Origin of the sequence: Halococcus sp. PRR34 (genome assembly GCF_028617175.1) — an archaeon.
Taxonomy (GTDB): Archaea; Halobacteriota; Halobacteria; order Halobacteriales; family Halococcaceae; genus Halococcus; species Halococcus salifodinae.
This window is the reverse complement of record NZ_JAQJDA010000001.1, coordinates 167,466-225,136: the sequence shown is the minus strand read 5'-3', so window position 1 is coordinate 225,136 and position 57,671 is coordinate 167,466. Positions and strand designations below refer to the sequence as shown.

Sequence of the window (57,671 nt, the reverse complement as noted above, 5' to 3'; positions counted from 1 at the left end):
CGTTCGCTCGATCGTCGCCAGCGTCGTCGAGGCATCGAGACTGGCGTGACATCGAGGCGTTGTATGGCGGTTTTGGGATCGCCGAAGGGACGATCGTCGTCGTTCATTGCATAAAAAGGTTGGACGTGCTTCACACGAACGTTGAAAAGGCACTCCGGAGAACGATGTCACATGGCATCCTCTGACGAAACTGACGAGTTCCCGACGGATTACGAGATCGCCCAGGGCGTCGACACCGACCCGATCACCGAGATCGTCGAACCGCTCGGGCTCGCGGCCGACGATCTCGACCTCTACGGCGACGACATCGCGAAGCTCACCTTCGACGCGATCGAGCGGGTGAGAGAGTCCGATCGCGACGACGGTGAGATGATCCTCGTGACGGGGATGACGCCCACCCCGATGGGCGAGGGCAAGACCGTGACGACGGTCGGACTGAGCCAGGCGTTCAACCACATCGGCGAGGACGCCCTCGCAGCCATCCGCGAGCCCTCACTCGGGCCGGTTTTCGGGGTGAAAGGCGGCGCGGCCGGCGGCGGCTATTCTCAAGTACTGCCGATGGAGGACATCAACCTCCACTTCACTGGTGATCTCCACGCGCTCACATCGGCGCACAACCTCATCTCGACGATGCTCGACAACCACATCAAGCAGGGCAACGAGCGCGATATCGCGGTCAACTGGGTCGAGTGGCCCCGTGCGATCGACATGAACGACCGCGTGCTCCGCGAGACCGTGATCGGGCTCGGCGGCGACGTCACCGGCGTCCCCCGCGAGGACGGGTTCATCCTGACGGCGGCCTCCGAACTGATGGCCGTGCTCTGTCTCGCCGACGACCTCGAAGATCTCAAAGAGCGCGTCGCACGCATCGTCGTCGCCTACGACGAGGACGGCGATCCCGTGACCGCCGACGACATCGAGGCGACGGGCGCGGTCACCATCCTCCTGAAAGACGCTCTGAAGCCGAACATCGTCCAGACCATCGAGGGCACGCCGGCGTTCGTCCACGGAGGCCCCTTCGCCAACATCGCTCACGGGACGAACTCGCTGATCGCCGACGACGTCGCACGGAAGCTCTCCGACTACCTCATCACCGAGGCGGGCTTCGGCTCGGATCTCGGGGCCGAGAAGTTCATGAACGTGGTCTGTCGGTTCGGCGAGATGGAGCCCGCCGCGGTCACGCTCGTCGCCTCGATCCGCGCGCTGAAATACCACGGCAAGGACATGTGGCCCGCCGACCTCGACGAACTCGAAGCGACCGACGTCGAGGCCGTCCGGGGTGGGTTCGAAAACCTCGACACCCACATCGAGAATCTCCGGAAGTTCGGCATCCCGGTCGTGGTGGCGCTCAACCGGTTCCCGGGCGATGCCGACGAAGAGGTGCAGGCGGTCCTCGATCACTGCCGCGACGATCTCGGGATCGAAGCCGCCGAATCGACGGTGTTCGGCGAGGGCGGCGAGGGTGGCGCGGACCTCGCCCGGAAGCTCATCACCGAGATCGAGGAGGACGACGAGGAGTTCGAGTACCTCTACGACGTCGACGACTCGATCGAGGCAAAGATCGAGACGATCGCGACCGAAATTTATGGGGCAGAGTCGGTGACGTTCCAGAGCGGCGCGCAGGACGACATCGAACGGATGGAATCGTTGGGATTCGACGACGTGCCGGTGGTGATGTCGAAAACGTTCCACTCGCTCAGCGACGACGCCGAGAAGAAGGGTGCGCCGACCGGGTGGGAGCTCGAAATCCAGGAGATCTATCCCTCCGCGGGGGCGGGCTTTCTGGTCGCGCTCACCAGCGACGTTCTGACACTACCGGGGCTGCCGGCCGACCCCGCCGCCGCCGGGATGGACATCGACTCGGATGGGACGGTTTCGGGGCTGTTCTGAGGGCCCCGTCGATCGAAAGTCGCCACGGACGGACGTTTCGAGCGGGCGACGGTGCTCTCGTCAGCCCCAGCCGCGCACTCGTTGCGGTGGGCCGATCGTGGACGTTCTGCCATTCGAGAGTATCGTGAGAGGACCGCGAGAGGATCGGCCTATCTCCGCTCTCGCCGTTGTCGGCGAGAGATGCGAAGCCGTCGACGGGCCCGTCGTCGAACAGTGTGTCGTTACCGCCGATAGGCACATATATCTCCTCGCTGTTGTGGGCGTATGGGCGAGCCGGGATCGACACGTGGAGTTCCGCCCGCGGACGTCCTCGCGGTGTTCGAGGAACGCGACGATCCGGCCGAACCCCTCACGGCCCCCGAGATAGCCGACGAACTGAACGCCTCGCGGCGGACGGTGTTCGACCGACTCGAAGCGCTCCGCGAGCGCGGAGCGGTAGCGAGCAAGAAGATCGGAGCCCGAGGGCGGGCATGGTGGGTGCCGACGGGCGAGGTCGGGCAACACGATCCCGACGGACCGTTTTTCAGTGCCTCGGCGTTCGGGAACGGTGAGGACGAGCCGTTCGATGTCGACGACACCGACGGAGCTCTCGCCGACGCGATCGCTGCCGACCGGGACTGAACGTGATCGATAGCCTGGATTCCCGCTTTGCACCCTCGACCGATACCGACGAAAGGGGGCCACCAGTGCCGCTGTTCGTCGACACGAACGCGCTGTTCGCCTATTTTTACCGGCCATCGTCACAGCACGACGAGGTACGCACAGTGATCCGCGCGATCGGGGCGGGAGATCTGCCGTACAACCCGCTGTTGACGAACCAGTACGTCCTTGACGAGGTCGTGACGTTACTGCTCTCGCGGGCAGACACCCGAGCAGCACACGAGGCGCTCGGGAGCATCCTCGACGAACCGACGTTCGAGGTACTTGGCGTCGAGCCACAGCTCGTCGAGCGAGCGGTCGGACGGTTCCGCCGCTACGACGACCAAACGATCTCGCTTACCGACCACATGATCGCCGTTCAGGCCGACGAACGGGGCGTCGACCATCTGTTCACCTACGACGGTGACTTCCGAACCGTCGGGGTCACTGTCGTCCCTCGTGACGCCTGAGCGAAACCGACCTCGGCACGACATCACGAGATCGAGCGTTGCGAACGGTTCGTGGACGAACTCGATAGCCGGTGCCCTGGACCAGCGAGCGAATCGACCGATAGCTGACGAACAGCTACTCTTCCAGCCGGCCGTACCGCCACGACTCGGTGTCCGAGGTCTGGTTGAACGTGTAGAGGTGGAGGCCGTCGATGTCGTAGTGAGGATCGTCGGCGTAGGGCGCGAGCCCGTCGATGAGGTCGTCGGGGGTGTACTTCCCGCGCGAGCCGACGAGCTGGCGCACGAACCCGAGAATCCCTGTGGTCTTCTTCAGAAATCGCACCGAGTCGCCGACGCCGACCTTCTGGGAGATCTTCAGCAGTCGCTGGTACTTCATCACGCCAGGGATCCCGATCTCTACCGGGAGGTCGACGCCCCGATCACGAACCGCTTCGATCCACTCGACGACGGCGTCGGGATCGTAACAGAGCTGGGTCACGATGTAGGTCGCGTAGGGCGCTTTCTTTTTCATGGCCTCGGCGAGGGTCGCGTCGTCGAGGAACTCGTGTCCCTCGGGATACCCCGTAATTCCCACCTCGTCGAACTCGTAATCGAGGTCGTCGAGGGCGGCGAGGAGTTCGTACGCCGACGCGAACTCGCCGGCGGGTTCCTCGCGGTCGCCGCCGGGAACGAAGATGTCGGTGATCCCGGCATCGGTGAGGCGGCGCGCGATCTCTTCGAGATGGTCCTCGTCGCGGACGTAGCGCGCGGCGATGTGGGGACTGACCTCGAACCCACGCTCGGCGGCCTTCTCCGCCCACTCGATCGTCGCGTCGAGTCCGAGCTGCGGGGAGGTCGTGATGGCGATGGTCGCCCCGTCAGGGAGGTGGTCCATCTGGCCCTCGAAGCTGTCGAACGGCATCAGCTCGAACCGGAGGTCAGTGAGCAGATCGGTGGCCCCGTCCACGGTCGCGGCCGAACGCGCTACCGACATGGCTCGTTGGGCTCCCCACCAGTTTCGGCGGCGCTCGTTCCGCACGGCTGTCGTCCCGGCTCGAACGCGAACATTGCATATAGTTGTCGACACTGCGGACTTAGGTCTTGGCCGGCACAGCCTAACACGTATATACCGCCAGAAGAGTGCCGTGAGGATCGTTTGACACCGTATCTGGGGATGGCGGTGGGATCGCTGAGACTCGTTCGGGAGGGTCCATAGACGAGCGACACCAAGTGAGAACAGCCTCGACATCGATTTCTGATATAAACGTGGCCGATACTGGGGGCGAAAAGTGAATACCGCCGGGCCACACTGAGGGAGCGTTCATGAGTAACGCGAACACGTTGCCGAGCGAGGCAGGAACCGTCGTCATCGGGGCTGGTATCGTCGGCTGCAACACGGCGTATCACCTCGCTGACCTCGGCCGGGAGGACGTGCTCGTGGTCGATCGGGGGCCGCTCCCCACCACGGGTGGCTCGTCGACCCACGCACCGGGGATCATGTTCCAGACCGACGAGCCGAAGGTGCTCTCGAAGTTCGCGACGTACAGCCGCCGGCTCTACACCTCGCTCGAACGCGACGAGGACGAACCGGTCTACAACGAGACGGGCGGAATCGAGGTCGCGCGAAGCGACGAGCGGATGGATTACCTCCAGCGGCGGGTCGAATGGGCCGAGTCGTGGGGCGTGCCGGACCCACAGCTCCTGAGCCCCGAGGAGGTGAGCGAGAAGCTGCCGCAGGTCGATCCCGACGCCATCGAGGGCGGGTACTACTCGCCGACCGACGGCCAGGCGTCGGGCGTCCGGGCGTGTGCGGCGCTCGCCGAGGAAGCCGAAGAAATGGGTGCAGAGTTCGTCGGCCACACCGGAGTCGAGGACGTCGAGACCGACGGCGACGGCGTTCGGGCGATCGTGACCGAGAACGGCCGGGTCGAGTGCGACGAAGTCGTGGTGGCGACCAACATCTGGGCACGCCAGTTGAGCGAGAAGCTCGACATCCACCTCCCGATCGCGCCCGTCGAACACCAGTACACGATCACGGAGCCGCTCGCCGAACTCGAAGGATCGAGACAGGACGTCACCGACGACCCGGTGTACGAGAACTACAAGTCCGTCTCCGGCGACAAGAGCGAAGTCCTTCTCCAGGATCCCGATCGACCGATTCTCCGGGATCAGGACAACGCGATGTACTTCCGGACCCACGGCGATCGGTACGGGATCGGATCGTACAACCACGAGTCGATCGTGCCCGATCCCGCCGATCTGGGCGGCAACGAGGAAGGTGGCCACCAGGCGTCGGTCCACGACTTCACCGAATACCACCTGAACAACGCGACCCACCCCGACCGACAGGAGAAAGCGCCGCGAACGGCGAGCGACGAACTCCTCCCCGCCACGGAGGGTGCGAACCTCGATCACAAGTACAACGGGATGTACTCCGCGTCGCCGAACGGGCTCCCGGTTCTCGGACCGGTCCAGAAGTGTGACGGACTCTGGACCGCCGCAGCGATTTGGATCACCCACGCCGGCGGCGCGGGCAAGGCGCTCGCCGAGTGGATGGAGACCGGCGTTCCCCGCCTCCCCGACGGCCCGATCGACCTCCGGAACTGCAACGTCAACCGCTTCGCCCCCCACGAGGGAAGCTGGGACTTCGCGAAGGACCTCGGCGGCGAGGAGTACCGCAACCTCTACTCCATCATCCATCCCAAGTGGGTCTGGACCGAGCACCAGCGCGACATCCGGCGGACGCCGATGTACCACAGCCACGAAGAACGCGACGCCGAGCTGTGGGCCGAGGCCGGCTGGGAGGAGCCACACTGGTTCGACTCGAACGCGGATCTCCTCGCGGAGTACGGCGACCAGATTCCGGATCGTGAGGGCTGGGAGGGCAAATACTACTCGCCGATCGAGGGTGCGGAGGCGCTGAACGTCCGGGACGGCGTCGGGCTTCACGACATGACGTCGTTCAACAAGATGGAGCTCGTCGGGAGCAACGCCGACGAGTTCCTCCAGCATCTGTGTACGAACGACATGGATCTCGACGTTGGACAGATCCGGTACACCCTGATGTGCAACGAGGGCGGTGGCGTCCGCGCCGATGTCACTGTCACCCGGGTCGGCGAGGATCGCTACCTCCTCCTCACCACGGGGCGGGAGGTCGGCAGCAACCACCTCGCATGGGTCCGCAGCCAGGCTCCCGACGACATCGTAGTCAACGACGTGACCTCCAGCCTCGCGGCGATGGTCTGCACCGGCCCCGACGCCAGAAAGACCCTCTCAAAGGTGATCGACGCCGATCTCTCGGACGATGAGTTCCCGTTCTATTCGAGTCAGCAAACCTTTGTGAAAAACATCCCGGTGACCGCGCTCCGGCTGTCGTACGCCGGCGAACTCGGTTGGGAGCTGTACACACCCTCGGAGTACGGCGAACGGCTCTGGGAGCACGTCATGGAGGCAGGCGAGGAGTTCGATATCCGGCCCTACGGCAACGGCGCGCTCGACGCGCTCCGGATCGAGAAGGGCTTTCGACTGTGGGGCGAGGACCTCCACACCGAGCACGATCCCTACGAGGCAGGGCTCGGCTTTGCGGTCGATCTCGATACCGATTTCCTCGGGAAGGAGGCGGTCGAAGCCGCCGCGAACGGCGATATCGACCACGAAGTGGCCTGTCTCACGCTCGACGATCCCGAAAAGACGGTGCTCGCCGATCGGCCGGTGCTCCCGACCGACGGCGACGAGGCGATCGGGTACGTCCACGCCGCCGAGTACGGCTACAGCGTGGGGGCCTGCGTGATCTACACCTACCTTCCGCCCGAGTACGCCGAACCGGGTACGGACGTCGACGTGCGTTACGAGGGTGAGCGCTACGCGGCGACAGTCCGGGAAGAGCCGCTGCTGTGATCGCGGTGTCGGGCGTCCACTGAGGAGCGGTCGGGGGATCGTTTCGGCCACCCCCACAAGCTATACCGTGGCAGTCGTATCCGGTCCATGCGTCTAGTCCAAGTCCTCGTTCCGAAGGGAACACGGGAGGCGATCCTCGGGGAGCTCGACGAGGAGGGGGTCGATTACGCCGTGTGGGAGGAGACGGGTCGCGGGGAGTTCGAGGCGGTCGTCTCCTTTCCGATCCCGCGGAGTGGCGTCGAGCCCGTCCTCGATCGGTTGCGGGCCGCGGGCGTCGAGGAGGACGCCTACACGATCGTCCAATCGACCGAAACCGTAGTCTCCAGACGCATCGGCGCGCTGCGCGAGCGCTACACCGACTTGCGCATCTCGCGTGACGAACTCGTCGCGCGCGCCGCGGACCTCGCGCCCGAAACGTCGACGTACGCCGCCTTCCTCGTGTTGAGTACGGTGATCGCCGCGATGGGCCTGCTGCTTGACTCGGCCGCGACCATCATCGGCGCGATGGTGATCGCCCCGCTCATGGGGCCCGCGATCTCGGCCAGCGTCGGCACCGTCGTCGACGAGCCCGACCTTGCCCGCCGAGGGATCGTGCTTCAGGTCGGTGGTCTCGTACTGGCCGTAGCGTGTGCCGCCGTCCTCGGCACGATCCTCAAGACGACCGTGCTCGTTCCACCGGGGCTCGACATCACCGAAGTGCCACAGATCGCAGAACGGACACACCCGAACTTTCTGTCCCTCTTTCTCGCGCTCGGATCGGGCATCGCGGCCTCGATCAGCATCATCCGTGGAGCCGGATCGGCGCTCATCGGAGTGGCGATCGCGGTCGCGCTCGTGCCACCGGCGGCGACCGCCGGACTCGGCATCGCGTGGGGAGTGCCGTTGGTGTTCGTCACCGCGAGCACGCTCGTGCTCGTGAACCTGCTCGCGATCAACCTTTCGGCGCTCGTGATGCTCTGGCTGTCCGGTTACCGTCCGCAACGGCACTCACGGGTCGAGGGAGCGCGCTCCGCCCTTCTCAAGCGGTCAGCTCGACTGATCGGGGCGCTCCTCGTGCTCTCGGTCGTGCTCGGCTCGGTCACGTTCGCGTCGTTTCAGGTCGCGACGTTCGAACAGGAGACGAACGCCGAACTCGACGCGATGTTCGACGGTCCCGAGTACGAAGGCACGAGCCTCGTCGAGACGGGCGTCGAGTACGACGGGGTCGATTTCGTCCTCGGCAATCCGGCGGAAGTACGCGTCGTCGTTGGCCTCGACGAATCCGATCCCCCGCCGAATCTCGCCTCGATGATCGATACGCGTCTGACTCGGGCGACCAACGAACCAGTGAGTGTCCAAGTGGTCTACACCCTCTCACAGCAGTCCGAATAGGCACCACGATCCTCCCCACGCACCAGCACGACACGAGAACCGTCGCCAAAGCGAAACGGGTGACCGTTTCAGGCGACGATGTCGTCGGCGGCGAACGCCTCGCGGAGGTTCTCCTCGTCCTCGGCCGAGAGGTTCGTCCGGAGCACGGTCGGGTTGTACGAGTCTATCTCCTCGATGATGCGGTCTGTCTGGGCGTCGACCACGAGCAAGAAGAGTGCGGAGTGGCCGGGCTCGATGGTCTCACCGACCTCCTTGATGAACTCGTCGTCCACGCCGATGTCGGCGAATCGACCCGAGAGCGCGCCGGTGACCGCACCGACGGCCATCCCGAGGATCGGCGCGAAGAAGATGAGGCCGATCAGCAGTCCCCAGAAGCTGCCGCCGAGCGCGCCCGCGCCGACGAGGCTCTGGGCCTGCTTGACTTTCGGCTTGCCGTCACCCTCCCGGACGACGACTGCCGCGTCGCCGAGCGTGATGAGCTCCTGTTTCTGGAGTTCGTTCAGTTTGTCCCTGACGTTCAGTGCGCCGTCTTCGTTGTCGAAGGCGAGTACGATCAGTTCGTTCATGCGATCCAAACACACGAACGCGTTTCGACGGTTTAACAGTATCTACGGTGATGTATATACTCGGCTTGGCAAGATCGTCTAAATCAGCGAAATAGGTATAATCTGGCCAGAGATGCTGTGTTCGTTTTATCGAAAGAGCTCTCTCAAATCAAGCTGGTATAGAAACCAGATCGTTCATTTAGTGGAGTATATGTCTTGGAGACTGTAAGAAAGAAACTCGCGAAAGAGGACCACGAGAACTCACACACCAGTTCATGGAGTTGCTCCCGTCGCTCCGCTCGCGGGAGCGACGGGGGCACCTCTTCGGTGATTTCGAGCAGCGTTTCCACGAGATACGCTTCCTTGGCGTGATCGAGGCGGACGCTCAGTCCGCCTCGTTCTTCCCAAAACGGCACGTTCGCTCGCTCAGCAAACGTTACCAGCGTCCATGCCAGAAACACCAGCTGGATGTAGCGCTCGATCGCCTGTTTCCGCTCCAGTTGGTACTGCTTGAAGCCGAACTTCGCGTTCGATTCCTCGTGGACCGTCTCGATGTTCCACCTGTGCTCGACGAGTTCGAGGATCTCGGCCGCCGACCGGCCGAGATCCGTACTCAAGTAGTGCCGAGTTGTGTCGTCCGTCTTGCTTGCAACGATCTTTACTGGGCCGACGTCTTCGATTTTGACGACCTCGCTTGCGATGTCGTAGGTTTTCTCTTTTCCACGGACGGTGATCGTCGTCGACTCGTATTCCAGCGTCGACGCCCTCGCGTCGACGCGTTGGGTCCAGACGACATCCTGTAAAGAGACGTGTTTGTCGGATTTGAGCCGACAGACGACGTCATGGCCCTGATCTTGGATAGCGACAACTCTCTCGTCGCCGTAGTACGCGGAGTCAAAAACGACGGTGAGAGCCGCTCCAGCCGGCAGCTGGAGCGGCGTGACGATATCCTCGACGGCGATCTCGGTCTTTTTCTTGAACGGCTCGTCGAAATCCGGCGCAAGGTCCTCTGGAACGTACATCCGCGCCAGATAGGGAACGTAGACGTCACCGACCTGGAGACAGGAAGTGACGAGCTTGTTGCCCAGTTCCGTCTCCGCAGCGACGGGATTGTACAACCGGGCGACGCCATCGGTGGCGTCGCCGGTTTTCTCGGCGAACGTATCGTCGATGTGGAGGAGGACGTCGTCATCAGCACCGACCTGGAGCTGATCGAAGACGTACTCGGCGTGGTACTTGGCGAGGTCGGTGGTCGACCAGTTAGCACCACCGAAGAAGTAGTCGTAGGCTCTGCGGGATTTCGCGTCCTCGTCGGGACGCGAAATCCCTTCGGAGAGTTCGCTAACCGTCCACTGCGTTTCGGCGAGAATCAGCGCGCTCACGAGGTGTTTGAACGAATCAACGTTGCGGCTATCGGAGAATGCTGGCTCAAGCGTCGAGAGAGCTTGTTTGAACCACGGTGGGAGACGAGTAACACCGAGCACAGGACGAAAACATCAGGATTGCACCCGGAACCGCCGTTCGATTTCACTACCTACTGCTCGCTGACCAGTCAGCGAGCGTAGAGAAGAGTTGCCAAGCCGAGGTATATATGTATATGATTTTCCTAGTAGGTGAATTTATTACCCCACAGCGTCTCATTGCTTGCACAGTTTCGGTATCCCGGAATAGGGCGGATAAGGCGATTCGATCGCGAACACGCTTCTGTCGTCCAACGAGAGAACACGATCGCCCAGCCACGATACCGACGGAGCACACCGAATGAGTCAGCAACTACCCGAGGAGTGGTTCATCGCCGACGCACGCACCAACGCCGCCATCGCGTGGCTGTTCGCGGCGGTCATCGCGGTGTCCGCCGTCGGGAACTTCCTCACCGGGGAGCTGGTGGTGGCGGCCGGTGCGGGCGTGGCGGTCGCGGTCGCCGCCGTCCCGGCGTGGGTCGAGCGGTCGTGGCAGCGCACGATCCCGTGGCCGCTGCTCGCGCTCACCGTGCTCCCGTTCGCGCTGAGTGCCATCGGACTCCCCCTCCTCGCGGAGTTCGTCAGGGGCATCGCCGTCGCCACGCTCGCGTTGCTCGTGGTGGTCTGTCTCCAGTTGACCACGACGGTGCGGATGACGCCGGGCTTCGCGGTCTGGTTTTCGGTGATCGCCACCCTCGGTATCGCCGGGATCTGGGCGTTCGGGTCGTGGGTCTCGGCGGAGTACCTCGGCACGTCCTTTTTCGAGACGAACACGGAGCTGATGGTGTTTTTCCTCACGACGTTCGTCGCCGGACTCGTGGCGGCCGGCGTGTTCGTGTGGTACTTCCGACGACGGCTGCGGAGGAACGTGGGCGACCGTCCCGCGACGGGAGGAGTTGCGTGAAGCTCCGTCGTCGGCTCGGGATCTCGCCCACGCGCCAGGCCCAGTTGGTACGAGTGATGCAGCTGATCCTGGCGGTGATCGTCGCGTTCGCGGTGGTCTCCGGCGAGGTCGGGATCGTCACGAACGCCGGGATCGCGCTCGCGGTCACGTTCCTGCCGGCGCTGCTCGAACGCCGGTACACGCTCACGATGGACGCCGGCATCGTACTCTGGATCACGACCGCGATGTTTCTGCACGCGGTCGGCACGGTCCCGCTACCGTTCTTCGACTTCTCCAGTGCGTACAGCTCGCTCTGGTGGTACGACCACGTCACTCACGCGCTGTCGTCCTCGCTGGTCGCTGGGGTGGCGTACGCGACGACGCGCGCGCTCGAAGAACACACCGAGTACATCGCCATGCCGCCGGCGTTCACGTTCGTCTATCTCCTCCTCTTCATCGTCGCGTTCGGCGTGGTCTGGGAACTGCTCGAGTTCCTGATCGCCGAGTCCGCGGCCGCCTTCGGCACCGCACAGGTCCTCACCCAGTACGGTCTCGAAGACACCGTGCTCGACCTGTTCTACGACGTGCTCGGCGGCGTGCTCGTCGCGATCTTCGCGACGGCCCACCTCACCGACGTCTCCGATCAGATCGCCGCACGGCTCGATGCACGCCAGACACGGTAGGGTAGCGGTATGTTCGTGGGACACGCGATGGTGGGGTTCACGTTCGGGGCGGACAGCGCGGGTTCTCTACCCTTCGCGCGACTGGGTACTGAGAAGGGCAGAGAACCCGCCGTTGATCTTGATGGCTCCGGACTACGGTCCGGTGGTAGCCCGAAGAACCGTGAACGACGAACACGACACTATCGCACATAACTCTCGCCCTCGTCGCCGCTGCCGTCGTCGCGGGTGGCTCGATCACGGCAGGAGCAGCCCTCGGACTGGTCTGGGTGCCACCGAAGCGCGTCCTGGCGATCGTGCTCGCGTTCGCCAGCGGGGCGTTCATCACCGCGCTCGCGACGGATCTGTTCGTCGAGTCCGTGGGGGCCGCGGGGTTCGTCCGTCCAGCGGCGAGCCTGCTGGCTGGTGCGACCGCCTACGTCGTCGCCATCCTGCTCGTCGAGCGTTCGGGCCGCGGCGGAGAGGGAACGACGTTGTTTCTCGGCTCGCTGTTCGACGGCGTTCCCGAGAGCGTCGCGCTCGGGATAACCTTCGTCGGCGACGCCGGCACGCTCCCGCTGTTCGCGGCCATCGTGATCAACAACGTTCCCGAGGGGATCGGCGGGGCCTCGGACATGCGCTCGGGTGGCTTCTCGACCACCGCGATCCTCGTTCTCTGGACCACAACGGGGATCGTGCTCTCGCTCACCGTCGTCGCCGGCAGCGTCTTCCTCCGCGAAGCGTCGCCGGCAGCGCTCGCGGTGGTCCGGTCGTTCGCCGGCGGTGCCGTCCTCGCCACGCTCGCCGACGCCACGATGCCCGAGGCGTTCGAGGAGGGCGGCCCGGCGGTCGCGATCGCCACCGCCGTCGGGTTCCTCCTGACGTTCGCCCTGACGCTGGTGTAGACGCCGCCACGGCACGCCATTGGCGGGAGCGCCGCCCCGTCCTCACCGTGGCCGTACTGCAGGGAGGAGACTCGCTGCGACGAGAGTGAGAAGGACGAACATCACGATGAGCAACAGCACGCTCCGCTGGGCGGTCTCCATCGCCGTCCGGACGACATCGAGCAGTTGCTCGCGCGTCGCTGGTGGGAGCTGGTTGACGAACGCCTCTTGCTGAGCCTGTGTCGTCGCATCGAGCCGATCCTCGAGCGCCACGACCAGCTGTCGTCGCTCGTCGCCGGAGACCGACGATCCCGTCGCGAATCGCGTCACGCCGTCGACGACGCTTCCGTAAAATCCGGCGAGCAGGAACGAGCCGGCGACGGCCGTCCCGAACGCGTACCCGAGCTGGCTCAGCGAGTTGATGACGCCCGACGCGACCGAGGCCTCAGAGGACGGCACCGCCGACATGGTGAGATCGACGAGCTGGCCCGTGAACAGCCCGAGACCGACGCCGATCACCGCCATCGGCAGTGCCATCTCGAGGAGCGTGAGATCGAGGTCCGTCAGCGAAACGAGGAGCAACAGTCCGCCGCCCATCAGCACGATCCCGCCCTGGACGATGTGCTTCGGCGCGACGTACGCGCGCCAGCCAGTCGAAATCGTCGTCACGAGCAGCGTCACGACCGAGAACGGGAGGAGCGCGAGCCCGGTCTCGAACGCCGAGTAGCCGAGCGCCGACTGGAGAAAGACCGGCATCGAGAACAGGAACCCCGAGAGAAAGAGTGACTCGGCGGCGAAGGTGGCGATCCCGGCGGCGAACGTCCGATTGCGGAGCACGTCCGGCGGGATCAGCAGCGGGCGACCGGTACGCGCTTGGCGCTGCTCCCACTGGACGAACACGGCGAGCAACGCCACCCCGATCGCGATCGACCAGATCGCGGGCGAGAACCCCAATGGTTCGATCCGTACCCCGCTCACGACGACCGGGCGCAACGGGCGCACCCAGCCGTACCGACCGGCGAGCAGGGTCCCACCGATGATCGTGACCGCACCGAGGATCGACAGCACTGTGCCGCCGACGTCGATCGCCACACGACGATCGCTCGGCTGAGAGTCGAGATAGCGAGTCAACGCGAGCACCACGAGCACGATGCCGAATTCGCCGAACATCCCCCATCGCCACGTGGCGAACGTCGTGAGGATCCCGCCGATCATCGGTCCGATGGCGATGCCGACCGCCGTCACGCCGCCGATCGCACCGAAGGCTTTGGTTCGGGCGCTGTCCGCGTAGTTCTCGACGATGATGGAGTAGGTGATCGGGAGGAGGAGCGCAGCGGCGATCCCCTCGATTATCGACCAGCCGACGAAGAGCGTGAGCATGTTCGGGCTGGCCCCTGCGAGCAGCGTCCCGATGCTGTAAATCACGAGCGCGATCACGAGCAGCCGTTTCGTATCGACGACCGATCTGAGCGCTCCACCCGGGATGATGAGTGCGGCCATCACCATCGAGTACACCGCGATCGCGCCGTGCATCGCACTCACCGTGGTGTTCAGGTCCTGTACGATCGATGGGACGGCGACGTTCATCATCGACATATCGAGGACACCGAGGAACAGGGCCGTGCCGGCGACGATCGCTGGAGCCCAAAATTCGAACCCGGAGCCGGACTCCCGTTTCACCGAACCGGTCTCGGTCATCCGTCTACAATTTCTAGCGAGTGATAAAAATCCGCGTGTCGTTTCACACCTCTCACAGCACGGGGCAGACTCTGGATCCGACGAACAGTTTCACCGAGTCTCCACGAGTGGATTCTCGACTTAAGCAGTCTTGGAACACGATCTCGATACCGGAGTTATCCGGACGAAGGCGATCCAGCATCGCGAACGGCGATATCGACCACACAGTAGCTCTCGGAACCAGTCGTGCTGTCGGCACGTTGGATGCTGTTCGCTTACGACCGCCGGTCGTTCCGATACACCGGCCGAAGATCCGTTGCGTCCGTGTTGTAGCCGAGCCACACGCTGAGCACCACCGCCGCGGCCACGAGATACAGCGGGAACAGGAGTACCAACGAGTAGCCTGCCAGGAGCAGCGCGATCGTCCCCGTCCAGTAGAGGAATCCGATCCCCGTGAGCCCGACCAGCGCCGCAGCTATCATTCCTGTCCTGAAGGCGTACTCGGCGGCTGGTCCGGGCGAGTGTTTCGGCGCGACCATCTGCGTGGGCTTACGTTACGGAGCCGAATAAACAGTCGCCGAAGATTCGCTGTCATCGACTCCGGGTTTTTATATACTACGGATAAGATATCGGTAGCAGAACAGATGCCGCTGGATTATCTCGATCTCCGACGATATTCCTCCCGGGCGGTGCTGTTCGTCGGTGTGGTAGCCTTGGTGCTCTTCAGCGCAAGCTATCTGGTTGATGTTCGCATCATCGTCGAAAACCCCAACTACGGCGACGTAACTGCCGGAGTGAGAACTCTTTGGCGTGTCATACTCGGCATCACGACGGTCGGTTCGTTTGCGATCGGCATCTACAATCTCACCACCGATGGCAACGGCGACAGCGGACCGTCGACGGGGTTCAAAATCGAAGGGGAGGGGCACGATGTCGATGTCCATCTACACTGGTCGAGAGAGCGACGAGAGCGCGTCGGTGGGGAGAGTGAGCCAGTCCAAGAAGAATCTGACGACGACAGTTCACATCCCGGCGAAAAAGGAGACGCAGGAACGGACGCGGAAGGCGAGGAGCAGACAGACACTACTCGAGGGTGACTTGTCGACCGAGCCATTCTCTGGCAGCAGCGGACAGCATAGCGTCCCACGAATTGAAACCGGTGTGGTCGTCTATGTACCGATCGAACTCGTCTTCGGGAATGTGTTCGAAATCGTCCTGCGTCTCGACCGTCCACGGACTCCGTTCAAAGAACGTCTCTATCGAGTCGTACTCGGTGTGCGTCCGCATGAAGTCGCTCGTGAATAACTCATCGAACGAAACCGTGTTCTCTCCATCGACTGACGCCGCGTTCTCCCCGAGCTGGTCGAGTCTGTCTGCCAGTTCTTCGAACCCCTCGATCTCGACACTCATACTGGTGTCTCCGCTGCACAAATACATAAGTGCCGGGGCACCGAGCTTCACACCGTTCATCGACGATATTGTATCGAACGTTTGTTCGACAGCAATACGTTCATCAGCGCCACCCAACCGAGGTCCGCTCAGGGGAGTTCGATCTCGATGTCGTGTTGCTGGCTCGCTGCCTTCACGGTGTTGTACAGGAGCATCGCACGGGTCATCGGACCGACGCCACCCGGGACGGGCGTGATCGCTCCCGCGACCTCTCGCGCGCTCTCGAAGTCGACGTCGCCGACGAGTTCGGAGTCCCCCTCGTCCGTCTCCACGTGGTTGACACCGACGTCGATCACGGTCGCACCTTCCTTCAACATCGAGCCATCGATGAACTCCGGGACGCCCACAGCGGCGACGACGATGTCGGCGTCGCCGAGCTTCGCGGCGAGATCCTGGGTCCGGGAGTGACAGACGGTCGTGGTGGCGTTCCCGAACGGTGCTTTCTGGATCAGGAGGTTCGCCATCGGCTTGCCGACGATGTCCGACCGACCGACCACCACCGCGTCGGCCCCCTCGGTCTCGATGTCGTACGCTTCGAGGAGCTTCTGGATGCCGTGGGGCGTGCAGGGTTTGAATCGGGCGTCGCCGGCGACGAGTCGGCCGACGTTCTCGGGGTGGAACCCGTCGACGTCCTTCGCGGGGCGGGTTCGACGGAGGACTTCGCGGTCGTCGACGTGGTCGGGCACCGGCATCTGGACGAGGATGCCGTTGATCGCGTCCTCGGCGTTCAGCTCGTCGACGGTGTCGTAGAGCTCTGCGGCGGGCGCGTCGGGATCGATTTCGATGTCGTGGGCTGCGATCCCGACTTCCTCGCAGTCTTGCTGTTTCATCGAGACGTACGTCTTGCTCGCGTCGTCGTCGCTCATCAGCACGGTCGCAAGCCCCGGCTGGACGCCAGCCTCGTCGAGAGTGTCCACACACTCGGCGACGCCGTCCCGGATCTCGCTCGCGACCGCCTCGCCGTCGATGATCTCGGTCATGAATCGAGGTCGACGAGTCACGGCAAAAGCGTTCGGGATCGGTAGTTGCGCCCACTAAGTGCGATCGATCCAGCAGACCAGATCTCGACCGATCGGCGTGACACTCTGTCGGCGGGATTTCCTCCGAATGAGTGGCCGAAACCGACAGAGGAAACCGGAATTCGACGGGCGATTTCATGACTGTGGCTTCGGCAGTATAAACGGGTGTGGTAGTCCACCCCGTCGTTTAATCCGGCGGGAACGGCGAGTATCACTATGAGCACAGAGAGTACACTGCCGGAGAGCGCCGGGACCGTCGTCGTGGGTGCGGGCTGTGTCGGCTGCTCGGCGGCGTATCATCTCGCCGAACGCGGTCGCGAGGACGTCGTCGTTCTCGATCGCGGACCGCTGTTCGAGACCGGCGGCTCCACGTCGCACGCCCCCGGACTGGTGTTCCAGACCGCCGGCGGGAAAATGATGACCGAGATGGCGGCGTACACCCGAGAGCTCTACACCGATCTCGACAGCTACCGGATGTCGGGCGGGATCGAGGTCGCGTACACCGAGGATCGATGGAACTTCCTGAAGCGAAAGCGCGAGTGGGGCCAGTCATACGGCCTCGAAGGCGGCGACCTCCTCTCGCCGGAGTCGGTCGCCGAGCACGTTCCTCAGATCGATTCGAGTGTGATCCACGGCGGGTACTACCTTTCGTCCGACGGGAAGGCCCACGCCGTCGACGCCTCGCGGGCGATGGCCGAGCGCGCAAGCGAACTCGCCGGCCACGAGTTCTACGGGAACACTCTCGTCACGGACATCGAAACGGCCGAGGGCGCGGTGCAGGCGGTCGTCACCGATCAGGGGCGGATCGAGTGCGACGACCTCCTCGTCGCGACCAACATCTGGGGCCCGCTCTTCGGCGATATGGTCGACAGGGATATTCCGCTCGTGCCCTGCTCGCACCAGTATCTCGTGAGCGACTCGATCGACGAACTCGCGGGTGCGGAGGAGGAGATCGAACAGCCGATGCTTCGCCACCAGGATTACTCGCTCTACTTCCGCCAGCACGGCGACTCCTATGGCGTGGGGTCGTACAACCACGAACCGCTGCTCGTCGACCCCGAGGACATCTACGGTCCCGTGAAACTCGACGACCTCGGGCTGGAGTACCCCTCCCTGCGGGAGTTCACCGCCACCCACTTCTACGAGAACACCCATCCCGACCACGACAAGAGCGCGTACGACGCCGCCCGCGAACTCGTGCCGGCGTTCGACGACGACTCGTGGGAGACCGAGATGAACGGAATGTTCTGTTTCACGCCCGACGGCATGCCGATCCTCGGGCCCGACGAGGACACGGATGGCCTCTGGTGGTCGCTCGCGATCTGGGTCACCCAGTCGGGCGGCGCGGGCGACATCGTCGCCGCGTGGATGGACGAGGGTACGCCGCGCCTCGACGGCGAGCGCGTGAACGCCGGTCCGGCCCACATCAGCCGGTTCCAATCGCACGCCGGTAGTCGGGAGTACACCTACGGCCGCGGGGCTCAGCAGTACCAGGAGGTCTACCAGCTCATCCACCCGCGCGAGCAGCCCGAGGACCAGCGCGCGCTCCGGCGGAGCCCGTTCTACGACCGGCAGGCCGACCTCGGCGCGGAGTTCTACGATACGGATGGGTGGGAGGTCCCCCAGTGGTACGAATCGAACGAATCCCTCCTGAGCGAGTACGACGTTCCCGACCGCTCCGACTGGCTCGCGCGCAACTGGTCGAAGGCCCAGGGCGTCGAACATCAGGCCGTCCGGGACCGGGTCGCGATGTTCGACATGACCACCTTCACCGGGATCGAGGTCGACGGAGAGGGCACTCAGGAGTTCCTTCAGGGCCTGCTGACGAACGACATGGACTGCTCGGTGGGACGGATGCGCTACGCCACGATGTTGAACGAGGACGGCGGGATCCTCGCGGATCTGACCGTCGCGCGGCTCGGGGACGAACGCTATCTGTTGACCACGGGTGGCGGCAACTCCGCGACGCTGCACTCCCGGTGGATCAAAGAGCACGCGCCCGATTCGGTATCGATCACGATCCACGATTCGAGTCGGTCGGGGATCGGCGTGTTCGGTCCGGAATCCCGGAACCTGCTCCAGCCGCTGGTCGAGGTCGACCTCTCGGACGACGCCTTCCCCTTCTACTCCGTCGAGGAAACCTACCTGGGGAGCCTGCCGGTGACGATGCTCCGGCTTTCCTACGCCGGTGAACTCGGCTGGGAGCTCTACACGCCCACCGAGTACGGCGCGCAGCTCTGGGACACGATCTGGGAGGCAGGTCAGGAGTACGATGTCGTGCCGATGGGGTGGGAAGCGCTCGACTCCACCAGTTTAGAAAAGGGCTACCGGTTGTGGGGGACCGACGTCACGCCGGAGTACAACCCCTACGAGGCGGGGATCGGGTTCGCGGTCGATCTCGACACCGAGTTCGTGGGGAAAGACGCGATCGTGGCGGCGCGCGAGGACGGCATCGACGAGAAGCTCGTGCCGATCACGCTCGACGACACCGGTGAGATCGTCGACGCGGGTCATCCGGTTCTCGATGGCGACGACGTGATCGGCTACGGCTGTCGGGCTGACTACGGCTACACGATCGACGCCGGGATCGTCTACGCGTACCTTCCGACGAGCTACGCCGAGCCGGGGACCGACGTAACTATCAGCTACGAGGACGAACGGTATGCAGCAACCGTGCGCCAAGAACCACTGTTCGATCCCGACATGGACCGGATGCTCCGTTGAGATGAGTCGAAACGCCGAGCCCACCGTCACGTTCGCCGAGATCGAAGCGGCCCGCGATCGGCTCGACGACGAGTCGGTCGTGAAATCGACGCCGGTCGAGCGAAGCACCTCACTCGACGATGTCACCGGTGGCGAGGTCCATCTCAAGATGGAACACCTCCAGTGGACGGGGTCGTTCAAGCCTCGCGGCGCGTACAACAAGGTTTCACAGCTCGTCGCCGAGGGTGGGACGGAGCGCGTCGTCGCCGCGAGCGCCGGCAACCACGCCCAGGGAGTCGCGCTCGCGGCGACGAAACTCGGGATGGATTCGACGATCGTGATGCCGAAGGCCGCCCCGCAGGCGAAGGTCGACGCGACTCGCGAGTACGGTGCGACGGTCGAGCTCGTCGGCCAGGACTTCCAGGCGGCGATGAGCCACGCCGAGGGTCTCGTTGCAGACGACGAAACGGCGTTCGTCCACGCCTACGACGATCCCGCGATCGTCGCCGGACAGGGCACGCTCGGGATCGAGATGGTCGAGGACTGCCCCGACGTGGACACCGTGGTGGTGCCGATCGGCGGCGGCGGACTCATTTCGGGGATCGCGACGGCGTACAGCGAACTCTCGCCCGAAACGCGCGTCGTGGGCGTCCAGGCGGAGGGAGCCGCGACCGTTCCGGATAGTCTCGATAAAGGAATTCCACAGACCCTCGACTCCGTCGACACCATCGCCGACGGGATCGCCACCGGAGGAATCTCCGAACTGACGCTCTCGCTCGTCGAGGAACACGTCGACGAGATCGTTACCGTCACCGACGGGGAAATCGCGCGGGCGATCTTGCTCCTCTTGGAGCGGGCGAAACAGGTCGTCGAGGGTGCGGGTGCAGCGTCGGTCGCCGCCGTCCTCAGCGACGATCTCGACGTCGAGGACGAGCGCGTCCTCGCGCTGCTGTGTGGCGGAAACCTCGACATGACGATGCTTCAGACTGTGCTGGTCCACGCGCTCACCGATCGCGAACAGCTGCTCCGACTGCGCGTGCGGATCGACGACCAGCCGGGCAAGATGCGTGAGGTTTCCGGGGTGATCGCCGACCACGACGCCAACATTCAAACGGTCCGCCACGACCGCTCGGCCCCCGAACTCGACGTGGGCGAGGCCCACCTCGTCTTCGAGGTCGAGACCAGCGGCGCGAGCCACGCTCGCACCATCATCCGGACGATCCGCGATCACGGGTACGAGGTCAGACACGTCAATGCCTGAGCCAGGCGACTCTCAGCGCACACGCGATCATGGACGAGGACGGCGTACCGGTTAAAAACATCCCCATAGTTCATTACGAAGCCTTAACCCAGTCTCTGTGATAGCATGACACGGACTTTCGTGGTATGATGGCTCACGGCGTGGTTGACGGTGTGAACGTAGGCGGGCACGAAAGTAGCTGACTCGACCACGCCCAACAAAACCACCAACACAGTGATACCAATCATGAGAGAACTGTACGAGACCGGCGACGCGTTCAGCGAAAGGCAGACCCATGGCTAGCTCCGACGACACTACCGGCGAAATGTCTGATGGATTGCAAGTAGAGCTGTTCCACCCGGACTCCGACCGGGAGGTAGGAGACACCAACAAGGAGCTGCTCGGCGGGCGGTTCGACATCCATCCTATCGTCTTCCCCGGCGCGCTACTGCTGATCGTGCTGTTCATCGCGGTCACCGTCATACTGGGCGACCAAGCCGCGGGCGCGTTCGCCGCGACCAAGTCGTTCATCGAGTCGACGTTCGGCTGGTTCTATCTGCTGGCGGTGAACGTTTTCCTGATCACGATCGTGTACTTCGCGGTTAGCAAGTACGGGTCGATCAGGATCGGCGGCGTGGAGGCCGAAAAAGAGTTCAGCACGTTCGCGTGGATGGCGATGCTGTTCAGCGCCGGCATGGGGATCGGACTCATGTTCTTCAGCGTGACCGAACCGGTGGTGTACTTCAACAGTCCGCCGGCCTTCTTCGGTGCCGAAGCCGGGACAGCGGCGGCGGGCACGGCGGCGCTGGCACAGACGTTCTTCCACTGGGGACTCTCCCCGTGGGCTATTTATGGGTTGGTCGGCCTCGGGTTGGCCTTCTTTTCGTTCAATCGCGGCCTACCGCTGACGTTCCGATCGATCTTCTGGCCGCTGCTCGGCGACCGCATCTACGGCTGGCCGGGCCACATCATCGACCTCGTGTCGGTGTTCGCCACCCTGTTCGGCCTGTGTACCTCGCTCGGCCTCGGGGTCGCGCAGGTGAACTCCGGCATCTCCTACGTGGGCGGCGATATGCTCGGGATCATCGACATCCCGATCACCACGGCAATACAGATCGTGCTCATCGCGGGCATCACCCTCATCGCGGTGATGTCGGTCGCAGCCGGCCTCGACGGTGGCGTCAAGCGGCTGAGCACGGTCAACCTCTACCTGATGCTCCTCCTGCTCGGGTTCCTGTTCATCGTCGGCCCGACGCTGTTCATCGTCGGTTCGATGGCGGAGGGGCTCGGGGCGTACATCGGTAACTTCCTCTCGCTGAGTCTCTTCACCGGCACCCTCGGTGCGACAGCTGGAAACACGCTCGATTCGACCGTCTCGGGGTGGACCGTCTTCTACTGGGGCTGGTGGATCGCGTGGTCGCCGTTCGTCGGGATGTTCATCGCGCGCATCTCGAAGGGCCGTACGGTGCGAGAGTTCGTGCTCGGTGTGTTGGTCCTGCCGACGCTGTTCTCGGTCGTCTGGCTCTCGACGTTCGGCGGGAGCGCCCTGGCGACGGCGCTGCAAGGGAGCGGGGGCGGGGCAATCATGAGCGCGTACAGCTCGATGGAATACGCCACGTTCGAGACGCTCGGGATGTTCATCATGCTCGAGCAGTATCCGCTCGGTGCCATCTCGGGCATTCTCGCGACGCTGCTCGTGGTCACCTTCTTCGTCACGTCGTCGGACTCGGGATCGCTGGTCATCGACCACCTGACCTCGGGCGGCAAGCACGACGTGCCGCGCGCCCAGCGGGTCTTCTGGGCGACCACCGAGGGGATCGTCGCGGCGGTGTTGCTCTGGGGCGGCGGCCTCACTGGCCTTCAGGCGGCGGCCATCTCGACCGGCCTGCCGTTCGCCGTCATCCTCCTCGTGATGTGCTATACGGTCTATCTGGGACTCGATAACGAGTACACGATCCTCGAATCCGAGGCGTTCCGCGAGCAGATCGACCAGATCAGCGATCAGGAAGACGTGGCCGTGGATCGCACTGGCGGGGACGTGGTGACCGGCGTCTCCGACGGGGGTGACACCACGTCGGACGACTGATTCTCGACCCGATCCATTCGTTCTCTTTCGGTTCCGTTCGTTCGACTGTCCTGCTACGATTCGGCGGGACGGTCCACGACTCACGCGATGTCCCATCGAACGGCTGGTGCAGCGATCGCTCAGTAGTAGTCCCACTCGTCGTCGCCACGGCCCCGCTCCACGTCCTCGTCGTCCATGTCGTCACTTGCCTCGTCCGGCCACGAGATGCCATCACCGGTCACGCTCTGATAGACGACCCCCCCGAACGCGACCAGCAGGAGGACCAACACGAGCGTTGCGGCGGCCGTCACAGCCCACGTGGCCTGTCCGAGGACCGCGACCGTAACCGCGACAGAGAACACCTGCATCACGATGTGTACCATGTGAAAACGAGTACAGCCATCGATATGAACATTGTCACATGTCAACTTACCACGCGAGTGCGACTGACCACGTCCACTCGCTGTTCTCTCGGTGACTGTTCAGGTGTCGGCCTCGGTAGCGGGCGCTCGCGAAGCGTGGATCCACTCCCGTGTCGGCCCGCCGATCCCGATCGAGACGAGGAGAACCCAAACAGCCAGGCTCGCGGCAGCCGCCGGCAGGAGCCACGCGCTCGCGCCGAGCACTGCCCCCACGACGAGCCCGTACCACGGGCGGCGTTCGCCGACGAGTTCGGTGAGACGCGCGCCGACAACCGTCAGTCCGAGCCCCGCGAGACCAACTACCCCGACGGCGACCGCTGCGCCCGCTCCGGCGGCGACGAGCCTGTTGGCGCTGAGTCGGGTCACCTGACCGAAGAAATACACGCCGAAGAACAGCACGCACGCGTGTGCCGTCACGCCGTAAACCGTCGACACCGCGGGGCGTTCCATCGAGGAATCGACGGACTGGTCGACGAATCCGTCGAACCGCCACAGCAGGAAGCCGCCGAACAGCATCACGAACACGAACGCACCGATCGCTCGGGCGGGTGGTGCGTCGACCACCGCGGTCGGATCGATGGCCTGGACACTGCTCGCACCGGAACCGACCGCGTCCACCACACTCGCCCTGCGATCGGGGTCCATGGTGGTTCGGTACCTGCTCCGGCCGGAAGATCCTATCGGCGGTCGTGCGGTCGACGGTCTCCGCTGTCCTTCCGTCGGCGCAGATGCGAGCCGTGAGCCGGCGGGAACCGCTCGAAATCGGCGATGGTCTCGCCGTCCGTTCGGCCGCCCACGTTCGGCGAATGGGCGTGTGCCTTATTACCAGGGTTCGCGTAGCAGTCGCTGAGAAACGATCGTTCAAGAGACACCATTCTCGGACGTCTCAAGTGGCTCGCAGACCGGCTGATTGCACCCCTCCGGACCGACGACGACCTCGAAAACTTCCGGCTGTCGATCCCGGAGGCCCAGACCACGACGGTCGAGGGGGCCGTTGGATGGCACGAGCGCCCGCCAGCCACCCTCCAGTGTCCGCGGTGTGAGAACGAGATCTACCAAGCGGGGGGCATGGACCCGATCGACTGCCCCCGATGTGTCGCCGAGTTCACCCGCCACGCGTTTCCGAACCTCGAACTGCTCACGCTTCACTGCCCCGTCTGCAACGATCACATGCGACACGGACGGCGGCATCCGAACGCGTACGACGTCCCCGAGTGGGCTACGTGTCGAAACTGTCATTACCACTGGGAGTTCGAGGATTTCTAACGATGATCGGTACTCGACCGGCGATCCGTACTCCGTCGATCCGATCGCCGACACGCACGCTCATGGAGTGGCGGTCGTGAACACCGTCGCGCTGGCGCTGGCGATCGTGGCGACCGTGCTGATGGTGGGTGGCGCACTGGTGATGACGTCGGGGAACTTCGGCGTCGCCGGGGCGCTGTTCCTGGCCGCAAGCATCGTCATCTACCTCCGGGAGCGGCGGGTGTAGCTCACGTCGTCGTTTCCGGACGACTACACTACACCACACCACACCGCAGCACCACCTCTCCTTGTGGATTCACGGGACGGGTATCGTGAGATCAATCACGACCGCTGCGGTAGCGCCGGACGATTGCCGTCGTTCGTCGCTCCATCGTCCCACCGCGGTGGAAGCGTTCACGCTTGGCATCGCGACAGCAGCGACGCTCGGTCTCGCCGGTCTCTGGCTGCTCATCGTCGTGTCTCCGCAGCGTGTGGCGCGGGGACGACAAGGCCGCAGTCGATACAGCGCTGTCCTGAGATCGGACCGTCGGCTCCGCTCCACCCGACTGCCCATCCGCCGTCAGGAGTCGACGAATCGACTGCGTGCTTCGCTCTCGCTTAGTTTGGTCGAGATCACCGGAACGGTCGACAGTCGCACGACTTTCTCGGCGATAGTGCCGAGCAGCGCGCCGAATCGGCCCTGATAGCCGGTCCCCATCACGATCGCATCGACGCCCTCGTCGTCGGCGTATTTGACGATCTCCTCGTGGATCGTGCCGCTTTTGATCGCGGTGATACACTCGACGCCGGCATCGCTTGCCATCTCGTCCACCTCTCCGGTGACGCGCTCACCGTACTCCTGATACTCCCTGCGGACCTGCTCTTCGTCGTCCCTGATCGAGAGCGCCCGAGGCACACCCGGCAGATCCATCACGTACAGCGTGTGGACGGTCGCGCCGAGCGTCCCCGCGAGCTCGATCCCGTGCTGGGCCGCCTTCCGCGCCTCGTCGCTCCCGTCGGTCGGAATGAGAACCGTATCATACATTGTTTATCCACAAAGAACACGGCCACGCAGCAGTATAAATTCGTGGTCGTGCTGGTGCACCCCTTTATTCGTCCGTGTGATGGCCACAGCCGACCGTGTGGTGAGTAGCGGTAGCTCGCTACCGATCGCGGGACTCACGTCGCGTTTCCGTTCCCACCGTTCTCGGGGTCGTTCGTCGTGTTCGTGTCCGTCTCGTCGTCCGACGCGTCGGTATCGCCGAGGACGGAGCGGCCGAGGCGACGGCCGACGATGACCGACGGGCTGATGACCTCGTCGGCACCCACGCGTTCGAGTTTGCCGACGTGGCCGTGGTCGGTCGCCGCCGCGACGATTCGGACGTCGGGGTTTACCTCCCGTCCGGCGAGCACCGCGAGGGTGTCCTGGGCGTCGTCGCTGGTCGCGGCCACCACCCCGCTCGCGGCGTCGATCCGCGCATCGAGCAGTGCCTCCTCGTCGGTCGGGTCCGCAGTAAGCACGTTCACGTCCTCCTCGTCGAGCGCCGACGCCGTGTCGGCGTCGGGTGTCACGACAACCACGTCGGTCGTGGCCACCAGCTCGTCGACCAGCGGTTCCGTGAGATCGCCGTAGCCGAGAACCACGACGTGATCCTCCATGAGTGCGAGTTCCGAGGCTGTCATGGTGCCGAACGCGGCCGACACCCGGGATTCGATCGCCGGGACGATGAGCGATCCCGAGGCGACGGCGAACGTACCGGTACCGATGATGATCGCCGAGAGCGTAAACAGTTTGGCCCCCTGGCTGGTCGGCGTCGCGTCGCCGTAGCCGACGGTGGTTCCGGTGACGACGATGTAGTAGAGGGCGTCGGTCCACGTCTCGATACCGGTGTAGTTCGCGCGGAGGCTGTACGCCCCGACGGTGCCGTACACCTGACCCGCGACGAACGCCACGATGGCGGCGGTCTGGAACGGCGAGAGATCGAGCGACTGATCGAACGCGGTCCGGTTCCGCACGACGAGCGGGAACGTGCCGAGCGACAGCACGAACAGCAGGACGTCGGTCGGCTCCGCCGTCACGAGCGGTAACAACACCACCAGCGGGAGCACGAGGGCCGTGCCGTACCACGCGACCCGGAGGCGACGGCGGAGCCCCACCGCGAGCCCCCCGAGCACGAACGCGAGGAGTACGGCTCCGAACGGGACGAGGGTCGCCCATTCGGTCGGGAGGTGCGATGCGAGCGGACCATCGAACGCGAGGTCGCGCTGACTGAAATGCGAGAGGCCGGTGACGAACGCGAGGACCGCGACCGCCGCAGTCAGCAGTACCGTAGTATCCGTTCCCGTGTACTCCCGCCAGTAGACGAACGGCACCCTGTCGTCGTGGTGGAACAGCTCCTGGAGAGCGGCGTCCATCGACGTTTCGGGGGGATCGTTCGCCACCCCGTAACGTATCACCCGTACGATCATAAAGGGTCGTCGCCAGTGTGACCGCCGTTGACGGACGCGACCGCCGCGATCGCAGGCCACGGCTACGGATCACCCGTCGCCGGGGCCGTCGTGGTCCACGGGACGAACGACGAACGAGGACACGGTTCGAGCCATCGATCGCGTCAACGACAGGACTATGGGAGTGTGTCGCATATTCGTGCTATGAGTTCCCAGGGGGCCGGTCCCGTGGAAACGGTCCTCCGGAGCGTCCTCGTGCCGGTCTGTGTGATCGCAGGCGCGGCCGTCGTCTCGGTTTTTTTCTTCCCGAAGGTCGTCGGCTCGCTGCTGACCGGACGGGCCATTCTCATCGTTTCGCTGTTGTTCTTCGGTTCGGGGCTGGCGTACGTTGCGCTGTTGCCGATCACGGTCGACACGGACGCCGAAAAGGCTCGGCGCGACGCCCCGTATCTGCTGCGGATCCGTCGCCTCGGATGGATCGGCACGCTCAAGGGCGGCGTGGCGCGGCTCACGGACTTTCTCGCTCGCCAGGACCCACTCACGTTCGGCGTCCCGGTGGCGGCCTTCGTTCTCTTCTTCGCGGCGTACTCCCTCGCGCCGTCGGACACCCAGTCGGTCGTCGGTACCGTCGAGAGCGTGCTGCTCTTCGAGTTCGGCTGGCTGTTTTTGGGCGCGATGTTCCTCGCGGTGTGTTACTGTCTGTTCCTGCTGGTCGGGCCGTGGGGGGAGATCAAACTCGGCGGCCCCGACGTCGAACCGACCTACACCTATCCGACGTACTTCGCGATGTTCTTTACGGCCGGCATCGCCGCGGGTATCGTCTTCTGGGGCCCTGCCGAGGCGCTCTTTCACTACGAGACGCCGCCGCCGTTTCTCGACGCCCAGCCGCGATCGAGCGGTGTCGTCGCCGGCGCGCTCACCTACGCGATCTTTCATTATGGGCTCTCGGCGTGGAGCGCCTACGTCGTCATCGGCGTGCCGATCGCCTACTTCACCTACCAGCGAGGCGCGCCGCTGCGGGTCTCGTCGATCCTGACACCGTTTCTGGGAATCGACGGTCTCGACAGCCGCTGGGCGACGCTCGTCGACGTGCTCGCGGTGTTCGCCACCATCGGCGGGATCGCCACCTCCGTCGCGCTCGTCGGCCAGCAGTTCCTCGCCGGCGTCAGCTACCAGTGGGGCGTGAGCTACGGCAGCGTAGCCCCCGTCCTCGTCGTCGCCGGATTGACGCTCATCTACGTCGTCTCCGCCCAGAGCGGCGTCCACCGTGGTATCCGTCGGATCGCCGGGATCGCTATCGTCCTATTCATACTTTTCGCGGCGCTGCTGATCGCCGTCGGCCCGCGATCGGCCGTTCTCGACATCGGTTCTGCCGCCGTCGGCGGCTATGTCGTGGATTTCGTGCCGATGAGCCTGTATCTCGGCGGGGAGCTGGTCGCAAACGAGTGGGTGGCGAACTGGACAGTCTGGAACTGGTCGTGGTGGTTTTCGTGGGCCCCCTTCGCCGGACTCTTCCTCGCGGCGCTCTCGAAGGGCCGGCGGGTTCGGACTGTGGTTCTCACGGGTGCAGTCGCAACGTCGGCTGCGACCGCCGTGTGGTTCGTCCTGCTGGGCGGCACATCGTTGGCTCTCCAGCGCTCCGGGACGACCGACATCCTCGCTGCCATCGATTCGTACGCCACGCCCGAGGCGGTCGCCGGCTTCCCGATATTCGCGGCGCTCCCGCTCGGCCAGCTCCTGATGTTCCTGTTTCTCGCGCTCATCATCGTGTTCATCGTCACCTCCGCGGACACCTCGACGCTGGTGGTCGCGATCCTCGCGACGAAGCGAAATCGCGCGCCAACGACCGGGAGCATCGTCTTTTGGGGGCTGCTCCAGGGCGGCGTCGCGGTGGCGGTGTTGCTCGTCGGCGGCGGCGAGGCGTTACAGGCGCTCGCGGTGCTGACGGGCGGCCCGTTCGCGGTGCTGGTGGTGGTGGCGCTGGTCGGGCTGACGCTGACCTTCCGCCGCCACGAGCGCGGCCACCGCTCGCCGCTTGCCAGACTCCGCGCCGCCGTTCGCGACCGCGGCATTGCGGGCCCGAGCGAGGTGCTTCGGGAGGACGACTGAACGCGACTGATCGGGCGGAACGAGTCCTCGCGAGTCCCCACGAGCCCCCATCCGCCGGCAGCGCTCAACCCACCGAAGGGTTTTGCCGGCTCGTCGAGTCCCCACGGTATGCAGACGCTCGCGCCCGCCGAGCCGTACACGACCGAGTTCGAGGCGGTCGTCGAATCGCGGGACGACGACGAACTCCTGCTCGGCGAGACGTACTTCTATGCCGAGAGCGGGGGCCAGCCGCCCGATCGGGGCACGCTCGCTGGCGAACGGATCGTGGACGTTCAGGAGCGCGACGGCGAGATCGTCCACACGCTCGCGGACGCACCGACAGTCGAGGCTGGCGAGACGGTCGCCGGCCGGATCGATCCCGCCTTTCGGACGTACTGCATGCGTTCTCATACCGCCAGCCACGTCCTCTACGGGGCCGGACGCCGACTGTTCGACGATCTCGGGTACGGCGGATTCGACATCGACGAGCACAAGGTCAGAGTCGACTTCGCCACCCCGACGGCGATCGACGACGGGTCGCTCGTGACCCTCGAACGCCTCGTTAACCGCGCGGTCTGGGACTCGAAGGACGTGACGTGGGAGACCGCGCCCCGCGAGGCGGCGCTCGCCCGCGACGACGTGGCGTTCAACACCAAGACCGAGGAGGGAATCGGCGGCGAGGAGGTTCGCCTGGTCGACGTCGACGGCTGGGACGTCGCTGCCTGCGGCGGAACCCACGTCCGGAACACCCGCGAGATCGGGCCAGTGGCGGTGCTCGACCGATCGAACCCCGGCAAAGGCGTGACGAGAATCGAGTTCGCGGTCGGGCCGGCGGCGATCCAGCATCGAAGTACCGAGAAGACCGCGGCGCTCGACGCGGCCGCCGCGCTCGAAACGCGCGTGACCGACCTTCCCGACGCGGTCGCGCGGCTCCGGAACGAACGCGACGCGCTCGCGGATGAACGGACGGGATTACAGGAGCGACTCGTCGATTCGCGGCTCGGCGACCTCCGCGAGACCGTGGTCGAGCGGGATGGCCGGACGTGGCTCGCCGGGACAGTCGATCACCTCGACACCAACGGACTCGCGGAGCGAGCGAACGACCTCTCTGGCTCGGCCGCCGACGCCGTCGCGCTCGTCGCTGCCGACGGCGGGGGCATCGCCGTCGCCACGACGGGTGAGATCGATGCGAACGCGGTCGTCGCCGATCTCACGGCCGAGTTCGGCGGCGGTGGCGGCGGGAGCGAGACGGTGGCCCAGGCCGGTGGGTTTGATACCGATCCCGAGGAGCTCGTCGCGTTCCTGCGCACCGGCAGCGTCGAAACCACGAACTGATTTGTCGGCCCGGCCACGATCCGAGTCATGAGCGAGGGAGCGCCGGTGACAGGATGGTTCGAAGGGTTGGAGCGGGGTGATCCCGACGGTGCGCGCGACGCGATCGAGACCGGGAGCGCCGAGGAGGCCGCTGACTGGCCCGCACGGGCCGTCGAGGCTGGCTTCGCCGACACTGAAGAAGAGTACTACGCGGCGCTCCGCGAGGCGACGATCACGGCTGCGGGCGAGGCGGCCGCCGAGCGCGAGCGCGCCGACGACCGCCAGGTGATCCACGCGGTCCGCGCGATGGACGACACCGAACGGATGGCGAACGAACTCGCCGAACGAGTCGCGGAGTGGGCCGCGAGCCGGACAGAAGACGCCGGAACCGGTATCGAATACTGTCGTGAACTCGTCGACCGAGAGGACCAAAACCCCGACCCGGCCGACGACCGCCTGGCGGCGCTCGCCGAACGCGTCGTCGATCTCGATAACGAGGCGGCGGAACTCGAAGCGTACGTCGAGCGTACAGTTCGAACGGTGGTCCCAAATCTCGCTGCGCTCGCGGGACCCACGCTCGCGGCGCGGCTGCTCGCGCTCGCGGGCGGGCTGGAGTCGCTGGCGCGGACGTCGAGTTCGACAGTACAAGTCCTCGGAGCCGAGGACGCGCTGTTCGCCCACCTCCGAGGGTCGGCCCCGTCGCCGAAACACGGCGTGATCTACACCCACGAGTACGTCCGCCACACCCATCCCGATGAGCGGGGATCGGCAGCCCGGGCGCTCGCTGGCAAACTCACCATCGCGGCGCGGATCGATCACTACGCCGGCGACCGCCGTCCCGACCTCGAACGTGAACTCGACGAACGCATCGCACGGATCCGGGCGCGGCACGACGACGAGGATATCGATGATCGAGGTGACGATGGCGCTGCCTGAGGGGGTCGTCTATCGCGAGATCGACGGCGAGGAGCGCCTCGCGACCCAGGGAGCGACGGTCTACGGCGAACCCACGGAGGGCGGGTGGCGCGCGTGGGACGTTCGGCGATCGAAACTCGGCGCGATGATCGACGCCGGAATGGACACCGGCCTCGCGGGCGACGACGAGGTGCTATATCTCGGTGCGGCGAACGGCACCACCGCGAGCCACGTCGCGGACTTCGCGCGTGTCGTCTACGCCGTCGAGTTCGCGTCACGGCCGATGGGCGATCTCGTCGACGTTGCGGAGTCGCGGACCACGCTCTTCCCACTGCTCAAGGACGCCCACCAGCCCGAGACGTACGCCCACGTGGTCGAGGCCGATCTCGATGCGATCGTTCAGGACGTCGCCACCCGAGGGCAGGCACGGGTGGCGTGTGCGAACCGGCAGTTCCTCGCCGCGGACGGCCGGCTCCTGGCTGCGATCAAGGCCCGGAGCGAGGACGCGACCGCCGATCCCGAGACCGTGTTCGACGCGGCGCTCGACGAACTCGAGACGACCTACGAGATCCTCGACACCCGCCGACTCGACCCCCACCACGCCGACCACCTTGCGGTGGTCGCTCGACCGCGCTAACTCCCCGCCAGCGACGGGGTCCACCACAAAACCTTTATTAATGAAGGAGTTCCCTCAATGCGTATTCGACCGATGATGCCAGGATCGAACGCCCTCCCCGAGTCCTCGTGTTCGCCCTCCACGGACGCGGTGTCGGCTGGAGCGGCGATATGCAGACACGTCGATACCGAACCGTGACGAGCGACCACCGCGAGCGGGCCGCCGGCTGCTGGCTGGCGGTGCTCGTGATCCTTGCGGCGTTCGGTGGGGCGGCTTTTCTCGGGCCGGCGAGCGCCCAAGGGACCGATGTGGCGGCCAACGGGACGGCCGCTCCCACCAACGACAGCCAATCGTCGATCAACGAAACCCAATTTCAGCGCGGTGAGACCAACGAAACCAACGAAACCAACGCGAGCGTCGCGACGTTCAACCGCTCGACCGTGGCCGAGGACCGTGGTGACATCGCCGCCATCGGGCTCAATATCTCCGGGACGAACGAGACCACCGTCACGGTCGGTAGCCCCGCCGTCAACTACGAGACCAACGTCACCGTCGCGGACGGCGGCGACGGGCAGGTCACGCTCCTGATGAACTCGTATCTCGCGGGCACCACCGAAAACGAGAGCCAGGCGTACGACACGCTGGCCGACGAGGATTCGATCGTCCGGACGAACCGGACGACCGAACGACTCGACGCCCCGCTCGACACCAGCACGTACAACCTCTCGGCCACGGTCGACGGGCGCGAAACCGACACCGCGACGCTCAGGCTGGCCGAGCGAACGTCCAACGAACTCGTGACGTGGACCGCCCCGGCCGAGAGCTTCGACAACGTGACGAACGCGAGCGAGGTCGCCGCCGCCATCGAAAACGACCGGATCACCACCACCGATAGCGTCGCCGTCGGCGACGTGCTGGTGCTCCAGTCCAAGCTCTCCGGCGTCTACGGCGCGTTCGCGGCCGCGAACTTCACCGAACTGGTCGAGCGCGGGATGTTCAACCTGACAGTGCGCCAGACCAATCCCGGCACGAACCGTCGGCCGAAGCAGCTCGATCTCGACCGGAGCCTCGCGAACGACTCGATACGGGTGATCCCCGACCCGGACACGGACATCCTCTACGTCAACATCGACACCGAGGCGGCGGTCTTCGAACGCGGCCCGCCACGACCCGGCGACGAGTTCGAGACCGAACTCACCGTACGCGAGGAGAGCAGCCTCGCCACGAGCAACCAGTCGATCGGTGCGAACGTCACGGCCATCGGGGCCGAGCTCGGGCTCAGTGACGTCTCGCTCGCTGCCGGCGACGGCCAGACCGTCACCGGAACGACGAGCGTCGCGCCCAAAAGCGAGGTGACGATCAGTCTCACGGCCAACGGCACCGGGTCGTTCGTCAAGACCAACACCACCACGGTCTCGCCGAACGGCACCTTCGCCACCACGTTCAACCTCTCTGAGACCTCGCCGAACACCACGGTCGACGTGCGCGCGGTCGGGCCGCTCAACACCAGCGACGACATCACGGTACCCGTCAGACCGAGCCAAGAGTCCGAGCCGATGGCCGGGGGTGCCCGGCTCACCGCCGCCGACCAGACGACGACCGGAGAGACCGTTCGGATCCGAAACGCCACGCTCGCCGACGGTGGCTACGTCGTGGTCCACGCGCCGAACGCCTCCGAATCACCCGTCGGGAGCGTTCTCGGCACGTCGAGCTATCTCGAGAACGGCACCACCGAGAACGTCACCGTGACGCTCGGCCAACCGCTCACCGAGAGCACCGACGTGGTGGTGATGGCCCACCGCGACACCAACGACAACGGTGTGTTCGACTTCGTGAGTTCGAACGGGAGCGAGGACGGTCCCTACACGTCGGCGGGATCGACCGCCGCCGGAGCCGAAACCAGCGCGGAAGCGGCGACCGTCACCGGTGCTGCGGCGAACGATGGCGAGCCGGTCGCCACGACCGTCAGCGTGACCGTCAACAACACTACCACGACAGGTGAAGGAAGCGACACCACAGCGGTTGGAAGTGCGAACGGCACCGACGCGTCGGGACAGACGACGAGCGAGAACGGTCCCGGGTTCGGGATCACCGCCGCGGTCGTCGCGGCTGTCGCGGCCGCCGTGGCTGTCGCCGCCCGCCGAACACGCCGAGAGTGAGGTCCTCGGCGGAGCGGGAGCGGAAGCGGCTCCGATCCACACGCCGGCGACCCGGCCCGCGACGGTAAGACCTATCACCGCCATCGTCGTAGCGTCGATGAATGCTCGACGGAGTGCTCGCCGCGCTCGCGTGGTTCGGTCGATTCTCCGACCCGCTCGCGTGGCTCGTGGTCGCCACCTTCACCGCCGGTGCGGCCCTCTCGTGGCGCGAGAGCCGCTTTGCGCGCCCCCTCACGGTCACGGCGTGGGTCCTCTTCGGGGTGTTCTGGCTCTCGGTGTTCCATCACTTCGCGTTCGTCCAGAAGAGCTTCATCGAAGGGATCGGGACGCTGGTGGCGGTGCCCGCGAGCCTCTATGCGGGCCTGTTGCTCGCCCGCGGGCGCGACTCACTGTTCGTGCTCTCGCGGGCGATCGCCGCGATGGGACTGATCTTCTTCCCGTTCGAGACGCTCCCACTCCTCAAGGAGCCCCTGATCGAGACCGTCACCCGACAGACCGCGTTCCTGATCGATCTCGTCGGTGTCGATCCGACGGTGGTTTCGGGAACGCAGGTCCCGACCGGGACGTACCCCGACTATCAGAGCACGTTCTGGTTCGTCGATGGCGATCACACGATCACGTACACCATCCTGATCGCCTGCACCGGTATCGGGAGCATGGCGATCTTCGGTGGGCTGATCGCCGCGACCGACGCGCCACTTGGTAGAAAGCTCCGCGCGCTCGCCGTCTCGCTCCCGGTGATCTACGGGCTGAACCTCGTGCGGAACGTCTTCATCGCGGTCGGGTTCGGCACTCAGCGCTTTCACTTCTTCCCCGATACCGTCATGTCGCTGTTCGGTTCCTCGGATCCGTACAAGGTCTCCTACTTCATCGCCGACCGCATGCTCGCCCAGAGCCTCTCGGTGGTGGCGATGGTGGCGATCACGTGGGTCGTGATCCACGAGCTCCCGGAGATCATGGTCGTGATCGAGGACGTGCTTTACATGGCGACCGGCACCGAGTACGATCTCCAGCGCGCGCTTGGCGTTGGGATGCGCGAGACGCGAAGCGTCTCGGATGGCACGAGCGGGCGAAGCCCGTGAGTGCGCGCCGACGGCAGCGGTTCCGGCGGCGAGTAGACGGTGCGGCTGCGGTGCGGTCCTCGGTGGATGAAGGGCGAGGGTGCGAGCGAACGAAGTGAGTGAGCGCCCGAGGGCTTCGGCGGTGCTGTGCGGTTGCGAGGGCGGAGGGCATCACCATTTCTACCGCGAACGGGCGCACCCGACGAGTGAAATGTAGTCTAGACGAGGTCTTCCGGCACATCGCAGAGGCCGACGAGCGCGTCGCGTTCGACGTGGTGGAGATCGCCGGGGATCACGAGCAGGTGAAGGGGATCGCCGAAATCCTGCTGGGCGAGCGCCGAGAGCCGGTCCCCGGCCACGACCGGATCGGGACTTCCCGCGCGGGCGACGACGACGCCGAGCGGATCGTCGAGGCCCGGCGCGAGTCGCTCGGCGGCGGTGCTTGCGGTCATGTAGCGATCCTCGGCGGCCTTGATGTCGAGATAGCAGAGGGTGTGGAGGCCGCGTTCACGGTTCGCGTCGATGGTGTCGAGGACGCTTTGGGGGATATCCCCGTCACCGTAGGCGAACGGGATCGTGGTCGCCTTCCCGAAGCGGTAGTTCTGGAGTCCCGTCAGCGAGCTCGCGGCGGCCTGGGCGGTCGTGCCGTGGATCACGCGGGTATCGATGTTGCGCTCGTGCGCACGGAGGCGGAGGTCGGTGTGCGTCGTCGAGATCATGGGATCACCGGCGACCACGAACGCTACCTCGCCGCCCTCGGCAGCGTCGAGGATCGGTGCGGGCTCCTGCTCGACGCCCGCTCGGTCGCGGATCTCGATCTCGTGGTCATGGTACGCTTCGAGGTCCCCGATTGAGGCTCCGGCGAGTTTGCTGGTGTAGAACTCAGCGAAGACGCGGTCGGCGTCGGCGAGTGCGTCCTGGCCCTCGACCGTGATCGAGCGCTCGTCGTAGAGCCCGAGACCGACGAAAGTGAGCATGGCGTGGTTCGGGCGGGAGCCGGATTAAACACCGCGCTCTGCGAACGTCCAGCGGGTCGCGTCGGTCGGGTACTCGTTCCACGCTAGGACGCGTTCGGGACGGACGGCGAAGAGGGGCGTTCCGTGTTCGACACCGTACTTCCGCTCGTAGGCGGCATTCACCCGCTCGATTCGTTCCTGAGTAGCGGTCCCTTCGTCGACGCGTTCCACCTGGCCTTCGAGGATGACCACCTCGTCACCGCTTTCGGAGTGAACGACGACGCGCGGATCCGCTTCGAGGTTCCGCACCCACCGTGTCCGCTCGCCGCCACCGCAGTAGAACGTTCTCTCGACGTAGACACCCCAGACGGGCCTGGCGTGTGGACCGCCGTCGGGAAGTGTCGTCGAGACCCAGAAATTGCGGTTCTCGCGGAGTCGGTCGGCGACGAACGCCCACGGCAACAAGCCCTCCTCGTCGTCGGGGATCCCGTAACTCGATTCCGTGTGTGGTCGTTCGTGGGTCGCGTTCGCCGGTTCGTTCGGTGGTGTCATGGGCGATGGACGCGGCGACCGGAGATAGCCGTTGTGCCGAACGACCGCGATTGTCGAGTAGTCGGGTCCGCTGCGGACGGTCGCTCCGCGAAGCGTCAGCCTTAGGCCCGACTGCCGGCGAGTACGGATATGAAAGTGCCGTGCGTCCGCGTCGCGCGCGAGGACGGCGAGCGGACGCGCGAGGCGCTCGCCGAACGGGATCTCCTCGATCACGATCACGAGATCACCGTCGCCGAGGGCTGGCTCTACGCCCCGATCGTCGATCCCGACGCAATACCTGAGGAATACACGATCGAGGAGCGCGACGTGCCCGACCGCGAGACACAGACGATGCCCGCCGACCTGCTCGGCTTCGATCCGAGCTACGAGCGACTCGGCGACATCGTGTTGCTCCGTGAAGATGACACGGAACGCGCACGGCAGGTTGCCAACGCAGTGATGGACTCCTCGATCCCGACGAAGACAGTGTTGAATCGCGCCTCGAAGGTCGAGGGGGAGTTTCGAACGCGCGAGTGGGACGTGCTCGCGGGCGAGAGCACCGAAACCGTCCACCGCGAGTACGGCTACGCGTTCGCGCTCGACGTCGCTACGGTGTACTTCTCGCCCCGGCTCGCGACCGAACGCCACCGCGTGGTCCAGCAGGCGGCGGCCGACGAGCGGATCGTCGACATGTTCGCCGGTGTCGGCCCCTTCGCGATCCCGTTTGCGGGACGCGGCGCGGCGGTGATCGCGGTCGATCGCAACCCGGTGGCGATCGAGTATCTCCGCGAGAACGTCCGGCGGAACGACGTCGACGAGCGGGTCGAGGCGATCGAAGGCGACGTCCGGGAGGTCGCCACCGAAATCGAGGATGGAGTCGACCGGCTCGTGATGAACCTCCCCCACAGCGCCGACCAATTCCTCGATACGGCGATCGACCTCGCCGGCGAGGACTGTGTCCTCCACTACTACGACATCCAGCACGAGAACGATCCCTACGGGCCGGGCGAGCGCGCGATCCGGGCGGCGGCCGAGGAGTACGAAGTGACGGTCGAAACACGGCACACGGTCCGATCGTACGCGCCTCACGAACTGAACGTCTGTCTCGACGTGCGGCTTCGGGCGTGAGACGAATCGGGACCGCTCTCCCGGCGACGAGCCGGCGGCGATTCGCAACGATTATACCCGTCGTGAACGGTGTTTCATCCGCGCGCCGGTGTAGCTCAGACTGGCTAGAGCGAATCCTTCGTAAGGATTAGGCCGAGGGTTCAAATCCCCCCACCGGCTTGCGCTCGCTTCTCTACAAACCCACACGCAATAGTAGCAGCGGTGCTGCATAGAGAGTGGCGGCGACAGCTGATCGATCACTCGCGCGACAGCGGTCGAGACCGTCGATCGACGATGGCGAGGTCACAGTCGATCTCTGGCAGGCGTTCGAACGTGGCGGGCGAGAGGAGTCGCGAGACGTTGCTCCGATCGGTGCTCGCGCCGACGAGGACGAGGTCGTACTGCGGCGCGACGGTTTCGAGGAACGATTCGATCGAGGTCTGCGGGATGCGGGTTTCGATCCGGTTGGTGAACGGTTCGACGAGATCGGCGAGCATCTCCTCGGCGTGTCGGCGGTCGGCCGAGGAGTCGATGCAGTGACAGACCGCGACCTCCCCCGCGGAGCCCGCGAGCCGGCAGGCGAATCCGAGCATGCTGTGGGCCACGTCGCTCACGCTCCGGACCGGAACCAGCGATCGCTCCCAGTCGGTCCGACCGTCGGCCGAGCGGTGGACGAGCACGTCCATGTCGGTCCGGAACAGCGACCGGATGTACGGTGCGGCGGCCCCGTCCGATTCCTCGTAGGGCGTCGCGATCAGGTCGCAGTTGCTCTCGCGGGCAGTCCGGAGCACCGCAGCGGCGAGGGACTCCGCCCCGCTGTCGACGACCGCGACCTCACAGGGCACGCCGACGGTCGTCTCGATCGCGGTGGCGCGGTCTTCGAGCCCCGTGGCGACGGCTGCAGCGGAGGATTCGCCCTCCATCGCCTCGGTCGTACCGCCGTCGGTCGCGAGGTGATCGCCGCCGTCGGTGGCCGTCCGCTGGGCCGCCTCGGTGTCATCAGCTTCACTCTCGTCCACGATGTCGAGAAGCACGACCTTGCCGGCGTCGTGGGCGGCGGCGAGGCGGGCACCGAGCATGGCGGTCGTGTCGGAATGCTCGCCGCGCATCGGTACGAGAACGTGGTCGTCACCCTTAGTGGAGCGATAGAGATAGCGTGCGCGGTCGGCGTAGACCGCGCGATGCCAGAGGACGAACACGCCCGCGACCAGCGCGCTCGACGCGGCGATCGAGATCACGTAGGAGACGTCGGTGGCGTCGCCGACGAGCGCGAGCAGCGCGGTCGAGTACGCCGCGGGTTCCTCGATATCGAACCCCCACGTCGTCGCGCCGGTGAGGAACATCGCAAGCGCCGTGCCGGCGGCGTGAACCCGGTGCTGACTCGGCGGGGCGTGGTACAACAGCGCCGCCGAGAGGCGGAGCGCGAGCCAGCCACACAGCGCACCGAGAGTCAGCCCGGCGACGAACCGGCCCGGCGACGCGTACTGTCCCGTCGGGTGGGCGAACAGCAGGTACGCCCCGGAGGCGAGTGGCGGAAAGAGCAGGAAGGAGAGTTCGGCCGAGAGGTTCGAGATCGCCGTGACGCCGGCGATCACCAATGGGACGAACAGGAGCACAGAGAGGTGGACGAGGTTTCTGGTGTTCTCGATCCAGCGCCGGAACTCGTGGATCTCGCGTCGTTCGAGCCGTCTGGCGCGCGAGCACAGCGCGGCGAGAGTCCCACGCACCCCGTCTAGCATACCGGCTGTTGCCTGGCGGCGTAGAAGTGGGTTTCCCTCTCGGATAGCTCGTCGCCTGCTGATAAGTGGGGTGCGTAATAAGGGCGTACACGTATTTCACTGGGCGCTGGCGTTCTGATGTATGCCGGAGTGCAAGAACTGCGGAGGGTTCGTGACCGCACAGTACGTGCGCGTGTTCGCTCCGGACGAAATGGAGAACGCACGCGTCTGTCCGAACTGCGAGGACAAGCTGCGCGACGGCAACGGGGTCCGGAGCGCACGCTCGCCACGCCACGCCGATGGGTGAGCAGGTGTCGACGCCCGAGCCACACCCGAACGCATCCACGGAATCCGACGCGACGACGGCCCGAATCGCGGTCACAGCCGAGGGGTTCGCGCTCGAAACCCTGTTCGAGCGCACTCCGGGCGTGCGGGTCGAACTCGAACCCGCCGTCGCCGGCCCGGACAGCCGGGTACTGCTCGTGATCCGGAGTGACGCGGTCACCCGGGACGACATCGCCGCCGCGCTCCGCGCGGACCCGTCGGTGACGGCGATCGAGTATCTCGCCGATCGGGGCGACGGCTGGGTGTTCCGCGTCGCGTGGGGCGAGCATCCAGACCGGTTCGTCGAACGCGTGCGCGATGAGGACGCCACGATCCTGTCGGCACGGGGTCGGGCCGGCGGGTGGACACTCCAGCTGTTGTTTCCCGATCGTGACGCCCTCGCCCGGGCGTACGAGGCGATCGTGGACTGTGAGTGTGGGACCGAACTCGAACGGATCGGCACGTACGGCGGCAGTCGTGGTGGCCGGTTCGACCTCACCGACGAGCAGCGCGAGGCACTGGTCGCGGCGTACGAGGCGGGCTACTACGAAGTGCCCCGCGCGGTCACAGCGGCCGATCTCGCCGACGACCTCGACATCTCCCACCAGGCGCTCTCCGAGCGGTTCCGCCGAGCCTACGGCCAGATCGTCGGTGGCGCGGTCGTCGACGGTCACGACTCGATGACCGAGTGAATCCGCGGACAGCACAGTCCGTCAAACCACATTCCCGCTCGATACCGTTGTTAGGTGTCAGCTACCCACACAAGCTGGAGCCGTTAGTCTTAATCCGCTTTGCGTACAGATACAACCGTGACGAGAGGACCGCCTACGCCCTCCATCCTTCCGGCATCGTCCCGGCGGCGGTTCCTGAAGGCCGCCACGGCGATAACCGCACTCGGAGCGAGTGGCGTCGCCAGCGCACAGTCGACGACCGCGTTCACGTTCGACGGAAAGATATCGGGGTGGGTTGGCCGCAGTCCCGACTCGATCGCGGGCCAGACCAACCCCGATCTCGTTCTCACGCCGGGAGAACGCTACGAGATCAGGTGGACGAACGTCGACGGGGCACCACACGACTTCGTGATCCTCGACGCCGACGGGAACCGGATCACGGGGACCGATATCACGACTAACGAGGGGACGACCCTTTCGGTCGCCTTCACCGCAACCGAAGAGATGGCGGAGTATTACTGTAGTCGGCACCCGAGCTCGATGCGCGGGAGCGTCCGCTTTAGCGGGGAATCAGCCACAACACAGACCACGACCGAGACGCCCGACGACCAGACAGATGGATATATGCCGACGGGTGCGACGGTCGGAATCGAAACCATCGCTGAGGGCGGGATGACCGCACCGACGGCGCTCGAAGTCCCATCCGGTGACGACGATCGCCGGTTCGTGGTGGATCAGGTCGGGCAGGTCTACACGCTCGGTGAGGGTGGCATCGAGCCGTTCATCGATATCGGTGACCAGCTCGTGAACTTCGACAACCTCCCCGACGACAAGGTGATCGACGAACGCGGGCTGGTCGGGCTCGCCTTCCATCCCGATTTTCGCGACAACCGGAAGTTCTACCTCCACTACAGCGCGCCACCACGGTCGGGAACGCCCGACGGATACACGCACACCCAGGTGCTCTCTGAGTTTCAGGCAACCGAGGACTTCTCGGCCGGTGATCCCGACTCCGAACGCACCATCCTCGAAATCCCGTCGCCGTACTACACCCACAACGCCGGAGACGTCCTGTTCGGTCCCGACGACGGCTACCTCTACATGGGGATGGGCAACGGCGGCGGCGATCTCCGGATACCCGGGAACGTCGACGACTGGTACAAAAATCGTGGCGGCAACGGCCAGGACGTCACCGAGAACCTGCTGGGATCGATCCTCCGGATCGACGTCGACAGCCAGGAGGACGGTAACCCCTACACCATTCCTGACGACAACCCCCTCGTCGGCGAGGAGGGCCTCGACGAGCAGTTCGCGTGGGGCTTTCGCAACCCCTGGCGGATGAGCTTCAACAATGGTAACCTGTTCGTCTGTGACGTCGGCCAGTTCAAATACGAGGAAGTCAACATCGTCGTGAAGGGCGGCAACTACGGCTGGAACGTGAAGGAGGGCACACACTGCTTCGCCAGCGGGGGCGTCGAGGAGGTCGAGGACTGTCCGGACCGGACCCCCGAGAGCGTTCGCGGTGGCGAACCCCTCATCGACCCGGTCATCGAGTACCCCCACACCTACGAGGGCAACCCGGTCGGGAGCGCAGTCACCGGCGGAACGATCTACCAGAACGCGACGATCCCCGCACTCCGCGGGAAGTTCGTCTTCGGCGATTACAGCGCGGGCTCCGGCAGTCCGAACGGTTCGGTGTTCGCCGCAACACCCCCGAGAGAGGGGCAGTGGTCGCTGGAGGAGGTCACGTTCGAAGGAAACGAGAACGGGACGCTCGGTTCGTACGTGCTCGGTGTCTACCCCGATGCACGCGGCGAGCTCTACGTCCTGACGACCGACAACCTCGGGGTTCGTGGTGAGACCGGTGCGGTCCACAAGATCAACCCGCCGAGTCCCGAACCGGCGACGTCGACTGCCACCGCAACGCCCGACCAACCACCGACCGCGACGCCAACGCCGACACCAACGCCCACGCCGACCCCGACGCCCACACCCACTCCGACGCCAACGGCGTCACCGACACCGACGAACGACGCGACGACCACGACCGATCGATCCACCGCAACGACGGACGACGGGACGACGGGAGCCACCAACACCGGTGAGAGCGAGGGATGGGTCAGTCGCGTCGACGGCCCGGGATTCGGCGTGGTCGCGGCCCTCGCCGCCCTCGGCGGCGTCGCTGCTCGGCTGCTTTCGAAGCGCGAGTAGTAACACTGTTTTCGAAACGCGAGTAAGGGACCCGTTCAGGCCGATCCGTTCGCGGTGGTGCCGTTGGTGTCGCCGACTGCTTCTCTCGACGCGACGGTGACGTTTTCGAGCGCGAGCCGTCCCTCGCCGCCGGCCCGGACCGCGCGGAACTCGACGTTCGACTCCATCCGATCGAGCGAGAACTCGACCGTCACGTTCTCGGTTCCGTCGGTGTTCGTCACGGTCTCGTTGGCGACCCGGCGGGGCGTGACGCCCGCAGCGACTTCGAGGTTCGCGACGGGCTGTGAGGTCTCGCTGGTCGCGTTGACCCGGAACGTCGCGGTGTACTCACCGGGCGGGAGCATCGTCCCCGGTCCGTACCAGTAGTAGATGCCCTCCGCACCGCCCGACCCGACCAGCTGGCCGTCGATGGTCAGCGCGTCGTTCGGAATGAAGTCGTTCGGCTCGTAGGTGCGTGGCTCGACGGCGTACGAGCCGGAGAGTCCCGACGGTGAGCCGTTGTAGCCCCGTTGGAACACCCAGACTTCGTCCTCGTAGTGCCGGAGGCCGTAGGTGTCGCCGAACTGGTCGAGATAGATCTGGCGGATCGGTTGTGCCCACTCGACCCGCTGGGTTTCGAGCCGGGTGTCGAGCAGGATGTACTCGGGCTCCGGTCGCTCGTTCGCACGCTGGTACCGATAGAACAGCGTCCGGTTCGCGGTGAACGTCGCGTTCTCGCGGTCGGCGACGTGAGGGAAGACGTCGTTTTGGGTGAGCACGGAGGCGTTCGCGGGAATCGCCCCGATCCCTTCGTGGAGGGTCTCGGTGTGGTCGTTGGTCGTCGGTACCGCGTCCTTCTGGGCAGCCATCCCCACGCCGACCACGAGGTTGGCGACGAGGACGAGCACGAGCAAGCCGGAGAGAACCGTCCGCGCCGACGCCCGGACGTCCTCTCGTTCGATCGTGGCGTCGAGGTCGAGCCACGCGAGGACGCGCACTGCGCCGATGTAGACAAAGGGCAGGAGATACAGTGGATAATGCGCGCCGAAGGTGTAGTAGACGTCCCGTCCCGCGAACACCCACGCGAACCCGAAGAAGGGGACGAGTGCGCCGAGCGAGACCTCGTCGACCGCCGCGACGAAGAGCACGGGGATCAGTAGGAGGACGAGGAACGTCGCCTTGTCGAGGACGTCGACCGCGATCGAGTCGACGATGAGCGTCGGGTTGGCGAGCACGATCTCGATCAGTCGGCCGAGACCGACCCGCGACCCCTCGACGTACGCCTGTAATGGGGCCGCGATGACGTCGGTCGGCAGCCCGGAAGTCTCGCTGTACTGGCCGATCGCCCAGCCCGCGATCGCACGGGCGGCGACGAGGATGCCGCCCGCCGCACCGAACACCCACGCTTCCGCCCGGAGTCGACCGCCGCGATAGGACGCGACCGCGAGACCCACGAGAAAGCCCCCGGCCAGCAGCGTCACGAACTCGTTGGTGAACAGCGACAGCGTGAGAAAGGCGAGGAAGGCGACGTAACGCCGCTGGGCGTAGGTGTAGTACGCCGCGAACAGCAGGAGTGGCAGCAGGATCTGCTCCTGAAAATCGAACAGCCACGCCGACCAGAGGAACGGGTTGAGCGCGTACGAGGCGGTCAACAGCCCCGCGATCCGGTCGGAGTCGATGTGTTCGCGTGCGAGCACCCAGAGCATCGGAATGCTCGCCGCGAGTAGCGCGGATTTGATGACGAGCAGCGTGTACGGCGACGGGACGAGGGCGTAGATCGGGAGGAAGGCGAGCAGCGTCGCGGTGAAGTGCCCACCCCAGTAGGAGCTGTCGGGGCCGCGGACGGTGTACTTCCCCTGTTCGAGGAAGCCGCTACCGCCGAGCGTGGTCTCGAACATGTGGACGTAGCTGCCGAAGTCCGCGCCAGTCAGCCAGAAGCTCCGGTAGAGCAGCGACAGGTAGACCGAGAAGCCGACGAACAGCACGAGCGCGAGGCCGAGCACGTACCACGTCGGATCGCCACGCTCGGGGAGGTACGCACGTGCGGTCTCGCCGAGCCGGTCGGCAGTGCTCATCCGTCACCCTCCGCCGGAATCGTGGTCGCCGTCGTGTCGGCAGCGAGCCGACTGGCGTTCGCGCCGGCGTCCGGCGATCCGTAGTTCACCCGGACACCGTCAAAGGCAATCTGGCCCTCGCCCTGACGGATACCGCGGAACTCGACGTCGGTCACGGTCTCGTCGATCGTGAACTGCATCGTGACGTTCTGTTGGCCCGGCTGTGGCGTCACGTCCTCGCTCGCGACGATCTCGTGATCGCTCCCGGCCGCGACGTCGGCTCGCAGTACCGGGTCGGCGTCGTCGTCGGTGGCGTTGATCCGGAAGGTCGCCGTGTAGGTCCCCGGTGTCAGGATATCGTACGGGCCGAACCAGATGTAATCACCCGATGAGCCGTTGGTGCTGACGATCTGGCCGTTGCGCTCCGTCCCGGTGCCCGTGGCGAAGTCCGCGGGGGCGTAGCGACGTGCGCCGGGCTCTTTGCTCGTGATGCCGCGCACCGGCCCGTCGTAGCCCTGTCTGAAGACCTGGATGCCGTCCTCGTAGCGGTAGAGTCCGTACTCCGAGCCGAGACGATCGGCGTAGGTCCGCTGGACGGTGCGTGCCCACGGTGCGTTCTGGTTGAGCTGGCTGTCGATCAGGATATACTCGGGCGTGACAGGGCCGTACTCGCGCTCGTACGCGCTGAAAGTGCCCTGACTCACGATGAACCCCGCGTTCTCGCGGGTGGCGACGTGCGGGTAGATGTCGTTTTGGGCGATCAGCGAGGCGTTCGGTGGGATCGAATCGATCGCCGCGTCGAGGGTTTCGCTGTGGTCCGGCTGTGCGTCGGGCGGGCGGGCGAGATGACCGCCACCCGAGGCCACGCCGGCCACGAGGCTCGCGACGAGCACGAACGCGACGAGCCCGGAGAACACTGCTCGCGACGGGGTTTCGATCGATCCGAACCGAGCCGACAGCCGATCGAGTGCGCACATCGCGCCGACGTAGACGAACGGCAGGAGATACAGCGGGTAGTGCGCGCCGAACTGGTAGTAGACCGCCTTCGCCTCACCCGTGAACACCCACGCGAAGCCCAGAAACGGGAGGAGCGCGAACAGCGACCGCTCGTCGAACAGTGCGAGAAACGCGACCGGCAGCATGAACGCAGCGAAAAAGACCGCCTTCTGTTCGACCGCGAACGTCGTCGAGTCGATCAGTAGAACCGGGTTCGCGAGGACGACACCGAGGAGATCGACCAGCGAGACCCGTGCGGACTCGATGAACGGCTGGAGGGGTTCCGCCACAACGTACGATGGCAGTCCACCGAACTCGCTGTAGTAGCTCATGACCCTCGTCGAGACGAAGCGTGCGATTCCCACGAGCACGAACCCTCCCACGAGTGCGGGTGCGCGCTCGCGCAGCCGCCCCGCCCGGGCCGCCGCGACGACCAGGCCGCCGACGAACCCCACCGTGACGAAGATCACGAACTCGTTGGTGAACAGCACGGCGGCGAGGAGACCGAGGAAGACGAGATGGTGTTCCTTCCGGTAGGCGTAGTAGGCAGCGAACAGCAACGGTGGGATCAGTATCTGTTCTTGGAAATCGAACGACCACGCCGACCAGAGAAACGGGTTGAACGCGTACGAGAGCGTCACGACGCCCGCGAGTCGATCGGAGTCGAGAACCTCACGCGCGAGCAGCCAGCAGAGGACGACGCTCGACGCGAGCACGAACGATTTGGCGACCAGCAGCGTGTAGACGGAGGGGACGAGCGCGAACAGCGGCATGAACAGGAGGAGGGCGAGCGAGAAGTGTGCTCCCCAGTACGAGCCGGTCGGCTGGCTCACGCGGTACTTACCATGAAGAAGCCAGCCCTCGCCGTCGAGCGTGCTCGCGAACATGTGGGTGTACGCACCGAGATCGGCCCCGGTCGAGCCGAAGCGCGCGTGAACGATCGAAGTGTAGATCGAAAAGCCGACGAACAGCACGAACGCGAGGCCCACCACGTACCACGTCGGATCGCCGCGATCGGGAAGTACGTCGAGCACTCTGTCGGTCGCGGAGTCGGACGACTCGGCCGTACCGACGGCGTCGCTGAGCCTACTCACGCTTGCCCTCGCCCGATGGTGAGAGCATCCGCTTGACTTTCTCGAACGACAGCGAGGAGTCCTCCGAGGCCCAGACCCATTTCTCGCTCGCACCGAACCCCCACACTACACCGACGCCGATCCGGAGAATGTTCGAGAGTGACGGGTCGATGGCGAGGAGATCGACGAAAACGAACAGCGAAACGAGGCCGATACCGACCCCGACAACGCGCGTTGCGCCGTACTTCACCCCGCGCCAGAGCCACTGGCCGAATCCAGCTGCGCCGTTCTCACGCCACGTCCAGCTATCGTTCATGATATAGTTGGCGAAGATGCTCACAGCGCTACCGAAGAGTCCGGCAATGACGTACGGAACACTCCCGATCGTGAGTTCGAACACGGCCTGATTGATGGCGATACCGACGACCCCGACGAGGAGATACTTCACCAGTCGCTTGTTCTGTGGATCGAACAGCGACCGCTCGCGAACGGAATCGAGAACGCTCATACGTGGACCTCCGTCCGGCTCGTGCCGGCCTGGGCGGTCGGCGGCGACGTGAGCAGGTCCTTGAGCCGCGGATAGATCTCGTCGAAACCGTGTGCCTCCCCCTCCTCACGCGCGCGTTGACAGCGCTCGTCGTAGCCGTCGTCGTGCCGCCACCCAGCGTGGAGGAGTTCGATCGCGTGAGCCATCCCGCGGGGCGTCTCGGCCTGGAGGATGGCGTCGTTCTCACGGACGTGGGTCGCGAGCGGTGTCGTCACCACGGGGGTGCCCGACGCGCAGGCCTCGTTGATCACCATGCTGTCGGTGTCGACTCGCGCCGGATGGAGGACGACGTGGGCGCGGGCGTAGGCGTCGGCGAGCTCGTCCTCGTCAAGGAAGCCGAGCCCTTCTACTGCTCCAGCACCGTCGCCGGTCGTCAGGACTTGGATATCGGGTGCGAGGCGTTCGGCCACTTTCTGGATCGTGTCCCATCCTTTCTCCTGGATGTGGGCGGCGGTCGTCAGGACGGTGAACTCCTCGGCGCAGTCCTGTCTGTCGGGGCGGAACCGTTCGACATCGACGAAGTTCGGGATGTGGATCGTGTTCGGATGGGGCGAATCGTAGGCCGGCGTCACCGTGTGGACCGCGTCGAACCGACCGAGATCGCGCTCGCCGATCGCGCGGTAGAGGAGCTTTGTCGCGGTAGGAACGACCCCGTAGTGCGACTCGAACAGTTTTCGTGAGACGAACGCCCACGAGTGGACGCCAGCGATGCGGGTCCCGCCGCCGGAGAAGAACACCTCCGAGAGCGGGTTGTAGAAGACGTACGCGGTGTCGAACCCGGAGAGATCGTGGTGCCACGCCTCGCGGTAGGGGACCTCCGGGTGGAGGACGTCACGAACGTCGACGCGGCGCTCGCCGCCGGGGGCGTACGGCAGCGCGCGGATCGCAACGTCGACCCCGTCGGCTGCGAGTCGGTTCGCGAGCGCGGTGACCCATTTCTCGCCGCCGCGGTAGTGCTCGACCGAGAGATGGGGGCACAGAGCGATGCGCGTCCCGGTCATGACTATGAAGTGGCGCGATCGTCGTTTGCGGTCGATTCAGGCGGTGTCGGTGACGAAGAGCGAACGGAGAAGCCGGTGTCGCGTGGAGGAACAGTCATTGACCGAACCGATTGGCCGAAGCCAATTAAACATACCTATCGTTGCTCGCTCGGGCCGCCATCCGGGACGAACTCCGTCCGAACGGCCAGTCGACGCCCGAACGGCCGCTACTTCCGTCAGTCGCTTCGGTCGCGGTTTCGCGTCCGGTGGCGACGGCGCTCCGATGTATAGTAAGATAAATCCCCGCCCGAGCGGTTCGGTCCGACAATGAAGACGCTGCTGCTCACCATCGACGCGTGGCGCGCCTCGCACGCTTCGTTCATGCCCGATCCGGCGGGCGATCACACGCCGAACCTCGCACGGCTCGCCGACGAGGGGAGCGTGTTCACCGAAGGCGTGAGTCACGGCCCCGCGACGCCGTACGCCTTCCCCTCCGTGTTCACCTCGACGCTCCCGCTCGATCACGGCGGGTACGAGCGTCTGAGTGAGGACCGGACCCTCGTGAGCGAGGCACTCGACCAGGCGGGCTGGCGGTCGGTCGGCGTCCACGCCAACCCGTGGCTCGGCGAGAAGTACGGCTACGCCCGAGGGTACACCGACTACCGCGACGTCGGCGAGTTTGGCCTCCCGGGACTCGAACGCGGCCGGCAGTTCCTGCTCAACAACTTCTCGCTCGATCATCCCGTCTATCGGGCCGCACAGCAGCTCTACCGCTACGCCCAGAAACCACTTCGGGCAGTGACGGGCGACGCCGCCGAGATCGAGGTCGCCCGCGAGGCGCTCGAAGACGCCGACGACGACACGTTCGTCTGGACCCACCTCCTCGAACCCCACGCCCCCTACACGCCGCCGAAGCGCCACCGCGAGGCGGTCGGCGTGCCCGAGATCGAGGACAGCCCTGCACAGCTCGTGACGCGCGCCCAGCACGAGCCCGAATCGTTCACCGAACGCGAGCGCGAGGTCGTCCGGGGGCTGTACGCCGCGTCGGTCCGCCACGCCGACGAGAAGGCGGGCAAACTTCTCCGAAGTGTGGACGACGACACGCTCGTGATCGTGACCGCCGACCACGGCGAGGCGCTGTTCGAGCACGGCCAGGTCGGCCACGAACCGAACCTCCACGACGAGCTTGTTCACGTCCCGTTCCTGATCCGACCACCCGCTGACGTGGAGACGAACACCGAGACCGTCGACACGCAGGCGCGCCACATCGACATCGCACCGACGATCCTCGATTACGCCGGCGTCGACGCGCCGACGAGCTACCGCGGCCGATCACTCAGACCGGCGATCGAGGGCGACGACCTCGACGACGAACTCGCGATCAGCGAGGTCGCCTCGACGCCGACCGAGCCCGGCCGGCTCGCACCCGACGCGCTCCAGGTCGCGGTCCGGACGCCGGAGCGCAAACTGATCTACACGAACGACGGGATCGAGGGGTTCGACCGCCGCGACGACCCCAACGAGCGTGATCCGCTCGCGGACCCGACCGGCGAAGGCTGGGACGCGCTCCGCGCCGCACTCGAGGACCGCCTCGCCGCGATAGAGATCGCCGATACCGACGGGGTCGAACGGGACGAAGACGTCCAGAAACGACTTCAAGACCTCGGCTACCTCGAATAAGCACCGTCCGGAGTTTTCCGCTCGTGCGGTCGAGTCGCTGGCGTTCTCAGAGCGTCCACTGCGGATCGCGTGGCCGCCAGATCACCCGTTCGTCGAACATCGGGCTCCGGCCGCGGTGCTCCTCGCAGGGCGCTCCCGGAACCGAGACCTCCTGCAAACACGGTTGTTCGTCCTCCCCAGGACGGGCGCACACCGGCGTCCCACTCTCGTTCGTCGGGTACGTTCCACTCCCCATACACCCGTTATCGAGCAGGTCGAGAAAGTCCTCGCGGCCTGCGTGTGCTCGGCGTATATTACCCCGCCGATAGCACCCCGTTCGGTGACTGACTACGGCATCCCTGACGCTGCTTGGCGGACAGGAGCTATCGGTTCCACCGACCACTCACGATCAACACGCCCCCGACGAGCGTGAGGACGACCGCACCCGCGATCACACCGATGTGCCACGGCTGGAACCACGTGGGGAGCGAAACCACGAACGAGAGTCCGGCGTAGGCCTGATCGACGAGCGGAAGCGCCGACCCGGTCGATCGACCGGGGGTGTCGCCGCTCCCGTTGAGCCGCGAGGTTCGGTTGTCGTCAAGGAGTTCGCCGTAGGGGAGTCGCTCGGCCTCGTAGGGCCAGATCCCGGTGTCGGCGCTCCACACCGTGGTGCCGTTCGGCGTGACCTCGACGACACGGTTGTTCCGCGAGTCGGTGATCAGCGTGTTGCCGTTCGGCAGGCGGTCGGCGTCGCGCGGCCAGTCGTACCGCACGCCGTTCGAGGTGTCGACCCCCCACGAAACGTCCCACTCGCCCTCGTTCTCGTGAAGTTCGATCACGCGGTCGTTCTCGCTGTCGGCGACGAGAACCGCGCCGTCGTCGAGCGACTGCGGGTTGTGCTGGTGGTCCATGACCTCGGGATCGCCACACAGCACGTCGCCACCGCTGTCGTTGCTGTAGTCCGCGAGCCCGTTGTTCCGTTTGCAGTTCGCGTCGTTGCCCTGCTCGCGGTCCTCGTTGATCACGTCGACCACGCCCTCACCGCGCTCGACGACCAGTAGCTGATTCGCGTTCCGGACCGACACCATGTACCGGCCGTCGCCGATCCGGTCGACGTCGTTGATGTGAAGCCAGTCGGTGGTCGTCACGTCAGGCGGCGCGTCGTAGTGCTGGCTGGCGTTCCACTGCCAGGTGATCGATCCGTTTTCGGCGACAGTGAAGATGCGCTCGTACTCCATGTCGGTCAGGAGGTACTCGCCCGAGGGCAGCTTCTCGACGTCGTGAACCTCACTGTTGAGTTTCGTCCGTACCGGGAACGACCACTCGTTCGCGACGGTGGGCTCCGGACCGGGTTCGATCAGCCGAAAGCCCGTCCGGGAACACGGCGACTCGTACGGGCCACAGGACTGCTGGCCCTCGGCAACGAACCCCGCGAGAACGCTACCGTTGTCGAGCATCGTGACGTCGAAGTAATCGACGTTGTCGCTCCCGATCCGCCAGAGCGGGTCGCCGTTCGCATCGAGCATCGCGACTCGTCCCTCGGCCTGCATCCCGACGAGCGTCCGGCCACGATCCGTCGAGTCGTTCGCCGATCCCGCCCCGGCACCGGGTGTGGTCGCCGCACTCACCGCGAACGATCCGACGACGCCCACGACGGCAAGAAGGATCAGTACCGCCCCGAGTCGCTGGCGGGAGAGCGAACGCATGATACACGAATCGAAGGTCGGGATCCGATTTAGTGCTATTGGTTCGTCGATCGAGTGTTCGAGCGACTACGGACCCTCAACTGAAACCGGGATATCCTGCTCGCGTCCGCCGTAGCCGTTACGTCGGAGGTCGTAGATATGCGTGAGGAAGCCGAGATACTCGTCGGCAGTCAGCTTCGACTCGCCGCGTTCGCGCTCGGTGAACACGTACGGCACCTCCGCGATCCGGTCGTACTCACATTTCATCAGGACTTCGAGCAGGATCTTGTAGCCGGTGGGCGCGAGCGCGACGCCGTCGATGATCTCGCGGCGGATGGCGAAAAACCCGCTCATCGGGTCCGAGATGCCGCGCGTCGGCGGCAGTGCGAGCTTGGCGATCGCCATCGCGCCGCGGCTGACGATCCGACGGAGCAGCGACCAGTTCTCGACACCGCCGCCGGCGACGTGGCGACTCCCGATCACGATGTCCGCGCCGGTGTCGAACGCCTCGATGAACGCGGGGAGCTTCTCGGGCGGATGCTGGAGGTCGGCGTCGATGACCGCACACAGCTCGGCGGTCGCCTCGTCGAATCCGCGCGAAACCGCGGTCGCCAAACCGGACTCCTCGGTCCGGCGGACGATTCGCACCGTCTCCGCCCCCTCGTACGCGTCGGCGACGAGCTGCCACGTCTTGTCGGGCGAGTCGTCGTCGACGACCACGATCTCGAAGCGGTAGTCTTCGAGCGCTGCCCGGCATCGATCGACGACGCGCTCGATGTTCTCGCGCTCGTTGTAGGTCGGGATGATGATCGAAACCGACCGCGCGTCCGACCCCGTCACGGTTCCTCGGCCACCCCCATCCAGCCGGCGGCTGTGGCTCCCTCGTCCGGGCTCCTGCTCGGGGTTCGCGTCGTCGACACACCACCGGGCGCTATGCGTTGCATTCGATCGTAGCGACCCTCCCGCGCCGAGGGATAAAAACCGCTCGTCCTCGGATCGGAAACGACGCCGACCGATGTCCCCACCCCGCACGACGGACGAAAACGCGTAAGTCCGTGCTCGCCATGGTTTCGAGGGATGACCTCGGGCGTCGAATCGACCGACTGGCTCCCCCTCACCGCCGGGGAGGAGGTGCTCTGGGCCGGGACGCCGAGCCTCGCCCCGGCGACGCTCCCGATGGCGATCGGGTTCGGGCTGAGCATGGTCGGTGTGTGGCTCTCGCGCGAGATCGAGGTTCCGAGAGTGCCCGAGTGGGTCGCACTCGTCCTCGTCCCGATCGGGCTCGCGATCGTCGCGTGGGCGTATCTCACGCGGTGGAGCACCCGGTACGTGTTCACGACGAAGGCGATCTACGAGAAGACGGGCGTGCTCTCGCGTTCGGTCACACGGATCCCGATCGGGCGAGTCCAGAACACTGCCTTCGATCAGTCGGTGGTCGAACGCACGCTCTCGTACGGCGATATCGCGGTGTACACTGCCGGCTCGGGCGGCGTGAACCTCGCGCTCAGCAACGTGCCCGATCCGGAGCACGTGAACGGACTGGTGACCACACAGCTCAGCGAGTCGGCCGCCAGCGGGACCGACCGCGAGGTGGCGGAGGCCGGCCAGCCGACGACGTAGCCGTGTCACGACCGCCCCGATCGATCTACGGCGTCGATCCACGGACCGCGATCAGGCTCGTCACCGTCGTCGTGGTGTTCGTCCCCTTCGTTGCGTTGTTCCACGAGACGCTGTTCGCGTACGTCGATCTTCTCACTGCGACTGGGGTCCCTTCGAGCCGGGAGCTCACACTGGCGTTGCTGGCGGCGTTCTCGATCGTCCCGCCACTCGCGATCGCCATACGGGTCGCTGACCTGCTCTACGAGCGGTACATCGACGAGTGACCTCAGTCGTCGGCCGCCGCCTCGGGCCGTTCTGGATCGGTCGTGGTCTGGAGTGACGTCTCGACACCGGCAGGGAGCTCCTCAATGTCGACGACACATGCGGGCCGGAGCCGACCGTCCAGCGCGCCCGTGGTCGCCCGCGTTTCGGTGTCCGATGTGTCGTTCTCGACGACGACCAGCCGGCCGGCCTCGGCGGCGAGCGCACGGTTCGTTTCGTCCGTGGGGCCAGCCAACACCACGACATCGGCCTCCTGAACCGCCCCCGCAGCCCGTTCACGGGTGCGCTCGTCGATCGGTGCGAACGGCTCCGCGGTGAGGGTCTCGGCTCCGTGGGCGGTGGCGGCCTCGGTCGCAACGTCGCCGCTCGGGAGAACGCCCGCCGAGATCGCAAACCCGGCCTCGGCGAGCGTGACGATGGCTCGTGCGGCCGTCCGTCCGCCACCGAGAACGTGAACCCGGCTGTCGCGCTCCGCTCGATCCGTCGTCGCGGTCACGTCGACCGCTCCCGTGACGGGGTGGCGGGTCACGGCAGCGTCGGCGTCGAACGCACGCTCGACGTGTGTCTCGGTCAGCACCGCCTCGGGCGGGCCGGTGGCGACGATCCGCCCCTCAGCGATCAGGGCGAGCCGATCACAGAAGCGTGCGGCGAGCGAGAGATCGTGGATCGCACACAGCGCCGCCCGGCCGTCGGCGACGAACTCCCGGACGAGCGACAGCGTGCGGACCTGGTGGTTGATGTCGAGGCTCGCGGTCGGCTCGTCGAGAACCAATACCTGTGGATCCTGACAGAGCGCTCGGGCGAGCACCACGCGCTGGCGCTCGCCGCCGCTGACTTCGTCGATGGTGCGGTCAGCGAAGCGCTTCACCCCTGTTCGCTCCATCGCGCGCCGGGTGTGCTCGCGGTCGGTCGCCGAAGCGCGCTCGAACCGCGAGCGGTAGGGCGTCCGGCCCATCGCCACCACCTCGCGGACCGGGAACGCAAAGGAGAGGCTCGTCTCCTGAGGCACGGTCGCGACCCGGCGGGCGATCGCGCGCGCCGAGAGGTCGCCGACGTCGTCGCCGGCGATGTGAACACTTCCTTCGGTGGGGTCGATCAGCCCGTTGATCGCGCTCAGTAGAGTGGTCTTGCCCGCGCCGTTCGGGCCGACCAGCCCGACGATCTCGCCACGGTCGACGGCGAGACTGGCGTCGCTTACTGCCTCGATGTCCCCGAACGCGATCGAGAGATCCTCGATGTCGATCACAGCGCGTGGACCTCCTGGCGGCGGAGCAAGTAGAGGAAGAAGGGCGCGCCGACCGCTGCGGTCACGATTCCGACAGGGAGTTCGGCAGACCCCGACCGAGCGAGGGTGTCGGCGGCGACGAGGAATCCCCCGCCGGCGAGCGTGCTGGTCGGCAGCAAGATTCGGTGATCGGGGCCGACGAGCAGCCGCATCACGTGCGGGACGATCAGTCCCACGAACCCGATCACGCCCGTGACCGCGACCGCGGCCGCCGTCAGCACGCTCGACACCGCAAGCAGCACGCGCTTGGTGCGTTCGACCTCGATTCCGAGCGCGTGGGCATCGTTCTCGCCGAGCAGGAGGACGTTGAGATCGCGACTGTACGCGAGTAGGACGGCGAGAGCGAGGACGACGACCGGGAGGGTGATCGCGACCTCGTCCCAGCCCGCGTTGTGGAGGTGACCCATCAGCCAGTAAGTCACCTGCCGGAGGCTCTCGCCCGACTGGATCAGCATATAGGAGATCACCGCTCCCAGAAACGTCTGGATCGCGACGCCCGCGAGCAGGAGGGTTGCCACCGGCGTCCGGCCGCCCTCGGTGGCGATGGCGTAGACCGCAAAGGCCGCGATCAGCGCGCCGGCGAACGCCGCACCCTGGAGGCCGAGGCCGAACGGGATCGCGAGCGGGAAGACGATCGACGCGACCGCGCCGACCGCCGCGCCGGTCGAGACCCCGATGATCGAGGGATCGGCCATCGGATTTCTGAAGAAGCCCTGCATCACGGTGCCCGCACCGCCGAGCGCACACCCCACGACCGCCGCGAGCGCGATCCGGGGCAGCCGAATGCCGAGCACGATCGTCGCTGCGGTTTCGGGGACGCGAACCGAGAACCACGGGAGCGCGTCGAGTACGGCCTTCGCGACCACGCCGTACTCGATCCCGACCGGCCCGACCGTCGCGCCGGCGAGCACCACCGCGATCAACGCGATCGCGAGGCCGGCGGACCACGCGACCGCGCGTCGAACCACGCCCGATCCCGCCGCGTCCGTGTCGGGGCCAGCGTCCGTGTCGGCGTCGGCCTCCGTGGCTGTGGCAGTTTCGGCTCCGGTTCGCGTCCCCGTACCCATGACTGCAACCCGGGTTGCTTTAGGTAAATATTTATTGTGTCGGTCGCACCGTCCCGCTATGCGAAGCAACGTTCTTTCGATGGTTCTTGCTGCGGTGGTACTGCTCGGTGCAGTCGGGCCGGCTGCGGCGGCGACCGGCGCGGCGACCGCACAGACGACGACCGAAACGATCGGTGGTCCGACGGCACCGGCGGTCCAACAGGCGAACTGCTCGTTCCCGACGACGGCGACCGACGCGACCGGCACCGAAGTCACCGTCGAGGGCGAGCCCGAATCGGTCGTCACGCTCTCGCCGAGCGCCGCCCAGACGATGTGGGAGATCGGCGCGCGCGAGAAAGTCGTTGGACTCACGAAGTACGCCAGCTACCTCGACGGAGCCGAGACGCGGACGAACGTCTCGGGCGCGGGTCAGCAGTACGCCAACGTCGAGTCAGTCGTGGGACTCGAACCCGACCTCGTGCTCGCGCCGAACGTGGTCCCGAACGAGACGGTCGAAAGCCTCCGTAGCGCCGGGCTGACCGTGTTCAAGTTCGGCTTTGCCGGCTCAATCGAAGACGTCACCGAGAAGACGCGACTCACCGGCGAACTCGTCGGTGCGTGTGAGGGCGCGAACCGCATCGCGGACACGATGGACTCCCGCGTCGAGTCGGTTCGCGACGCGGTCGCCAACGAATCCACGCCACGGACGCTCTACCTGCTGAGTGGCGGGTACGTCGCGGGCAACAACACGTTCATCGGCTCGATGATCGAGACTGCCGGCGGATCGAATCTCGCGGCGAACGCCAGCATCGAGGGGTACAAGCAGATCAGCGACGAGGTCGTCGCCCAGCGCGATCCCGAGTGGCTCGTGACGACCAGCCCGGCGATGATCCCGAACGGCACGCCGTGGGCGGACACGACCGCCGTCCAGCAGAACCAGACGATCGTCGTGAACAACAGCTACGTCAGCCAGCCTGCACCCCGGGTTGTGCTGCCGCTGACCGAGATGGCCCAGCAGCTCCATCCGGACGCGATCGAAGCGGCGAACCTCACCGAGTCCGCCATCGGCCCCGCGAACCTCACGGCGTCGAACGCGACCGCAGCCGCGACCGACGGTGGAAACGCGACGGCCGACGGTAACGAAACGACCGACAGCAACGGAACGGCTGACGAGAACGAGACGGCCGCTGGGGCGACCGCCAACGGAACGACCGGCAACGCGACGTCGACCGAAACCGGCAACGCATCGATGACGACCGAAGAAGCGACCACCGCGACCGCCGACGGCGACGCCGAAGTGGCCACGACCGGCGGTAGCAGCAACGCGACGACGACCAGCTCGGGCAGCGGTCCTGGCTTCGGGCCTGTCGTCGCGGCCATCGCACTCCTCGCCGGAACGGTGCTCCTGGCCGGACGAAACGGACGATAGCGTCGATTTTTGACCTTTCGGAGCTACTTTTTCGAATCGGTGGTGATCTCGGTCGCTCCCCTGCCGATCGGATCGAGGACCTCGCCCGGTTCGGCCCGGTTGAGGTAGAGCACGGCGTTGATCAGTCCGATGTGGCTGAACGCCTGCGGGAAGTTGCCGCGGTGCTCGCCGGTATCGGGATCGATCTCCTCGGCGAACAGTCCAAGCGGGCTCAGATGATCCGTCACGCTCTCGAAGACGTCGTGGGCCTCCTCGACACGGCCGGAGAGCGCGAGACACTCGACCAGCCAGTACGAACACAGCACGAACGCACCCTCTTCGCCAGGCAGGCCGTCGTCGCCCTCGTAGCGCATCACGAGGCCGTCATCAGTCACGAGGTGGTCGATCACGGCGTCGATCGTGCTCTGCATCCGGTCGTCATCGAAGGGTAACAAACCG

General features: G+C 65.6%; 51 protein-coding genes and 1 tRNA gene (1 of these 52 only partly in view). 28 read left to right on the top strand and 24 right to left on the bottom strand.

Annotation, left to right across the window (positions count from 1 at the left end; all coding sequences use genetic code 11):
• Window positions 1–171: 171 nt before the first annotated feature.
• The 3 genes from PHA81_RS01110 (at window position 172) to PHA81_RS01100 (ending at window position 2,999) form a co-directional block, all read left to right on the top strand.
• Entirely contained in the window at window positions 172–1,890 is a 1,719-nt protein-coding gene (locus PHA81_RS01110) for a formate--tetrahydrofolate ligase (RefSeq protein WP_273834751.1), read from the top strand.
• A gap of 264 nt (window positions 1,891–2,154) precedes the next feature.
• Complete coding sequence (locus tag PHA81_RS01105; RefSeq protein ID WP_273834750.1) at window positions 2,155–2,511, top strand: HTH domain-containing protein; 357 nt, start codon at window positions 2,155–2,157, stop codon at window positions 2,509–2,511.
• 2 nt (window positions 2,512–2,513) lie between these two features.
• The gene (locus tag PHA81_RS01100; protein WP_273834748.1) at window positions 2,514–2,999 is read left to right on the top strand and encodes a PIN domain-containing protein; all 486 of its coding nucleotides are present in this window, start codon (window positions 2,514–2,516) and stop codon (window positions 2,997–2,999) included.
• A 115-nt stretch (window positions 3,000–3,114) separates the two neighbouring features.
• Here PHA81_RS01100 and PHA81_RS01095 read toward each other — a convergent pair whose 3' ends face one another.
• Window positions 3,115–3,972: a methylenetetrahydrofolate reductase gene (locus tag PHA81_RS01095; protein ID WP_005046070.1), complete on the bottom strand. Its 858-nt coding sequence runs from the start codon at window positions 3,970–3,972 to the stop codon at window positions 3,115–3,117.
• 329 nt (window positions 3,973–4,301) lie between these two features.
• Here PHA81_RS01095 and PHA81_RS01090 point away from each other — a divergent pair, with 329 nt between their 5' ends.
• Window positions 4,302–6,875, top strand: coding sequence for an FAD-dependent oxidoreductase (locus PHA81_RS01090; RefSeq protein ID WP_005046072.1), 2,574 nt, complete (start codon window positions 4,302–4,304; stop codon window positions 6,873–6,875).
• Window positions 6,876–6,962: 87 nt separating this feature from the next.
• On the top strand, window positions 6,963–8,246 hold the full coding sequence (locus PHA81_RS01085) for a TIGR00341 family protein (protein ID WP_005046074.1): 1,284 nt from the start codon (window positions 6,963–6,965) through the stop codon (window positions 8,244–8,246).
• A gap of 68 nt (window positions 8,247–8,314) precedes the next feature.
• On the opposite strand, the gene PHA81_RS01080 is transcribed toward PHA81_RS01085, so the two are convergent.
• Window positions 8,315–8,812, bottom strand: a complete 498-nt coding sequence (locus PHA81_RS01080; RefSeq protein ID WP_005046078.1) for a DUF1269 domain-containing protein — start codon at window positions 8,810–8,812, stop codon at window positions 8,315–8,317.
• Window positions 8,813–8,955: 143 nt separating this feature from the next.
• Window positions 8,956–10,275 carry a transposase gene (locus PHA81_RS01075; RefSeq protein ID WP_273834742.1) on the bottom strand — a complete coding sequence of 440 codons (1,320 nt, stop codon included), beginning with the start codon at window positions 10,273–10,275 and terminating at the stop codon, window positions 8,956–8,958.
• 277 nt (window positions 10,276–10,552) lie between these two features.
• Between PHA81_RS01075 and PHA81_RS01070 the strand changes: the two genes are divergently transcribed.
• The 3 genes from PHA81_RS01070 to PHA81_RS01060 all read left to right on the top strand — a co-directional run bounded on the left by PHA81_RS01070 (window position 10,553) and on the right by PHA81_RS01060 (window position 12,698).
• A complete protein-coding gene (locus tag PHA81_RS01070) occupies window positions 10,553–11,155 on the top strand; it encodes a hypothetical protein (protein ID WP_273834740.1) in 603 nt (200 codons plus the stop codon).
• A complete protein-coding gene (locus PHA81_RS01065; RefSeq protein WP_273834739.1) occupies window positions 11,152–11,817 on the top strand; it encodes a hypothetical protein in 666 nt (221 codons plus the stop codon). Before PHA81_RS01070 ends, PHA81_RS01065 begins: the two co-directional genes overlap by 4 nt.
• A gap of 266 nt (window positions 11,818–12,083) precedes the next feature.
• The gene (locus tag PHA81_RS01060; protein WP_273834738.1) at window positions 12,084–12,698 is read left to right on the top strand and encodes a hypothetical protein; all 615 of its coding nucleotides are present in this window, start codon (window positions 12,084–12,086) and stop codon (window positions 12,696–12,698) included.
• A gap of 42 nt (window positions 12,699–12,740) precedes the next feature.
• Here PHA81_RS01060 and PHA81_RS01055 read toward each other — a convergent pair whose 3' ends face one another.
• Complete coding sequence (locus PHA81_RS01055) at window positions 12,741–14,375, bottom strand: MFS transporter (RefSeq protein WP_005043472.1); 1,635 nt, start codon at window positions 14,373–14,375, stop codon at window positions 12,741–12,743.
• 254 nt (window positions 14,376–14,629) lie between these two features.
• On the bottom strand, window positions 14,630–14,893 hold the full coding sequence (locus PHA81_RS01050) for a hypothetical protein (protein WP_005043470.1): 264 nt from the start codon (window positions 14,891–14,893) through the stop codon (window positions 14,630–14,632).
• Between the two features lie 150 nt (window positions 14,894–15,043).
• On the opposite strand from PHA81_RS01050, the gene PHA81_RS01045 reads away from it, so the two are divergent.
• The gene (locus PHA81_RS01045) at window positions 15,044–15,451 is read left to right on the top strand and encodes a hypothetical protein (RefSeq protein ID WP_152424477.1); all 408 of its coding nucleotides are present in this window, start codon (window positions 15,044–15,046) and stop codon (window positions 15,449–15,451) included.
• On the opposite strand, the gene PHA81_RS01040 is transcribed toward PHA81_RS01045, so the two are convergent.
• Both PHA81_RS01040 and PHA81_RS01035 read right to left on the bottom strand, forming a co-directional pair.
• Window positions 15,438–15,764, bottom strand: a complete 327-nt coding sequence (locus tag PHA81_RS01040) for a hypothetical protein (RefSeq protein WP_152424476.1) — start codon at window positions 15,762–15,764, stop codon at window positions 15,438–15,440. The genes PHA81_RS01045 and PHA81_RS01040 overlap by 14 nt on opposite strands.
• Window positions 15,765–15,892: 128 nt before the next feature.
• Window positions 15,893–16,783, bottom strand: coding sequence for a bifunctional 5,10-methylene-tetrahydrofolate dehydrogenase/5,10-methylene-tetrahydrofolate cyclohydrolase (locus PHA81_RS01035; protein WP_005043467.1), 891 nt, complete (start codon window positions 16,781–16,783; stop codon window positions 15,893–15,895).
• Window positions 16,784–17,038: 255 nt separating this feature from the next.
• Between PHA81_RS01035 and PHA81_RS01030 the strand changes: the two genes are divergently transcribed.
• The 3 genes from PHA81_RS01030 to PHA81_RS01020 all read left to right on the top strand — a co-directional run bounded on the left by PHA81_RS01030 (window position 17,039) and on the right by PHA81_RS01020 (window position 22,851).
• Window positions 17,039–19,546, top strand: a complete 2,508-nt coding sequence (locus tag PHA81_RS01030) for an FAD-dependent oxidoreductase (RefSeq protein WP_273834731.1) — start codon at window positions 17,039–17,041, stop codon at window positions 19,544–19,546.
• 1 nt (window position 19,547) lies between these two features.
• A complete protein-coding gene (ilvA, locus tag PHA81_RS01025; protein ID WP_005043464.1) occupies window positions 19,548–20,786 on the top strand; it encodes a threonine ammonia-lyase in 1,239 nt (412 codons plus the stop codon).
• Window positions 20,787–21,060: 274 nt separating this feature from the next.
• Window positions 21,061–22,851, top strand: coding sequence for a BCCT family transporter (locus PHA81_RS01020; RefSeq protein WP_005043463.1), 1,791 nt, complete (start codon window positions 21,061–21,063; stop codon window positions 22,849–22,851).
• A gap of 119 nt (window positions 22,852–22,970) precedes the next feature.
• On the opposite strand, the gene PHA81_RS01015 is transcribed toward PHA81_RS01020, so the two are convergent.
• Together PHA81_RS01015 and PHA81_RS01010 are read right to left on the bottom strand one after the other, a co-directional pair.
• Window positions 22,971–23,213, bottom strand: a complete 243-nt coding sequence (locus PHA81_RS01015) for a hypothetical protein (RefSeq protein ID WP_005043461.1) — start codon at window positions 23,211–23,213, stop codon at window positions 22,971–22,973.
• 99 nt (window positions 23,214–23,312) lie between these two features.
• Window positions 23,313–23,897 carry a hypothetical protein gene (locus PHA81_RS01010; RefSeq protein ID WP_273834728.1) on the bottom strand — a complete coding sequence of 195 codons (585 nt, stop codon included), beginning with the start codon at window positions 23,895–23,897 and terminating at the stop codon, window positions 23,313–23,315.
• Window positions 23,898–24,594: 697 nt separating this feature from the next.
• On the opposite strand from PHA81_RS01010, the gene PHA81_RS01005 reads away from it, so the two are divergent.
• Window positions 24,595–24,744, top strand: a complete 150-nt coding sequence (locus PHA81_RS01005; protein ID WP_206536849.1) for a hypothetical protein — start codon at window positions 24,595–24,597, stop codon at window positions 24,742–24,744.
• A 333-nt stretch (window positions 24,745–25,077) separates the two neighbouring features.
• Here the strand turns inward: PHA81_RS01005 and PHA81_RS01000 are convergent, their stop codons facing one another.
• Window positions 25,078–25,542: a universal stress protein gene (locus PHA81_RS01000; protein WP_005043456.1), complete on the bottom strand. Its 465-nt coding sequence runs from the start codon at window positions 25,540–25,542 to the stop codon at window positions 25,078–25,080.
• A gap of 134 nt (window positions 25,543–25,676) precedes the next feature.
• Window positions 25,677–26,939, bottom strand: a complete 1,263-nt coding sequence (locus PHA81_RS00995) for an NAD-binding protein (protein WP_005043454.1) — start codon at window positions 26,937–26,939, stop codon at window positions 25,677–25,679.
• Between the two features lie 210 nt (window positions 26,940–27,149).
• Here PHA81_RS00995 and PHA81_RS00990 point away from each other — a divergent pair, with 210 nt between their 5' ends.
• The 6 genes from PHA81_RS00990 to artA all read left to right on the top strand — a co-directional run bounded on the left by PHA81_RS00990 (window position 27,150) and on the right by artA (window position 35,119).
• Window positions 27,150–29,054 (top strand): BCCT family transporter, encoded by a 1,905-nt coding sequence (locus PHA81_RS00990; protein ID WP_049910114.1) that lies wholly within the window; start codon window positions 27,150–27,152, stop codon window positions 29,052–29,054.
• A gap of 108 nt (window positions 29,055–29,162) precedes the next feature.
• Window positions 29,163–30,368, top strand: coding sequence for an alanine--tRNA ligase-related protein (locus tag PHA81_RS00985; RefSeq protein ID WP_005043451.1), 1,206 nt, complete (start codon window positions 29,163–29,165; stop codon window positions 30,366–30,368).
• Window positions 30,369–30,395: 27 nt separating this feature from the next.
• Complete coding sequence (locus PHA81_RS00980) at window positions 30,396–31,283, top strand: Pre-mRNA processing ribonucleoprotein,-binding domain-containing protein (RefSeq protein ID WP_005043450.1); 888 nt, start codon at window positions 30,396–30,398, stop codon at window positions 31,281–31,283.
• Complete coding sequence (locus PHA81_RS00975; protein WP_005043449.1) at window positions 31,270–31,899, top strand: fibrillarin-like rRNA/tRNA 2'-O-methyltransferase; 630 nt, start codon at window positions 31,270–31,272, stop codon at window positions 31,897–31,899. The genes PHA81_RS00980 and PHA81_RS00975 overlap by 14 nt, the downstream gene beginning before the upstream one ends.
• A 149-nt stretch (window positions 31,900–32,048) precedes the next feature.
• Window positions 32,049–34,037 carry a BGTF surface domain-containing protein gene (locus tag PHA81_RS00970; protein WP_241430346.1) on the top strand — a complete coding sequence of 663 codons (1,989 nt, stop codon included), beginning with the start codon at window positions 32,049–32,051 and terminating at the stop codon, window positions 34,035–34,037.
• A gap of 101 nt (window positions 34,038–34,138) precedes the next feature.
• Window positions 34,139–35,119 (top strand): archaeosortase A, encoded by a 981-nt coding sequence (artA, locus tag PHA81_RS00965; RefSeq protein ID WP_005043447.1) that lies wholly within the window; start codon window positions 34,139–34,141, stop codon window positions 35,117–35,119.
• 197 nt (window positions 35,120–35,316) lie between these two features.
• Here the strand turns inward: artA and dph5 are convergent, their stop codons facing one another.
• The gene (gene dph5, locus PHA81_RS00960) at window positions 35,317–36,075 is read right to left on the bottom strand and encodes a diphthine synthase (protein WP_005043446.1); all 759 of its coding nucleotides are present in this window, start codon (window positions 36,073–36,075) and stop codon (window positions 35,317–35,319) included.
• A gap of 24 nt (window positions 36,076–36,099) precedes the next feature.
• Window positions 36,100–36,606: a pyridoxamine 5'-phosphate oxidase family protein gene (locus tag PHA81_RS00955; RefSeq protein ID WP_005043445.1), complete on the bottom strand. Its 507-nt coding sequence runs from the start codon at window positions 36,604–36,606 to the stop codon at window positions 36,100–36,102.
• Window positions 36,607–36,735: 129 nt separating this feature from the next.
• Here PHA81_RS00955 and PHA81_RS00950 point away from each other — a divergent pair, with 129 nt between their 5' ends.
• Together PHA81_RS00950 and PHA81_RS00945 are read left to right on the top strand one after the other, a co-directional pair.
• Window positions 36,736–37,713: a class I SAM-dependent methyltransferase family protein gene (locus tag PHA81_RS00950; RefSeq protein WP_005043444.1), complete on the top strand. Its 978-nt coding sequence runs from the start codon at window positions 36,736–36,738 to the stop codon at window positions 37,711–37,713.
• An 84-nt stretch (window positions 37,714–37,797) separates the two neighbouring features.
• A tRNA-Thr gene (locus PHA81_RS00945) sits at window positions 37,798–37,872 on the top strand.
• Window positions 37,873–37,949: 77 nt separating this feature from the next.
• Here PHA81_RS00945 and PHA81_RS00940 read toward each other — a convergent pair.
• Window positions 37,950–39,431 (bottom strand): HPP family protein, encoded by a 1,482-nt coding sequence (locus PHA81_RS00940; RefSeq protein WP_005043443.1) that lies wholly within the window; start codon window positions 39,429–39,431, stop codon window positions 37,950–37,952.
• A gap of 121 nt (window positions 39,432–39,552) precedes the next feature.
• Between PHA81_RS00940 and PHA81_RS00935 the strand changes: the two genes are divergently transcribed.
• The 3 genes from PHA81_RS00935 (at window position 39,553) to PHA81_RS00925 (ending at window position 42,616) form a co-directional block, all read left to right on the top strand.
• Window positions 39,553–39,717, top strand: coding sequence for a hypothetical protein (locus tag PHA81_RS00935; RefSeq protein ID WP_005043441.1), 165 nt, complete (start codon window positions 39,553–39,555; stop codon window positions 39,715–39,717).
• On the top strand, window positions 39,710–40,426 hold the full coding sequence (locus PHA81_RS00930) for a helix-turn-helix domain-containing protein (protein WP_005043437.1): 717 nt from the start codon (window positions 39,710–39,712) through the stop codon (window positions 40,424–40,426). Before PHA81_RS00935 ends, PHA81_RS00930 begins: the two co-directional genes overlap by 8 nt.
• Window positions 40,427–40,543: 117 nt before the next feature.
• Window positions 40,544–42,616: a PQQ-dependent sugar dehydrogenase gene (locus tag PHA81_RS00925; RefSeq protein ID WP_005043436.1), complete on the top strand. Its 2,073-nt coding sequence runs from the start codon at window positions 40,544–40,546 to the stop codon at window positions 42,614–42,616.
• 35 nt (window positions 42,617–42,651) lie between these two features.
• Here the strand turns inward: PHA81_RS00925 and PHA81_RS00920 are convergent, their stop codons facing one another.
• From PHA81_RS00920 to PHA81_RS00905, 4 genes are read right to left on the bottom strand one after another with little or no spacing between them, the layout of a single operon-like run.
• Window positions 42,652–44,670 (bottom strand): DUF2079 domain-containing protein, encoded by a 2,019-nt coding sequence (locus PHA81_RS00920; protein ID WP_005043435.1) that lies wholly within the window; start codon window positions 44,668–44,670, stop codon window positions 42,652–42,654.
• On the bottom strand, window positions 44,667–46,739 hold the full coding sequence (locus PHA81_RS00915; protein ID WP_273834708.1) for a DUF2079 domain-containing protein: 2,073 nt from the start codon (window positions 46,737–46,739) through the stop codon (window positions 44,667–44,669). The genes PHA81_RS00920 and PHA81_RS00915 overlap by 4 nt, the downstream gene beginning before the upstream one ends.
• Window positions 46,732–47,226, bottom strand: coding sequence for a GtrA family protein (locus PHA81_RS00910; RefSeq protein ID WP_005043433.1), 495 nt, complete (start codon window positions 47,224–47,226; stop codon window positions 46,732–46,734). The genes PHA81_RS00915 and PHA81_RS00910 overlap by 8 nt, the downstream gene beginning before the upstream one ends.
• Entirely contained in the window at window positions 47,223–48,266 is a 1,044-nt protein-coding gene (locus tag PHA81_RS00905) for a glycosyltransferase family 4 protein (RefSeq protein WP_005043432.1), read from the bottom strand. The genes PHA81_RS00910 and PHA81_RS00905 overlap by 4 nt, the downstream gene beginning before the upstream one ends.
• Window positions 48,267–48,572: 306 nt before the next feature.
• On the opposite strand from PHA81_RS00905, the gene PHA81_RS00900 reads away from it, so the two are divergent.
• Window positions 48,573–49,925, top strand: a complete 1,353-nt coding sequence (locus PHA81_RS00900; RefSeq protein WP_005043431.1) for a sulfatase-like hydrolase/transferase — start codon at window positions 48,573–48,575, stop codon at window positions 49,923–49,925.
• Window positions 49,926–49,971: 46 nt separating this feature from the next.
• On the opposite strand, the gene PHA81_RS00895 is transcribed toward PHA81_RS00900, so the two are convergent.
• From PHA81_RS00895 to PHA81_RS00885, 3 genes are all read right to left on the bottom strand, one after another.
• Complete coding sequence (locus PHA81_RS00895) at window positions 49,972–50,160, bottom strand: hypothetical protein (protein WP_005043430.1); 189 nt, start codon at window positions 50,158–50,160, stop codon at window positions 49,972–49,974.
• A gap of 127 nt (window positions 50,161–50,287) precedes the next feature.
• Complete coding sequence (locus tag PHA81_RS00890) at window positions 50,288–51,613, bottom strand: arylsulfotransferase family protein (protein ID WP_005043429.1); 1,326 nt, start codon at window positions 51,611–51,613, stop codon at window positions 50,288–50,290.
• 66 nt (window positions 51,614–51,679) lie between these two features.
• Window positions 51,680–52,432, bottom strand: coding sequence for a polyprenol monophosphomannose synthase (locus tag PHA81_RS00885; RefSeq protein WP_005043428.1), 753 nt, complete (start codon window positions 52,430–52,432; stop codon window positions 51,680–51,682).
• Window positions 52,433–52,669: 237 nt separating this feature from the next.
• On the opposite strand from PHA81_RS00885, the gene PHA81_RS00880 reads away from it, so the two are divergent.
• Window positions 52,670–53,212, top strand: a complete 543-nt coding sequence (locus PHA81_RS00880) for a PH domain-containing protein (protein WP_005043426.1) — start codon at window positions 52,670–52,672, stop codon at window positions 53,210–53,212.
• A 2-nt stretch (window positions 53,213–53,214) separates the two neighbouring features.
• Window positions 53,215–53,475 (top strand): hypothetical protein, encoded by a 261-nt coding sequence (locus PHA81_RS00875; RefSeq protein WP_005043425.1) that lies wholly within the window; start codon window positions 53,215–53,217, stop codon window positions 53,473–53,475.
• A 2-nt stretch (window positions 53,476–53,477) separates the two neighbouring features.
• On the opposite strand, the gene PHA81_RS00870 is transcribed toward PHA81_RS00875, so the two are convergent.
• Window positions 53,478–54,719 carry a heme ABC transporter ATP-binding protein gene (locus tag PHA81_RS00870; RefSeq protein ID WP_273834700.1) on the bottom strand — a complete coding sequence of 414 codons (1,242 nt, stop codon included), beginning with the start codon at window positions 54,717–54,719 and terminating at the stop codon, window positions 53,478–53,480.
• Complete coding sequence (btuC, locus tag PHA81_RS00865) at window positions 54,716–55,825, bottom strand: vitamin B12 ABC transporter permease BtuC (protein WP_005043423.1); 1,110 nt, start codon at window positions 55,823–55,825, stop codon at window positions 54,716–54,718. Before btuC ends, PHA81_RS00870 begins: the two co-directional genes overlap by 4 nt.
• Window positions 55,826–55,883: 58 nt before the next feature.
• On the opposite strand from btuC, the gene PHA81_RS00860 reads away from it, so the two are divergent.
• Window positions 55,884–57,233: a PGF-CTERM-anchored ABC transporter substrate-binding protein gene (locus tag PHA81_RS00860; protein WP_005043422.1), complete on the top strand. Its 1,350-nt coding sequence runs from the start codon at window positions 55,884–55,886 to the stop codon at window positions 57,231–57,233.
• 23 nt (window positions 57,234–57,256) lie between these two features.
• Here PHA81_RS00860 and PHA81_RS00855 read toward each other — a convergent pair whose 3' ends face one another.
• A protein-coding gene (locus PHA81_RS00855; RefSeq protein WP_005043421.1) for a glycoside hydrolase family 15 protein crosses the window boundary here: on the bottom strand, window positions 57,257–57,671 show its 3' end. It continues 1,451 nt past the right edge of the window; the window shows 415 of its 1,866 coding nt (coding positions 1,452–1,866); the start codon falls outside the window, past its right edge; its stop codon occupies window positions 57,257–57,259.

Coding starts and splice junctions, on each gene's coding strand:
- PHA81_RS01050 (WP_005043470.1), bottom strand. CDS start 14,893: ATGGTCGCGCCGAAACACTCGCCCGGACCAGCCGCCGAGTACGCCTTC.
- PHA81_RS01000 (WP_005043456.1), bottom strand. CDS start 25,542: ATGTATGATACGGTTCTCATTCCGACCGACGGGAGCGACGAGGCGCGG.
- PHA81_RS01040 (WP_152424476.1), bottom strand. CDS start 15,764: ATGAGTGTCGAGATCGAGGGGTTCGAAGAACTGGCAGACAGACTCGAC.
- PHA81_RS00860 (WP_005043422.1), top strand. CDS start 55,884: ATGCGAAGCAACGTTCTTTCGATGGTTCTTGCTGCGGTGGTACTGCTC.
- PHA81_RS01070 (WP_273834740.1), top strand. CDS start 10,553: ATGAGTCAGCAACTACCCGAGGAGTGGTTCATCGCCGACGCACGCACC.
- PHA81_RS00880 (WP_005043426.1), top strand. CDS start 52,670: ATGACCTCGGGCGTCGAATCGACCGACTGGCTCCCCCTCACCGCCGGG.
- PHA81_RS01035 (WP_005043467.1), bottom strand. CDS start 16,783: ATGACCGAGATCATCGACGGCGAGGCGGTCGCGAGCGAGATCCGGGAC.
- PHA81_RS00970 (WP_241430346.1), top strand. CDS start 32,049: ATGCAGACACGTCGATACCGAACCGTGACGAGCGACCACCGCGAGCGG.
- PHA81_RS01085 (WP_005046074.1), top strand. CDS start 6,963: ATGCGTCTAGTCCAAGTCCTCGTTCCGAAGGGAACACGGGAGGCGATC.
- PHA81_RS01055 (WP_005043472.1), bottom strand. CDS start 14,375: ATGACCGAGACCGGTTCGGTGAAACGGGAGTCCGGCTCCGGGTTCGAA.
- PHA81_RS01020 (WP_005043463.1), top strand. CDS start 21,061: ATGGCTAGCTCCGACGACACTACCGGCGAAATGTCTGATGGATTGCAA.
- PHA81_RS01010 (WP_273834728.1), bottom strand. CDS start 23,897: ATGGACCCCGATCGCAGGGCGAGTGTGGTGGACGCGGTCGGTTCCGGT.
- PHA81_RS01090 (WP_005046072.1), top strand. CDS start 4,302: ATGAGTAACGCGAACACGTTGCCGAGCGAGGCAGGAACCGTCGTCATC.
- PHA81_RS00940 (WP_005043443.1), bottom strand. CDS start 39,431: ATGCTAGACGGGGTGCGTGGGACTCTCGCCGCGCTGTGCTCGCGCGCC.
- PHA81_RS01095 (WP_005046070.1), bottom strand. CDS start 3,972: ATGTCGGTAGCGCGTTCGGCCGCGACCGTGGACGGGGCCACCGATCTG.
- PHA81_RS00985 (WP_005043451.1), top strand. CDS start 29,163: ATGCAGACGCTCGCGCCCGCCGAGCCGTACACGACCGAGTTCGAGGCG.
- ilvA (WP_005043464.1), top strand. CDS start 19,548: ATGAGTCGAAACGCCGAGCCCACCGTCACGTTCGCCGAGATCGAAGCG.
- btuC (WP_005043423.1), bottom strand. CDS start 55,825: ATGGGTACGGGGACGCGAACCGGAGCCGAAACTGCCACAGCCACGGAG.
- PHA81_RS00920 (WP_005043435.1), bottom strand. CDS start 44,670: ATGAGCACTGCCGACCGGCTCGGCGAGACCGCACGTGCGTACCTCCCC.
- PHA81_RS00950 (WP_005043444.1), top strand. CDS start 36,736: ATGAAAGTGCCGTGCGTCCGCGTCGCGCGCGAGGACGGCGAGCGGACG.
- artA (WP_005043447.1), top strand. CDS start 34,139: ATGCTCGACGGAGTGCTCGCCGCGCTCGCGTGGTTCGGTCGATTCTCC.
- PHA81_RS00890 (WP_005043429.1), bottom strand. CDS start 51,613: ATGCGTTCGCTCTCCCGCCAGCGACTCGGGGCGGTACTGATCCTTCTT.
- PHA81_RS00910 (WP_005043433.1), bottom strand. CDS start 47,226: ATGAGCGTTCTCGATTCCGTTCGCGAGCGGTCGCTGTTCGATCCACAG.
- PHA81_RS00935 (WP_005043441.1), top strand. CDS start 39,553: ATGCCGGAGTGCAAGAACTGCGGAGGGTTCGTGACCGCACAGTACGTG.
- PHA81_RS00895 (WP_005043430.1), bottom strand. CDS start 50,160: ATGGGGAGTGGAACGTACCCGACGAACGAGAGTGGGACGCCGGTGTGC.
- PHA81_RS01110 (WP_273834751.1), top strand. CDS start 172: ATGGCATCCTCTGACGAAACTGACGAGTTCCCGACGGATTACGAGATC.
- PHA81_RS00975 (WP_005043449.1), top strand. CDS start 31,270: ATGGCGCTGCCTGAGGGGGTCGTCTATCGCGAGATCGACGGCGAGGAG.
- PHA81_RS01015 (WP_005043461.1), bottom strand. CDS start 23,213: ATGGTACACATCGTGATGCAGGTGTTCTCTGTCGCGGTTACGGTCGCG.
- PHA81_RS00955 (WP_005043445.1), bottom strand. CDS start 36,606: ATGACACCACCGAACGAACCGGCGAACGCGACCCACGAACGACCACAC.
- PHA81_RS00900 (WP_005043431.1), top strand. CDS start 48,573: ATGAAGACGCTGCTGCTCACCATCGACGCGTGGCGCGCCTCGCACGCT.
- PHA81_RS00980 (WP_005043450.1), top strand. CDS start 30,396: ATGAGCGAGGGAGCGCCGGTGACAGGATGGTTCGAAGGGTTGGAGCGG.
- PHA81_RS01080 (WP_005046078.1), bottom strand. CDS start 8,812: ATGAACGAACTGATCGTACTCGCCTTCGACAACGAAGACGGCGCACTG.
- PHA81_RS01030 (WP_273834731.1), top strand. CDS start 17,039: ATGAGCACAGAGAGTACACTGCCGGAGAGCGCCGGGACCGTCGTCGTG.
- dph5 (WP_005043446.1), bottom strand. CDS start 36,075: ATGCTCACTTTCGTCGGTCTCGGGCTCTACGACGAGCGCTCGATCACG.
- PHA81_RS01105 (WP_273834750.1), top strand. CDS start 2,155: ATGGGCGAGCCGGGATCGACACGTGGAGTTCCGCCCGCGGACGTCCTC.
- PHA81_RS00930 (WP_005043437.1), top strand. CDS start 39,710: ATGGGTGAGCAGGTGTCGACGCCCGAGCCACACCCGAACGCATCCACG.
- PHA81_RS00990 (WP_049910114.1), top strand. CDS start 27,150: ATGAGTTCCCAGGGGGCCGGTCCCGTGGAAACGGTCCTCCGGAGCGTC.
- PHA81_RS00905 (WP_005043432.1), bottom strand. CDS start 48,266: ATGACCGGGACGCGCATCGCTCTGTGCCCCCATCTCTCGGTCGAGCAC.